At 70.5% G+C, this 56,857-nt stretch carries 50 protein-coding genes and 4 pseudogenes (1 of these 54 cut by a window edge); 34 read left to right on the forward strand and 20 right to left on the reverse strand.

The window, feature by feature from the left end; all coding sequences use genetic code 11:
* Window positions 1–85 precede the first annotated feature (85 nt).
* The 3 genes from sepH to AB0D44_RS15950 form a co-directional block, all read right to left on the reverse strand.
* A complete protein-coding gene (gene sepH, locus AB0D44_RS15940) occupies window positions 86–1,135 on the reverse strand; it encodes a septation protein SepH (protein WP_362590356.1) in 1,050 nt (349 codons plus the stop codon).
* A 542-nt stretch (window positions 1,136–1,677) separates the two neighbouring features.
* Entirely contained in the window at window positions 1,678–3,006 is a 1,329-nt protein-coding gene (locus AB0D44_RS15945; RefSeq protein ID WP_362590359.1) for a D-arabinono-1,4-lactone oxidase, read from the reverse strand.
* On the reverse strand, window positions 2,957–4,213 hold the full coding sequence (locus AB0D44_RS15950) for an MFS transporter (RefSeq protein ID WP_362590362.1): 1,257 nt from the start codon (window positions 4,211–4,213) through the stop codon (window positions 2,957–2,959). Before AB0D44_RS15950 ends, AB0D44_RS15945 begins: the two co-directional genes overlap by 50 nt.
* A 171-nt stretch (window positions 4,214–4,384) precedes the next feature.
* On the opposite strand from AB0D44_RS15950, the gene AB0D44_RS15955 reads away from it, so the two are divergent.
* The gene (locus AB0D44_RS15955) at window positions 4,385–5,551 is read left to right on the forward strand and encodes a ferrochelatase (RefSeq protein ID WP_362590365.1); all 1,167 of its coding nucleotides are present in this window, start codon (window positions 4,385–4,387) and stop codon (window positions 5,549–5,551) included.
* Between the two features lie 15 nt (window positions 5,552–5,566).
* Window positions 5,567–6,367 (forward strand): inositol monophosphatase family protein, encoded by an 801-nt coding sequence (locus AB0D44_RS15960; RefSeq protein ID WP_362590553.1) that lies wholly within the window; start codon window positions 5,567–5,569, stop codon window positions 6,365–6,367.
* An 80-nt stretch (window positions 6,368–6,447) separates the two neighbouring features.
* On the opposite strand, the gene AB0D44_RS15965 is transcribed toward AB0D44_RS15960, so the two are convergent.
* A complete protein-coding gene (locus tag AB0D44_RS15965; RefSeq protein ID WP_362590368.1) occupies window positions 6,448–6,627 on the reverse strand; it encodes a hypothetical protein in 180 nt (59 codons plus the stop codon).
* A 247-nt stretch (window positions 6,628–6,874) separates the two neighbouring features.
* On the opposite strand from AB0D44_RS15965, the gene AB0D44_RS15970 reads away from it, so the two are divergent.
* The 4 genes from AB0D44_RS15970 to AB0D44_RS15985 all read left to right on the forward strand — a co-directional run bounded on the left by AB0D44_RS15970 (window position 6,875) and on the right by AB0D44_RS15985 (window position 10,400).
* Window positions 6,875–7,528, forward strand: a complete 654-nt coding sequence (locus AB0D44_RS15970) for a response regulator transcription factor (protein WP_030008767.1) — start codon at window positions 6,875–6,877, stop codon at window positions 7,526–7,528.
* A 5-nt stretch (window positions 7,529–7,533) separates the two neighbouring features.
* Window positions 7,534–8,775 (forward strand): HAMP domain-containing sensor histidine kinase, encoded by a 1,242-nt coding sequence (locus tag AB0D44_RS15975; RefSeq protein WP_362590371.1) that lies wholly within the window; start codon window positions 7,534–7,536, stop codon window positions 8,773–8,775.
* Window positions 8,776–9,155: 380 nt separating this feature from the next.
* Complete coding sequence (locus AB0D44_RS15980) at window positions 9,156–9,452, forward strand: DUF4193 domain-containing protein (protein WP_030008769.1); 297 nt, start codon at window positions 9,156–9,158, stop codon at window positions 9,450–9,452.
* Between the two features lie 12 nt (window positions 9,453–9,464).
* Complete coding sequence (locus AB0D44_RS15985) at window positions 9,465–10,400, forward strand: hypothetical protein (RefSeq protein WP_362590374.1); 936 nt, start codon at window positions 9,465–9,467, stop codon at window positions 10,398–10,400.
* 155 nt (window positions 10,401–10,555) lie between these two features.
* On the opposite strand, the gene AB0D44_RS15990 is transcribed toward AB0D44_RS15985, so the two are convergent.
* The gene (locus AB0D44_RS15990; protein WP_362590377.1) at window positions 10,556–11,011 is read right to left on the reverse strand and encodes a DUF3093 domain-containing protein; all 456 of its coding nucleotides are present in this window, start codon (window positions 11,009–11,011) and stop codon (window positions 10,556–10,558) included.
* Window positions 11,012–11,069: 58 nt separating this feature from the next.
* Between AB0D44_RS15990 and AB0D44_RS15995 the strand changes: the two genes are divergently transcribed.
* The 6 genes from AB0D44_RS15995 (at window position 11,070) to AB0D44_RS16020 (ending at window position 15,255) form a co-directional block, all read left to right on the forward strand.
* Entirely contained in the window at window positions 11,070–11,654 is a 585-nt protein-coding gene (locus AB0D44_RS15995) for a PaaI family thioesterase (RefSeq protein ID WP_362590380.1), read from the forward strand.
* Complete coding sequence (gene dut / locus AB0D44_RS16000; RefSeq protein WP_362590383.1) at window positions 11,654–12,190, forward strand: dUTP diphosphatase; 537 nt, start codon at window positions 11,654–11,656, stop codon at window positions 12,188–12,190. The genes AB0D44_RS15995 and dut overlap by 1 nt, the downstream gene beginning before the upstream one ends.
* Window position 12,191: 1 nt before the next feature.
* Window positions 12,192–12,980 carry a DUF3710 domain-containing protein gene (locus AB0D44_RS16005; protein WP_362590386.1) on the forward strand — a complete coding sequence of 263 codons (789 nt, stop codon included), beginning with the start codon at window positions 12,192–12,194 and terminating at the stop codon, window positions 12,978–12,980.
* Window positions 12,981–13,319: 339 nt separating this feature from the next.
* A complete protein-coding gene (locus AB0D44_RS16010) occupies window positions 13,320–14,006 on the forward strand; it encodes a response regulator (protein ID WP_362590389.1) in 687 nt (228 codons plus the stop codon).
* 25 nt (window positions 14,007–14,031) lie between these two features.
* Window positions 14,032–14,451 carry an OB-fold nucleic acid binding domain-containing protein gene (locus AB0D44_RS16015; protein WP_362590392.1) on the forward strand — a complete coding sequence of 140 codons (420 nt, stop codon included), beginning with the start codon at window positions 14,032–14,034 and terminating at the stop codon, window positions 14,449–14,451.
* Between the two features lie 3 nt (window positions 14,452–14,454).
* Window positions 14,455–15,255, forward strand: a complete 801-nt coding sequence (locus AB0D44_RS16020; RefSeq protein WP_362590395.1) for a DUF3159 domain-containing protein — start codon at window positions 14,455–14,457, stop codon at window positions 15,253–15,255.
* 686 nt (window positions 15,256–15,941) lie between these two features.
* Here the strand turns inward: AB0D44_RS16020 and AB0D44_RS16025 are convergent.
* Both AB0D44_RS16025 and AB0D44_RS16030 read right to left on the reverse strand, forming a co-directional pair.
* Complete coding sequence (locus AB0D44_RS16025; RefSeq protein ID WP_326587540.1) at window positions 15,942–16,604, reverse strand: TrkA family potassium uptake protein; 663 nt, start codon at window positions 16,602–16,604, stop codon at window positions 15,942–15,944.
* On the reverse strand, window positions 16,601–17,269 hold the full coding sequence (locus tag AB0D44_RS16030) for a TrkA family potassium uptake protein (protein ID WP_362590398.1): 669 nt from the start codon (window positions 17,267–17,269) through the stop codon (window positions 16,601–16,603). The genes AB0D44_RS16025 and AB0D44_RS16030 overlap by 4 nt, the downstream gene beginning before the upstream one ends.
* A gap of 230 nt (window positions 17,270–17,499) precedes the next feature.
* Between AB0D44_RS16030 and AB0D44_RS16035 the strand changes: the two genes are divergently transcribed.
* A complete protein-coding gene (locus AB0D44_RS16035) occupies window positions 17,500–19,554 on the forward strand; it encodes an APC family permease (RefSeq protein WP_362590401.1) in 2,055 nt (684 codons plus the stop codon).
* A 95-nt stretch (window positions 19,555–19,649) separates the two neighbouring features.
* Window positions 19,650–20,981: a class I SAM-dependent RNA methyltransferase gene (locus AB0D44_RS16040; protein ID WP_362590404.1), complete on the forward strand. Its 1,332-nt coding sequence runs from the start codon at window positions 19,650–19,652 to the stop codon at window positions 20,979–20,981.
* Between the two features lie 566 nt (window positions 20,982–21,547).
* Here the strand turns inward: AB0D44_RS16040 and AB0D44_RS16045 are convergent.
* The 7 genes and pseudogenes from AB0D44_RS16045 to AB0D44_RS16075 form a co-directional block, all read right to left on the reverse strand.
* Window positions 21,548–22,156, reverse strand: a complete 609-nt coding sequence (locus tag AB0D44_RS16045; protein WP_362590407.1) for a hypothetical protein — start codon at window positions 22,154–22,156, stop codon at window positions 21,548–21,550.
* Between the two features lie 89 nt (window positions 22,157–22,245).
* A complete protein-coding gene (locus AB0D44_RS16050; RefSeq protein ID WP_362590410.1) occupies window positions 22,246–24,504 on the reverse strand; it encodes a hypothetical protein in 2,259 nt (752 codons plus the stop codon).
* Window positions 24,505–24,555: 51 nt separating this feature from the next.
* The gene (locus tag AB0D44_RS16055) at window positions 24,556–25,371 is read right to left on the reverse strand and encodes a hypothetical protein (RefSeq protein ID WP_362590413.1); all 816 of its coding nucleotides are present in this window, start codon (window positions 25,369–25,371) and stop codon (window positions 24,556–24,558) included.
* Between the two features lie 103 nt (window positions 25,372–25,474).
* Window positions 25,475–26,164 carry a Crp/Fnr family transcriptional regulator gene (locus tag AB0D44_RS16060; protein WP_362590416.1) on the reverse strand — a complete coding sequence of 230 codons (690 nt, stop codon included), beginning with the start codon at window positions 26,162–26,164 and terminating at the stop codon, window positions 25,475–25,477.
* Window positions 26,165–26,177: 13 nt separating this feature from the next.
* On the reverse strand, window positions 26,178–26,672 hold the full coding sequence (locus tag AB0D44_RS16065; protein WP_362590419.1) for a hypothetical protein: 495 nt from the start codon (window positions 26,670–26,672) through the stop codon (window positions 26,178–26,180).
* 553 nt (window positions 26,673–27,225) lie between these two features.
* Window positions 27,226–27,800, reverse strand: a pseudogene (locus AB0D44_RS16070) (nucleotidyl transferase AbiEii/AbiGii toxin family protein); the annotation flags it as partial.
* 5 nt (window positions 27,801–27,805) lie between these two features.
* Window positions 27,806–28,059: pseudogene (locus tag AB0D44_RS16075) on the reverse strand (hypothetical protein); the annotation flags it as partial.
* 827 nt (window positions 28,060–28,886) lie between these two features.
* Here AB0D44_RS16075 and AB0D44_RS16080 point away from each other — a divergent pair.
* From AB0D44_RS16080 to AB0D44_RS16130, 11 genes and pseudogenes are all read left to right on the forward strand, one after another.
* Window positions 28,887–29,378: a DUF2243 domain-containing protein gene (locus AB0D44_RS16080; RefSeq protein ID WP_362590422.1), complete on the forward strand. Its 492-nt coding sequence runs from the start codon at window positions 28,887–28,889 to the stop codon at window positions 29,376–29,378.
* Window positions 29,375–30,226: a cytochrome c oxidase assembly protein gene (locus tag AB0D44_RS16085; protein ID WP_362590425.1), complete on the forward strand. Its 852-nt coding sequence runs from the start codon at window positions 29,375–29,377 to the stop codon at window positions 30,224–30,226. The genes AB0D44_RS16080 and AB0D44_RS16085 overlap by 4 nt, the downstream gene beginning before the upstream one ends.
* Before the next feature lie 215 nt (window positions 30,227–30,441).
* Entirely contained in the window at window positions 30,442–30,915 is a 474-nt protein-coding gene (locus tag AB0D44_RS16090; RefSeq protein WP_362590428.1) for an SPW repeat protein, read from the forward strand.
* 329 nt (window positions 30,916–31,244) lie between these two features.
* Window positions 31,245–31,727 carry a DUF1360 domain-containing protein gene (locus AB0D44_RS16095; RefSeq protein WP_362590431.1) on the forward strand — a complete coding sequence of 161 codons (483 nt, stop codon included), beginning with the start codon at window positions 31,245–31,247 and terminating at the stop codon, window positions 31,725–31,727.
* 288 nt (window positions 31,728–32,015) lie between these two features.
* Window positions 32,016–33,217, forward strand: a pseudogene (locus AB0D44_RS16100) (hypothetical protein).
* A gap of 11 nt (window positions 33,218–33,228) precedes the next feature.
* Window positions 33,229–33,819, forward strand: coding sequence for a hemerythrin domain-containing protein (locus AB0D44_RS16105; protein ID WP_362590434.1), 591 nt, complete (start codon window positions 33,229–33,231; stop codon window positions 33,817–33,819).
* Window positions 33,820–33,988: 169 nt separating this feature from the next.
* Entirely contained in the window at window positions 33,989–34,510 is a 522-nt protein-coding gene (locus AB0D44_RS16110; protein ID WP_362590437.1) for a DUF4142 domain-containing protein, read from the forward strand.
* 19 nt (window positions 34,511–34,529) lie between these two features.
* A pseudogene (locus tag AB0D44_RS16115) lies at window positions 34,530–34,879 on the forward strand (glutathione-dependent formaldehyde dehydrogenase); the annotation flags it as partial.
* Between the two features lie 121 nt (window positions 34,880–35,000).
* Window positions 35,001–35,936 carry an SDR family oxidoreductase gene (locus tag AB0D44_RS16120; RefSeq protein ID WP_362590440.1) on the forward strand — a complete coding sequence of 312 codons (936 nt, stop codon included), beginning with the start codon at window positions 35,001–35,003 and terminating at the stop codon, window positions 35,934–35,936.
* Between the two features lie 2 nt (window positions 35,937–35,938).
* The gene (locus AB0D44_RS16125) at window positions 35,939–36,397 is read left to right on the forward strand and encodes an SRPBCC family protein (protein ID WP_362590443.1); all 459 of its coding nucleotides are present in this window, start codon (window positions 35,939–35,941) and stop codon (window positions 36,395–36,397) included.
* A 330-nt stretch (window positions 36,398–36,727) separates the two neighbouring features.
* The gene (locus tag AB0D44_RS16130; RefSeq protein ID WP_362590445.1) at window positions 36,728–38,131 is read left to right on the forward strand and encodes a M20/M25/M40 family metallo-hydrolase; all 1,404 of its coding nucleotides are present in this window, start codon (window positions 36,728–36,730) and stop codon (window positions 38,129–38,131) included.
* Window positions 38,132–38,296: 165 nt separating this feature from the next.
* Here AB0D44_RS16130 and AB0D44_RS16135 read toward each other — a convergent pair whose 3' ends face one another.
* From AB0D44_RS16135 to AB0D44_RS16145, 3 genes are all read right to left on the reverse strand, one after another.
* Window positions 38,297–39,001 carry a DUF6766 family protein gene (locus AB0D44_RS16135; RefSeq protein WP_362590448.1) on the reverse strand — a complete coding sequence of 235 codons (705 nt, stop codon included), beginning with the start codon at window positions 38,999–39,001 and terminating at the stop codon, window positions 38,297–38,299.
* 82 nt (window positions 39,002–39,083) lie between these two features.
* Window positions 39,084–39,470, reverse strand: a complete 387-nt coding sequence (locus AB0D44_RS16140) for a hypothetical protein (protein ID WP_362590451.1) — start codon at window positions 39,468–39,470, stop codon at window positions 39,084–39,086.
* A gap of 47 nt (window positions 39,471–39,517) precedes the next feature.
* Entirely contained in the window at window positions 39,518–39,994 is a 477-nt protein-coding gene (locus AB0D44_RS16145) for a hemerythrin domain-containing protein (RefSeq protein WP_362590454.1), read from the reverse strand.
* Window positions 39,995–40,282: 288 nt separating this feature from the next.
* On the opposite strand from AB0D44_RS16145, the gene AB0D44_RS16150 reads away from it, so the two are divergent.
* The gene (locus tag AB0D44_RS16150) at window positions 40,283–40,924 is read left to right on the forward strand and encodes a carbonic anhydrase (protein WP_362590456.1); all 642 of its coding nucleotides are present in this window, start codon (window positions 40,283–40,285) and stop codon (window positions 40,922–40,924) included.
* Window positions 40,925–41,064: 140 nt separating this feature from the next.
* On the opposite strand, the gene AB0D44_RS16155 is transcribed toward AB0D44_RS16150, so the two are convergent.
* Window positions 41,065–42,063, reverse strand: a complete 999-nt coding sequence (locus tag AB0D44_RS16155; RefSeq protein ID WP_362590458.1) for an L-threonylcarbamoyladenylate synthase — start codon at window positions 42,061–42,063, stop codon at window positions 41,065–41,067.
* Between the two features lie 431 nt (window positions 42,064–42,494).
* Here AB0D44_RS16155 and AB0D44_RS16160 point away from each other — a divergent pair, with 431 nt between their 5' ends.
* From AB0D44_RS16160 to AB0D44_RS16190, 7 genes are all read left to right on the forward strand, one after another.
* The gene (locus tag AB0D44_RS16160; RefSeq protein WP_362590461.1) at window positions 42,495–44,477 is read left to right on the forward strand and encodes an amino acid transporter; all 1,983 of its coding nucleotides are present in this window, start codon (window positions 42,495–42,497) and stop codon (window positions 44,475–44,477) included.
* 491 nt (window positions 44,478–44,968) lie between these two features.
* A complete protein-coding gene (gene kdpF / locus AB0D44_RS16165; protein ID WP_360623224.1) occupies window positions 44,969–45,058 on the forward strand; it encodes a K(+)-transporting ATPase subunit F in 90 nt (29 codons plus the stop codon).
* Window positions 45,059–45,062: 4 nt separating this feature from the next.
* The gene (kdpA, locus tag AB0D44_RS16170) at window positions 45,063–46,766 is read left to right on the forward strand and encodes a potassium-transporting ATPase subunit KdpA (RefSeq protein ID WP_362590466.1); all 1,704 of its coding nucleotides are present in this window, start codon (window positions 45,063–45,065) and stop codon (window positions 46,764–46,766) included.
* A complete protein-coding gene (gene kdpB / locus AB0D44_RS16175; RefSeq protein WP_362590469.1) occupies window positions 46,763–48,871 on the forward strand; it encodes a potassium-transporting ATPase subunit KdpB in 2,109 nt (702 codons plus the stop codon). Before kdpA ends, kdpB begins: the two co-directional genes overlap by 4 nt.
* Before the next feature lie 5 nt (window positions 48,872–48,876).
* Complete coding sequence (locus AB0D44_RS16180) at window positions 48,877–49,593, forward strand: potassium-transporting ATPase subunit C (RefSeq protein ID WP_362590472.1); 717 nt, start codon at window positions 48,877–48,879, stop codon at window positions 49,591–49,593.
* A 120-nt stretch (window positions 49,594–49,713) separates the two neighbouring features.
* Entirely contained in the window at window positions 49,714–52,257 is a 2,544-nt protein-coding gene (locus AB0D44_RS16185; protein WP_362590475.1) for a sensor histidine kinase KdpD, read from the forward strand.
* Window positions 52,258–52,763: 506 nt separating this feature from the next.
* Complete coding sequence (locus tag AB0D44_RS16190; protein ID WP_362590556.1) at window positions 52,764–54,254, forward strand: SulP family inorganic anion transporter; 1,491 nt, start codon at window positions 52,764–52,766, stop codon at window positions 54,252–54,254.
* A gap of 38 nt (window positions 54,255–54,292) precedes the next feature.
* Here AB0D44_RS16190 and AB0D44_RS16195 read toward each other — a convergent pair whose 3' ends face one another.
* A complete protein-coding gene (locus AB0D44_RS16195; RefSeq protein ID WP_362590478.1) occupies window positions 54,293–54,748 on the reverse strand; it encodes an Lrp/AsnC family transcriptional regulator in 456 nt (151 codons plus the stop codon).
* 118 nt (window positions 54,749–54,866) lie between these two features.
* Here AB0D44_RS16195 and AB0D44_RS16200 point away from each other — a divergent pair, with 118 nt between their 5' ends.
* Window positions 54,867–55,868, forward strand: a complete 1,002-nt coding sequence (locus AB0D44_RS16200) for an asparaginase (protein ID WP_362590559.1) — start codon at window positions 54,867–54,869, stop codon at window positions 55,866–55,868.
* A gap of 174 nt (window positions 55,869–56,042) precedes the next feature.
* Here AB0D44_RS16200 and meaB read toward each other — a convergent pair whose 3' ends face one another.
* Window positions 56,043–56,857, reverse strand: partial view of a methylmalonyl Co-A mutase-associated GTPase MeaB gene (gene meaB, locus AB0D44_RS16205; protein WP_362590481.1) — the 3' portion only. 166 nt of this gene lie beyond the right edge of the window; only the last 815 of its 981 coding nucleotides appear in the window; its start codon lies beyond the right edge, outside the window; it ends in the stop codon at window positions 56,043–56,045.

Genomic DNA, 56,857 nt, shown 5'->3' on the forward strand with positions numbered 1-56,857 from the left:
CCACCCCCGGGGGGCCCGCCCGGCCGGCCGGGCCGGGCGGCGGCTCCGCCTGCGGCCGGGACCGGCCGGTCCTGGCCGGGACCGGCTACTCCTGCTTCTTGCGGCGGGTGCCGAAGACGATCTCGTCCCAGCTGGGCACCGCCGCGCGGCGCCCGGGACGGACCCCGTCCGCCTCGGCCTGCCGGTCCGTGGTGCCCGTCAGCCGGTCGCGGTGGCCGGCCACCGTGCGGGGCATCAGGACGTCGGCGTACGCGGAGCCCGCGCCCGCCGATGCGGCCGGCGCCGGAGGTTCCTCCGCCTCGGCCTCCTCGGCCGGCGGTTCGGTCCGGTCGGGGACCACCATGTCGCCGCGGAAGCTCGGGACCGCCTCCAGCAGGCTGGTCAGCGTGTCCCGCTCCTCCTCCGGCTCCGGCTGGGGGGCGACGGGACGCTCCAACTGGCGGTCGAGGGCGCGGTCCAGCGGCCGGTCGCGCGGCAGCCGCGCAATCCTCGGCACGAAGGGGAAGCTGGGTTCCGGCGTGGCGGGCAGGTCGTCGGACTCGCCGATCAGCGAGCGCGCCTCGTCGTCCACGGCCACGACCAGCCGGCGCGGCGGGTCGTACGTCCAGCTCGCCGAGTGCGGCTCGCCCGCGACCCGGTAGACGAGGAGCACCTCCCAGGTGCCGTCGTCGCGGCGCCACGAGTCCCACTGCACGGAGTCCTTCTCGGCCCCGCGCAGGGTGAGCCGCTCCTGCACGGCCTCGCCGAGCTGGGGTCCGGTGTTCTCGCCGGGCCGGCGCACGGGGGTCTTGCGGGCGCGCTCGGCCATGAACGCGCGCTCGGCGAGCACCGGGCCCTCGAAGCGGCGTACGCGGTCGACGGGGATGCCGGCGAGTTGAGCGACCTCCTCCGCGGAGGCACCGGCCCGTATGCGGGCCTGGATGTCGCGGGGGCGGAGGTGGCTCTCCACCTCGATCTCGATCTGGTTCAGGCGCGCGCGGTCGTTGCGCACGGCAGCCCGCAGCCGTTCGTCGATCGGAAGCGTGTACTCCGTGCTGTCCCCAGCCTTGAGCACCAGTCGTGTGCCGTCATTTGAGACGGCCACGACACGCAGTTCGGGCATGGGGACCTCCCGGGTGGTGCCTGCCGACGTCACGTGCGTCGCTGCTTCCGCTAGTCGAGTGTGGCCTGCCCGGGTGCAGCCTGCCACAACCTTGCCGAGTTAAACCGGCGTGTCGGGCATGCGCCCTTGATCGCCGTTATGGCACGGTTACCTGTTGGGCACGCACAGTGACCGAGCGATTACTGTGCGCAGCAGGAACCCGTGCGATACCGCGGCATCACCGGTCTTTGAGTGCCGTTTTCCATCAATCGGCCCCCTCTCCCGAGTCCGGACATCCGTAAGGAAGGACGGCCCCAGGGCTCGTCACAGTACTCCATTCGGGCCACCTGGGTGGACCGCCGCGCCGCCGAACTTCTCCCGGACGGCGGGAGTTGGCCTGCCCTCCGACGGGCCCCACCTGCACCCGTGTCCGTTTCCTGGTGTCTTGCTTCACGCAATCCACAGAAACGGAACTAATCGTTTCGCCCGGGCGTCCGTACCTCGGGGCCCCGACGCCGACCCCGGGGGCCGACGCCCTCAGGGCCGTGGCAGAGCGGTCCGTGAGGCGCCGGCCGTCATCCCTGAGGCGCCGGCCGTCAGTCGCCCAGGACGCGGCGCAGGTAGTCGTTGCCGAACACCCGGTCCGGGTCCAGCCGGTCGCGGAGCGCGGTGAACTCGGCGAACCGCGGGTAGACCGCGGCGAAGTACTCCGCGTCCCGCGTGTGCACCTTGCCCCAGTGCGGGCGGCCGCCGTGCGCGGTGAAGATCCGCTCGGCCGCCGTGAAGTAGGCCTGGTACGGCGTGCCCCGGTACATGTGCACCGCGATGTACGCCGTCTCGCGGCCCGAGGCGGTGGACAGCGTGATGTCGTCCGCCGGGGCCGTGCGCACCTCCACCGGGAAGCTGACGCGCAGCCCGGAGCGGTCGACCATCGCCCGCAGTTCCCGCAACGCCCCGACCAGCTGCTCGCGCGGCAGCGCGTACTCCATCTCCACGAACCGGACCCGGCGCGGACTGGTGAACACCTTGTACGGGATGTCCGTGTACGTGCGCGCCGACAGGGCGCGGCTGGCCACGCGGGCGATGGCGGGGATGGTGGCCGGGACCGCGCGGCCCAGCGAGTTGACGGCCTGGAAGACGCCGTTGGACAGCAGTTCGTCCTCGATCCAGGCGCTCACCGCCCCGGGCGGGGCCGCGGGACCCTGGCTGCGGTTGTTCCGCTTGGTGTTGCAGTTGCCGGTGTGCGGGAACCAGTAGAACTCGAAGTGCTCGTTCTCCGCGACGTGCTGGTCGAACTCGGCCGTCACCCGGTCGAAGCCCATGGGTTCCTCACGGGCGGTCAGGAAGAACAGCGGCTCGACGGCGAAGGTGAGCGAGGTGACGACGCCGAGGGCCCCGATGCCGATCCGGGCGGCCGCGAAGACCTCCGGATTCTCCTTCTCGGAGCACGCGAGCAGCTGCCCGTCGGCCGTGACCAGCTCCAGGCCGCGGATCTGGGCGGCGATGGAGGCCGAGTCGCGGCCGGTGCCGTGGGTGCCCGTGCTGGTAGCGCCGGAGACCGTCTGCTCCATGATGTCGCCCATGTTCGTGAGCGACAGGCCTTCCCGGGCCAGGGCCGCGTTCAGGTCCTTGAGGACCGTGCCCGCCGCCACCGTGACGGTCCCGGCGGCGCGGTCGATCGACCGGATCCCGGCCAGCGCCTGGGGGCGTACGAGCACCCCGTCGGTCACCGCGGCCGCCGTGAAGGAGTGGCCGGTGCCGACCGCCTTCACTCGCAGGCCCTGTTCGGCGGCCCGGCGGACCGCCTCCTGGAGCTCCCCGACCGAGGCCGGGGTCACGGTCCGCACGGGCGTGGCGGAGACGTTGCCCGCCCAGTTACGCCACGCGGCGGTCCGGCTCTTGTGCCCTGCTGTCGCCGTCCCCATCGGTAGCTGGCTCCTCCCCTTGCGCCGGCCTCGTCAGCCGGCGGTATCCCGCGAACGCCACCGCCGCCGCGGCCGCCCCCGACGCGATGGAGACGACGAACCCGCGCTGCGCGCCCGCCGCGTCGATGACCAGACCGGTCGCCGACGAGCCGATCGCGACGCCGACCGCGAGGCCGGTGCTGATCCAGGTCATGCCCTCGGTCAGCTTCGCGCGTGGTACGTGCGCCTCGATCAGGGCCATCGTGGTGATCATCGTGGGAGCGATGGCGAGGCCCGAGACGAAGAGCGCCACGGCCAGAAACGGAAGGTTCCCGGCCAGTAGGAGGGGGATCATACTCACGCCCATCGCGCATACGCCCAGTATCCACCGCAGTTCCGTCCGGCCCTTGAGATGCAGCAGGCCGAAGACGATTCCGGCGATACAGGACCCCGCCGCCCAGATCGCCAGGATGAAGCTGGCCCAGGACTTGTGCCCCTGCTCCTCGGCGAAGGCCAGGGTGGACACGTCGATCGAACCGAAGATCGCGCCGGTCGCCACGAAGGTGAGCGTCAGCACCTGCAGGCCCGGAGAGCGCAGCGCCGAGGTGTTCTCCCCGTGCGCGCCGCGCGGGTGCGGCTCGGGCTCGGTGGTGCGCTGCGCGGTGAGCAGCCAGACGCCGACCAGCAGGCAGACGGCGGCGACCAGCGGACCGGCCTCGGGGAACCAGGTGGCGGACAGGCCGATGGCGAGGATCGGGCCGAAGATGAAGCACACCTCGTCGACCACGGACTCGAAGGAGTACGCCGTGTGCAGCTCGCGCGGGGAGTCGCGGTAGATCACGGTCCACCGGGCGCGGACCATCGAGCCGACGCTGGGCACGCAGCCGGCGATCGCGGCGAACAGGAAGAGGGTCCAGTCGGGCCACCCGTTCGCGGCGGCGACCAGCAGTCCGGCGACCGAGGCCACCGAGACCAGGGTGGCGGGGCGCAGTACCCGCCGCTGGCCGAACTGGTCCACCAGCCGCGAGACCTGCGGGCCGATCACGGCTGCGGCCAGGGCGAGGGTACCGGTGAGCGCGCTCGCCATCGCGTAGCGGCCGGTGATCTCGGAGATCATCGTCAGGATGCCGACCCCGACCATGGATATCGGCAGCCGGCCTATGAGGCCGGCTGCGCTGAACCCCTTGGTGCCGGGGGCCGCGAAGATGGCGCGGTAGGGACTGGGCAAGGGCCCTCCGTAACGGACGTCATCGGCCCGTACAGGTTATGACTGCCGAGGCGGCACCCGCACGGGGAACGTTCCCGACCTGGAAACTTAGGGTTACCTTACCTCCGTTGGGGGTGCGCCCCGGCCCGGGCCGATTCCCGCATGCCCAGGCCGGGTGGCAGGATTCGAGGCATGTCAGACCAGCTCCCCGCCGCCGCCCGGCCCAGGGCCGAAGGCCCCGCCGCCCCGTACGACGCCCTCCTGCTGCTCTCCTTCGGGGGGCCCGAGGGACCCGACGACGTCGTGCCGTTCCTGGAGAACGTCACGCGCGGGCGCGGGATCCCCCGCGAGCGGCTCGAGGAGGTCGGCGCGCACTACTTCGGCTTCGGCGGGGTCAGCCCGATCAACGCCCAGAACCGCGCGCTGCTGGACGCGCTGCGCAAGGACTTCGCCGAGCACGGGCTGGACCTGCCGGTCTACTGGGGCAACCGCAACTGGGCCCCCTACCTGACCGACGTGATGCGCGAGATGGTCGCCGACGGCCGCCGCCGGATCGCCGTGCTCGCGACCAGCGCGTACGCCTCGTACTCGGGCTGCCGGCAGTACCGCGAGAACCTCGCCGACGCGCTGGCCGCCCTGGCCGCCGAGGGCCTGGAACTGCCGCGCGTGGACAAGCTGCGGCACTACTTCAACCACCCCGGCTTCCTGGATCCCATGATCGAAGGGGTGGTGGCCTCGCTCGGCGAACTGCCCGAGGACGTCCGGGACGGCGCCCACCTCGCCTTCACCACCCACTCCATCCCGGTCGCCGCCGCGGACACCTCCGGCCCCGTCGAGGACCACACCGAGGGCGGCGAGGGCGGCGCCTACGTCAAGCAGCACCTCGACGTCGCCGAAGTGATCGCGGACGAGGTGGCCGTGCGCACGGGTGTCGGGCACCCGTGGAAGCTCGTCTACCAGTCCCGCAGCGGCGCCCCGCACGTCCCGTGGCTGGAGCCGGACATCTGCGACCACCTCGAGGCCCTGCACGCCGAGGGCGCGCCCGCCGTCGTCATGGTGCCCATCGGCTTCGTCTCGGACCACATGGAAGTCCTCTACGACCTCGACACCGAGGCTACCGCCAAGGCCGCCGAACTGGGCCTGCCCGTCGCACGCTCCGCAACGGTCGGCGCCGACCCCGCTTTCGCCGAGGCGGTACGGGAACTCGTGCTGGAGCGGGCCGCCAAGGAGCGCGGCGAGGCGGCCGAGGAGTGCTGGGTGGGCATGCTGGGGCAGAGCCACGACGTGTGCGCCGTGGGCTGCTGCCCGGGACGGGCACCCCGGCCCGCGGCCGCCGGCGCCGACAGCCCTTACGCGTAGGGATGAGGGACCTTGATCACCGATGACCTGAAGGCCGAGCTGCTGGACGTGGCCCTGGAGGCCGCCCGGCAGGCCGGGGCGCTGCTGCGCGACGGCCGGCCGGCCGATCTTGCGGTGGCCGCGACGAAGAGCAGCCCGATCGACGTGGTGACCGAGATGGACATCGCGGCCGAGAAGCTGATCACCGGCATCCTCGCCGAACGGCGGCCCGAGGACGGACTGCTGGGCGAGGAAGGCGCCGACACCCAGGGCACCAGCGGCGTGCGCTGGGTCGTCGACCCGCTGGACGGGACCGTGAACTACCTGTACGGCCTGCCGAGCTGGGGCGTGTCCATCGCGGCCGAGTACGGGGGCGAGACGGTGGTCGGCGTCGTCGCGGCGCCGATGCGCGGGGAGACCTACCACGCGGTGCTCGGCGGCGGGGCCTGGCAGGGAGCGGTGCGCCTCGCCTGCCGGCCGGCGGCGCCGCTGGACCAGGCGCTGCTCGGGACCGGCTTCGCGTACGTCCAGGCCCGGCGGGTCCGCCAGGCCGAGGTCGTGGCCCGGATCATTCCGGTGGTGCGGGACATCCGGCGGGGCGGATCGGCGGCGCTGGACCTGTGCGACGTGGCCGCGGGGCGGCTCGACGGGTACTACGAGCGCGGCCTGAACCCCTGGGACCTGGCGGCGGGCGACCTGATCGCCCGCGAGGCCGGGGCCCTGACCGGCGGCCGGCCGGGCGAGCCCGCCTCGGGAGAACTCGTCCTCGCCGCCACCCCCGCCGTGTTCGCCTCGCTGCAGCCGCTGCTGGACGAGGCGGGCGCCTGGCACGACTGACCGCGGGCGGGCCGACGGCGGCATGAGTGAACCCCGGCCGCCCGAGAGGGCCGCCGGGGTTCAGGTGTGCGCAGCAGAGGTCAGCAGGCGGGCACGGAGACCGAGACCGGAACTCCGTGCTCGGCGGCGAGGCGCTGGAGGTCCTCCAGCTCCGCCTGTTCCACTTCCGCGAGGAAGTCGTCGCCCGCCTCGCGGGCCTGCATGAGGTCCGACTGCGTGGCCCTGATGCGCTGCAGGAGACCCGCGGTGAATGCGTCCATGGTGGGTTCGCCCCCTCTTCGTGGGTCGGCGGCGGCACGTGACAGTCCGCCGTCAGGGAGTGGATGGGGTGTGCTGACGTCCTCCCCGGCACCCTGGGCCCAGAAACCTCGCAAGACGAGGGAATCCTCACCTCCGCCCCCGCTGCGCTCCGCGAGCGGCGTCTTACAGCCGGTTTACGGCCGAAACGGGCAGGATGGACGGCGCAACACACATGTGCCCTGCTGGGCTCGGAGGAAGGAAATCGACGTGCGCGTACTCGTCGTCGAGGACGAGCAGCTGCTCGCCGATGCGGTGGCCACCGGACTGCGGCGGGAGGCCATGGCCGTGGACGTCGTGTACGACGGCGCCGCCGCCCTGGAGCGCGTCGGCGTGAACGACTACGACGTGGTCGTGCTCGACCGGGACCTCCCGCTCGTGCACGGCGACGACGTCTGCCGGAAGATCGTCGAGCTCGGCATGCCGACGCGCGTCCTGATGCTGACCGCCTCCGGCGACGTCAGCGACCGCGTGGAGGGCCTGGAGCTCGGGGCGGACGACTACCTGCCCAAGCCCTTCGCCTTCACCGAGCTGACCGCCCGCGTGCGGGCCCTGGGCCGGCGCACCACGGTCGCGCTGCCGCCCGTACTGGAGCGGGCCGGCATCAAACTGGACCCGAACCGCCGCGAGGTGTTCCGCGAGGGCAAGGAGGTGCAGCTGGCGCCCAAGGAGTTCGCGGTGCTGGAGGTCCTCATGCGCAGCGAGGGGACCGTCGTCTCGGCCGAGCAGCTGCTCGAGAAGGCCTGGGACGAGAACACCGACCCCTTCACGAACGTCGTACGGGTGACCGTGATGACCCTGCGGCGCAAGCTGGGCGAGCCGCCGGTCATCGTGACCGTGCCGGGCTCCGGATACCGGATCTGACGCGCGTGCCAGCCACTCCGGCGCCGCCGGTCGCGCCACCGAAACCGACCTGGGACCCCGGCCAGCCCGAGGGTCCCTTCCCTTGGCTGCGGCCGACCATCCGCATACGCCTCACGCTGCTGTACGGCGGGATGTTCCTGATCGCGGGGATCCTGCTGCTGTCGATCATCTACCTGCTGGCGGCCCAGGCCCTGCGGGAGGGCAACGCCCTCCCGTTCCAGATCGTCGGCGGCCAGGTGAAGGTCACGAGCGGTACCTGTCCGGGCGTGGTGGGCGAGCAGACGCCCAGCCAGTTCAACGCCGCGATCGGCCAGTGCATCCTCGAACAGCGCCGGCACGCCCTGGACGACCTGCTGAGCCGGTCGCTGATGGCCCTCCTGGGTCTGAGCATCATCGCCTTCGCCTTCGGCTACGCGATGGCCGGACGGGTGCTCTCGCCGCTGGGCAAGATCACCCGCACCGCCCGCCGGGTCGTGGGCTCCGACCTGACCCGGCGGATCGAGCTGGACGGGCCGGACGACGAGCTCAAGGAGCTCGCCGACACCTTCGACGAGATGCTCGACCGCCTCGAGCGGGCCTTCACGGCCCAGCAGAGGTTCGTCGCGAACGCCTCGCACGAGCTGCGGACGCCGCTCGCGATCAACCGGACCCTGCTGGAGGTGCACCTCTCCGACCCGGGGGCGCCGATCGAGCTCCAGCAGCTCGGCAAGACCCTGCTGGCCACCAACGAGCGGAGCGAGCAGCTGGTCGAGGGCCTGCTGCTGCTGGCCCGGAGCGAGAACCAGATCGTCGAGCGCAAGCCCGTGGACCTGGCGGAGGTCGCCTCGCGCGCCCTCGACCAGGTGCGCGGGGAGGCCGAGGCGAAGGGCGTGGAGATCCGCGGCGAGCGCGCGCCGGCCGTGATCCAGGGCAACGGCGTGCTGCTGGAGCGGATCGCCCTGAACCTGGTGCAGAACGCCGTCCGGTACAACGTGCCGGAGGACGGCTGGGTGGAGGTCACCACCGAGGCCCAGCACGGCCAGGCCGTCCTCGTGGTGTCGAACACGGGCCCCGTGGTTCCCGCGTACGAGGTGGACAACCTCTTCGAGCCCTTCAGACGGCTGCGTACGGAGCGAACGGGCAGCGACAAGGGTGTCGGGCTGGGCCTGTCGATCGCGCGCTCCGTGGCCCGCGCACACGGCGGACGGATCCAGGCGATCCCCCGGGAAGGCGGTGGCCTCGTGATGCGTGTCACTCTTCCCCTGTGAGTCCACGCCCCGTGTTCGCTTTTGGCTGAATACTTGGCATGTGAATACAGTCGCTTCTGTGTGATCGATCACATGACCGAGTGTCGGACCATGTGCGTTCTGTGACCCCATCCCGGCCGGAACGCCCGGGAAGTCCGGGTTTCCGGCCCCTCGGATGGCGGGAAATACACGGGGTGGCGTTTGTGCAAGACGGCCCCCGGACCGTGTACGGTCCCGGTCGTCATCCCAGCTGATTGCTCTCCGGGCAGCCGGCTGGGTGTCGATTGAGTAACAGACCTTGATGTGAGGCAAAATCTCCGCCTCAGGTCGGGCACAAGTCCGGCCTCTCGCGCGTTACGTGCGCTGAGACACCGCTAACACCCAGAGGGGGAGAGCGAACAATGGCAACGGACTACGACACCCCACGCAAGACCGACGACGACGTCGACAACGACAGCATTGAAGAGCTGAAGGCCCGGCGTAACGAGAAGTCGACCTCGTCCGCGGACATGGACGAATTCGACTCGGTCGAGAGCATGGAGCTTCCCGGCGCGGACCTCTCCAACGAGGAGCTGGCCGTCCGGGTCCTGCCGAAGCAGGCCGACGAGTTCACCTGCATGAGCTGCTTCCTGGTCCACCACCGCAGCCAGCTGGCACGTGAGAAGAACGGTCAGCCGATCTGTCGCGACTGCGACTGAGAGGCGTCGGCCGTGGCTGGCTCGACACCCTTCCGGAAGCGCCGCTTCCGAAAGTCTGGTGATCCGGCGGAGACGCAGGCGGGAACCACGGACCCGGCAACGAGTCCTGGGACCTCCGGCGGCTCCGCCATGGGGACCGCCATCGTGCCCTCCGACACCGCCCCGGCGGTGCCGTCGGCCACAGGAGACGACGAGGGGGCCCGGCACCGGTCCGGGGCTCGTCGGCTGCAAGCCGTCAAGAACGGTGTACGCAAGGGCGGCGAAAGTGTCAGGGACGCCGCCCTGTACATCACCGACAGAATCATCGAGAACGCACCGCGCGTTCCGGTTCGGGACCTCGCGACCCTGCGCGCGCAGTTCCCGGGCCTCGGCCCCGATCAGCTTGCCGACAAGCTGATCTCCGGCGCCGCCAACGCCACCTCCACCGTCGGCGCGGGCATCGGAGCGGCGGCCATGCTGCCCGTCCCGCCCGCCATGCCGGCGGAGCTGGCCGCGGAGATCACCGGGGTCGCCGCGATCGAGCTCAAGCTCATCGCCGAGCTCCACGAGGTCTACGGCCTTCGCCCGCCCGGCACCCTCAAGGACCGCAGCCTCGCCTACCTCACCGCGTGGACCGAGGAACGCGGCGTGGACCTGACCAAGCCGACGACGCTGAACGCGGCGCTCGGCGGCCAGATGAAGCGCGAGCTGCGCCAGCAGATCACGAAGCGGATGGTCCGCAACCTGCCCAGCCTCATGCCGTTCATGGTCGGTGCGGCCGTGGGCGCGGTCATGAACCGACGCGACACGCGGAAACTCGCCGAGAAGGTCCGTGGCGACCTGCGCGGCCGCGCCGTGTCCTGGGAGGCCCTGCCGCAGCTCCCGCCCCTGGAGCAGCCCTCCCAGCCCCTTCCCGAGGCCACCAGGAACGCACTCGAAGGCCCCGGCCGACAGGCCGACGGGACCTGACACCCGCGGGCGTCGGGGCCCGAGGCTCGCAGCGTCGGCGTCCGGGGCTCGCGGACGTCGGGGCCTGAGGCTCGCCGAGGTCGGGGCCTGAGGCTCGCAGCGTCGGGGTCCGAGGCTCGCCGACGTCGGATCCCAGGACTCGAAAGGGCCCCGGGTCAGCCCTTCGCCGCGAGGATGGCCGCCCGCAGGGCCTCCGGCTCGCGGGTGGAGACGTACACGTACGGGGTCGGGTCCGCCGGGTCGGTCACCTCGGCGCGGACCGCGGTCGGCACGTAGCTGCGCATCAGCATGAAGGCGCGGGTGTCGGCCTTGTACGTGCGCCAGGCCCGCGCCTCCTCGGCGTCCAGGATCTCGGGATCGCCCAGGGCCGTCACCGGGATCCGCGCGTCCCCCGCCGCCAGCGCGCCGTTGACCACGCGCACGCGCGCGGAACCGTACGAACTCACGAGCAGCCCGGCCAGCCCGGCGCCCCCGACCAGCCCGGCCAGCAGCGGCAGCGTGCCCAGCGGCAGCAGGGTCAGCGCGCACGCGAGGCCGATGAGTACGGCGATGCCCCACCAGGAGCGGGGGGCGGTCAGACGTTCGTCGTGGTGCGCGGGGGAGAGCTGCATGCCGTCAAGCCTGCCACGAGGCGACCAGCGGGTAGCCGCGCGGGTAAGGTCTGCGGCTGTGAGTGGACGAAACACAGCGTTGACGCCCCCGGCCGATGCCGCCGCGCCGGTCCGGCACCCCGATGCGCCGGCGCCCGGTGAGCTGCTGGGCGCGCACTACGAGCACTGCTTCGGCTGCGGCGGGGGCCAGCCGCACGGACTCCACCTGGAGGCCCGTGCGGGTGAGGGCGTGCGCATCACCGCCGAGTTCACCGTCAAGCCCGCGCACCAGGGCGCCCCCGGTCTCGCCCACGGCGGCGTGCTGGCCACCGCGCTCGACGAGACGCTCGGCTCGCTGAACTGGCTGCTGCGCGTCATCGCCGTGACGGGGCGGCTGGAGACCGACTTCGTACGGCCCGTTCCGGTGGACACCGTGCTGTACCTCGAGGCCGAGGTCACCGCCGTGGCCGGGCGGAAGATCTACTGCAGCGCCGTCGGCCGCATAGGCGGGCCGGAGGGCCCGGTCGCCGTGCGCGCGGACGCGCTGTTCATCGAGGTGAAGGTCGACCACTTCATCGACAACGGTCGGCCCGAGGAGATCCAGGCGGCGATGGCCGACCCGGACCAGGTCAGGCGCGCCCGCGCCTTCGAGGTGAACCCCTGATGTCTCTGAACGATCATGGCCCCGTCGACGTGCTGATCCGCCGCGTCGACCCGGAGGTGCCCCTCCCCGCCTACAGCCACCCCGGCGACGCCGGATGCGACCTGGTGACCACCCGGGCCGCCGAGCTGGCGCCGGGAGAGCGCACCGTGCTCCCCACCGGGGTGTCCATCGCCCTGCCCGACGGGTACGCGGCGTTCGTGCACCCGCGGTCCGGCCTGGCCGCCCGCTGCGGGCTCGCGCTCGTGAATGCCCCGGGGACGGTGGATGCCGGGTACCGTGGGGAGATCAAGGTGATCGTGGTCAATCTCGACCCTCGCGAGAGCGTCCGGTTCGAGCGTTTCGACCGCATTGCCCAGCTGGTTGTCCAGCGGGTCGAGAAGGTGCGCTTCCACGAGGTGGCGGAACTTCCCGGCTCGGCCCGGGCCGAGGGGGGTTTCGGCTCCACCGGCGGTCATCCGGCCGTGGCCGGATCCGGCACTGGTCAGCAGGGTGGGAATGGCTACGCTTCGGTCGTAACCGACCGGGAAGGACAGTGACGTGTTCGGACGTCGCAAGAAGAACGACTCCGCCAAGGACGGCGGCGCGGCCGAGCAGGTCGATGGCCGTGTGTCCGGCCTGGACGCCGGCGAGCAGGACGGCGCCGAGCTCGACGCGGCCCCGCCGCGCCGCGTGAACCTGCCCCCCGCCCCGCGGCCCGACGGCCCCTGGGACGTCTCCGAGGTGCTCGGCAACCCGGCCGACGGACGGGTGGACCTGGGCGGCATCTTCGTCCCCGGGGTCGAGGGCATGGAGCTGCGGGTCGAGGTCGCCGGTGACGCGATCGTCGCCGCGACCGTCGTCCTGGGCGACAGCGCCGTGCAGCTGCAGGCCTTCGCCGCACCGCGCAAGGAAGGCATCTGGGGCGAGGTCCGCGAGGAGATCGCCGCGGGCATCACCCAGCAGGGCGGCATCATCGACGAGGTCGAGGGTCCGCTGGGCTGGGAGCTGCGCGCACAGGTCCCCGTACCGCTGCCGGACGGGCAGACCGGCGCGCAGCTGGTCCGCTTCGTCGGCGTCGACGGTCCGCGCTGGTTCCTGCGCGGTGTCATCTCCGGCCAGGGCGCGGTGCGTCCCCAGTCGGCGGGTGTCCTCGAGCAGATCTTCCGCGACACCGTCGTGGTCCGCGGTGACGGGCCGATGGCTCCCCGCGACCCGATCGTCCTGAAGCTGCCGAACGACGCCCAGATGGTGCCGGACGGCGTGCAGACGGAGGACCAGGAAGGCTCCCGCTTCGGCGGCGGCATGGGCCAGCTGGAGCGCGGCCCGGAGATCACCGAGGTCCGCTGACCCCGGTGACGTCCCCTGAGGGGGAACACGCACGTTTTCGGGCCGGTGGGCCCCACCTCTTCGGGTGGGGCCCACCGGCTTTCGCGCGACCCCGGGCGGCTCCGGGGCCGTGGCGCGACCCCGTGCCACCCCTGGGCGGCCCCAGCCGGCCCCAGCCATTCCCGGGCGGCCGCGTCAGGGATCCGTCAGAGATCCGCGTCCGGCCGCCCCACGGTGCATGGGGGGCGCCGGCGTCCCCGAGAATGGGCGCAGGGGACGCGGCAGGCCAATGATCACGGCGGACAGAGTGGAACACGATCACCACCGTGATCGGATGATGCGACAGAAGGCAGGACCTCAATGACCCGGGTGCTCGTGGTGGAAGACGAGCCGCAGATCGTCCGAGCCCTCGTGATCAACCTGAAGGCGCGCAAGTACGAGGTCGACGCGGCCTCCGACGGAGCGAGCGCCCTGGAGCTCGCGGCCGCCCGCCACCCCGACGTGGTCCTCCTCGACCTCGGTCTGCCCGACATGGAGGGCATCGAGGTGATCAAGGGGCTGCGCGGCTGGAGCCGGGTGCCGATCCTGGTCCTCTCCGCCCGCCACACCTCCGACGAGAAGGTCGAGGCACTGGACGCGGGCGCCGACGACTACGTCACCAAGCCCTTCGGCATGGACGAGCTGCTGGCCCGGCTGCGCGCCGCCGTCCGCCGGGCCGAGCCGCCCGCCGGCTCCGGCGAGGACGAGGTGGTCGTCCGGACCGACGCCTTCACGGTGGACCTGGCCGCGAAGAAGGCCGTGCGGGAGGGGCGCGACATACGGCTCACGCCCACCGAGTGGCACCTGCTGGAGGTCCTGGTCCGCAACGGCGGCAAGCTGGTCAGCCAGAGGCAGCTGCTCCAGGAGGTCTGGGGTCCCTCGTACGGCACGGAGACGAACTACCTGCGGGTCTACATGGCGCAACTGCGGCGCAAACTGGAGACCGACCCCTCGCACCCGCGGCACTTCATCACCGAACCGGGCATGGGATACCGCTTCGAGAGGTAGTGGGCACGCCGGTACGCTTCCTGTTATGAGTGCTGAACCGCGTCCCGACAAGCCCGCGAAGCCGGCCAGGCCGGTGGGCCGGTTCCGCCGGATGATTGAGCGGCTGTCCACCTCCCAGGAGGAGCTGCATTCGGCGGAGCTGCAGGAGGACGCAGAAGCCGCGGGGTGCACGCGGATCTGCGACTGCCACGACCGCCAGATAGTCAAGGTGACCGGCACCCTGCGTACCGTCACCCTGAGGCCGCGTGCGGGCGTCCCCGCCCTGGAGGCGGAGCTGTTCGACGGCTCGGCCGCGCTGGACGTGGTGTGGCTCGGGCGTCGCTCGATCGTGGGAATCGAGCCCGGCCGGCGCATGATCGCCTCCGGACGCATCTCCATGACCCACGGCCGTCGGGTGCTCTTCAACCCGAAGTACGAACTCCGCCCGCTCGGACAGGAGCAGTAACCGGTGACGCCACTCGACCAACCGACCCCCGCGGAATCGGCCGCCGCATCAGCCTCCGCCTCTGGGGCCTCCGCCTCGGGCGCATCCGCCTCCGGTGCGTCCGCCCCCGGCGCGTCCGCCGCTCCCGCGGACGACCGGCACGCGGTCACGCAGGCGGCACTCTTCGATGCCTTCGGCGGCATCCGCGGCACCGTGGAGACGATGCTCCCCGGGCTGCTGTTCGTCATGATCTACACGATCAACCGGGACGTGAAGCTCTCCGCGATCGCGGCGGGCGCGGTAGCGGTCCTGCTGGTGATCGTGCGGCTGCTGCGCAGGGACACGGTGAAGCACGCCTTCAGCGGGGTCTTCGGCGTGGGCATGGGCGTCGCCTTCGCCCTCTTCACGGGCAGCGCGAAGGGCTTCTACCTGCCGGGCATGATCTACGGCGCCGGGCTGGGCGTGGCCTTCACGGTCTCGGCCCTGGTGGGCTTCCCGCTGCTGGGCGTGATCCTCGGGCCGGTGTTCAAGGAGAACCTGTCCTGGCGCACCCGAAACCCCGGCCGCAAGAAGGCGTACACCAAGGCGAGCCTGGCCTGGGGGATCATCTTCCTGGCCAAGTACGCGATCCTCTTCCCGCTGTACTGGTGGGGCGACGCCACGCAGCTGGGCTGGGTGCTGATCGCGCTGAAGCTCCCGCCGATGGTGCTGGCGGTGTACTTCACCTGGGTCTTCCTGGCGAAGGCGCCGCCGCCGATCGACGTGATCGCGGAATGGGAGGCCAAGGAGGCCGCCGAGGCCGCCGCGAAGGAACACCGGGCCTGACCCCGGCCCCTGCCACGGGCGGCCGGGCAGCACGAAGGGGCCGGGGCGACCACGGGTCCCCCCGGCCCCTTCCGGCTGCCGCCCTACTCCCGCTGCTGCGCTACCGCGGGCCTGCTCCCACTGCTGCGCTGCCGCTGGCCTGCTCGGGTCGGCTGCCGCTGCTGCGCTGCCGCCGGTCTGCTCGGGCCTGCTGCCGCCGCCCTGCTCCCGCTGGCTCGCTGGCGCCGGACCTGCTCGGGCCCGCTGCCGCTGCTGCGCTGCCCGCGCTGCCGCGGGCCCGCTGCCGCTGGTGTGCTGCCCGCGCTGCCGCGGGCCCGCTGCCGCTGGTGTGCTGCCGCTGACGTGGCTCCCGCCGGTGCCCTCCCGATGACGCGGCTGCCGCCGGCGGGCCGCCGGGACCCGCGCCGCCGGGCCGAGCGGGTGCTGCGCACGTCGCCGCTGACCACCGGCGGGCCGTCGAGCATGCCCGCAGGGCTACCGGCGGGCCGCCGGGACCCGCGCCGCGGGGCGGAGCGGGTGCTCCGCACGCCGCCGCAGACCACCGGCGGGCGTCGAGCATGCCCGCAGGGCTACCGGCGGGCCGCCGGGACCCGCGCCGCCGGGCCGAGCGGGTGCTGCGCACGTCACCGCAGACCACCGGCGGGCCGCCGAGCATGCCCGCAGGGCCACCGGGCATGCCCGCAGGGCTACCGGCGGGCCTGGAGGAGGTCCTCCAGTTGTTCCTCGCGGGCCTGCGCCGCCACGAAGAGGAGTTCGTCGCCCGGCTCGAGGGTCTCCTCCCCGTGCGGGGTGAGGACCCGGTTGCCGCGGATGATCGTGACCAGCGAGGTGTCCTCGGGCCAGGTGATCTCGCTGATTTGGGTGCCCGCGACCGAGGAGTCGGCCGGCAGGGTCAGTTCGACGAGGTTGGCGTCGCCGTGGCTGAAGCGCAGCAGCCGCACCAGGTCGCCGACGCTGACGGCCTCCTCGACCAGGGCCGACATCAGACGCGGCGTGGACACCGCGACGTCGACGCCCCAGGACTCGTTGAAGAGCCACTCGTTCTTCGGGTTGTTGACGCGGGCCACCACGCGCGGGACCCCGTACTCGGTCTTGGCGAGCAGCGAGACGACGAGGTTGACCTTGTCGTCGCCGGTCGCCGCGATGACGACGTTGCAGCGCTGCAGCGCCGCCTCGTCCAGCGAGGTGATCTCGCAGGCGTCGGCCAGCAGCCACTCCGCCTGCGGCACCCGTTCCACCGAGATGGCGGTCGGCGCCTTGTCGACCAGAAGCACCTCGTGGCCGTTCTCCAGCAGCTCGCCCGCGATGGAGCGGCCCACCGCGCCTGCCCCGGCGATCGCGACCCTCATGCGTGTGCCTCCTCAGGCCCCTCGGCGAAGGCCGCCTCGACCTTGTCGATCTCGTCGGTGCGCATCATCACGTGGACGAGGTCGCCCTCCTGGAGGACGGTCGCCGACGTCGGCAGCATCGCTTCACCCAGGCGGGTGAGGAAGGCGACGCGCACCCCGGTCTCCTCCTGGAGCTTGCTGATCTTGTGCCCGATCCAGGCGTGGGAGGTGTGCACCTCGGCGAGCTGCACGCCGCCGCTCGGGTCGCGCCACAGCGGCTCGGCGCCCGAAGGCAGCAGCCGGCGCAGCATCTGGTCGGCGGTCCACCGCACGGTGGCCACGGTGGGGATGCCGAGGCGCTGGTAGACCTCGGCGCGCTTGGGGTCGTAGATACGGGCGGCGACGTTCTCGACGCCGAACATCTCCCGGGCCACGCGGGCCGCGATGATGTTGGAATTGTCACCACTGCTGACGGCGGCGAAAGCGCCCGCCTCCTCGATTCCGGCCTCCCTCAGGGTGTCCTGATCGAAGCCGACCCCGGTGACGCGGCGGCCGCCGAATCCGGCCCCCAGTCGACGGAATGCGGTGGGGTCCTGGTCGACGACTGCGACCGTATGCCCCTGCTGTTCCAGGGTCTGCGCGAGGGCGGAACCCACTCTTCCGCAACCCATGATGACGATGTGCACGGCCGTCCTTCCGGCTGTCAGCGCTCGCTGGTTTCCAGCCTCATTGCATGCTCTGGTTTAACAGGGTCTCAGACCATGGCCCAAGCTACACACGGGCGGTCACGAGTGTGACCTCTTGCGCTGCACCGGGTGCGCACCGCGGGTGTACACGGGGAGGAATTGCAACGGGATTGCGGTGGGAAGGGGTGGGGAGTTCGTCAGTCCGATTTCGAACGCTTACGATCCTCTGCGTGTCCAAACTGACCGACGTGCCCAAACGGATCCTGATCGGCCGGGCGCTACGCAGCGACCGCCTCGGGGAAACACTCCTTCCCAAGCGGATCGCCCTCCCCGTCTTCGCGTCCGACCCGCTCTCCTCCGTGGCATATGCCCCGGGCGAGGTCCTCCTGGTCCTCTCGATCGCGGGCGTGTCGGCGTACCAGTTCAGCCCGTGGATCGCGCTCGCGGTAGTCGTGCTGATGTTCACGGTGGTGGCGTCCTACCGGCAGAACGTCCACGCCTACCCGAGCGGCGGCGGTGACTACGAGGTCGCCAACACCAATCTCGGTCCCAAGGCCGGCCTGACGGTGGCGAGCGCCCTGCTCGTCGACTACGTCCTGACCGTCGCCGTTTCCATCTCCTCCGGAGTCGAGAATCTCGGCTCCGCCGTCGATTTCGTCATCGAGCACAAGGTGCTCTCGGCGATGATCATGATTCTTCTGCTCACGCTGATGAATCTGCGCGGCGTGAAGGAGTCCGGAAGTCTCTTCGCCATCCCGACGTACGTCTTCGTCGGTGCCGTCTTCGTCATGATCGCCTGGGGTGCCTGGCGGGGCATCGTCGTCGGCGACACCATGAAGGCCCCCACCGCGGACCTGGAGATCAAGGCCGAGCACCAGGGCCTGGCCGGTTTCGCGCTGGTCTTCCTGCTGCTGCGGGCCTTCTCCTCCGGCTGCGCCGCCCTCACGGGCGTCGAGGCCATCAGCAACGGCGTCCCCGCCTTCCGCAAGCCCAAGAGCAAGAACGCGGCCACCACCCTGCTGCTCATGGGCGGCCTGGCCGTCACCATGTTCTGCGGGATCATCGGCCTGGCCATGGCCACGAACGTGCGGATGGCCGAGAAGCCGGCCCAGGACCTGCTGCTGGGCGGTGTCCCCGTCGGCGAGGGATACATCCAGAACCCGGTGATTTCCCAGGTGGCCGAGGCCGTCTTCGGCAAGGGCAGCCTCCTGTTCATCGTGCTCGCCGCCGCCACCGCGCTGGTCCTGTTCCTGGCCGCCAACACCGCCTACAACGGCTTCCCGCTCCTCGGCTCGATCCTCGCCCAGGACCGCTACCTGCCGCGCCAGCTGCACACCCGCGGGGACCGGCTCGCGTTCTCCAACGGCATCGTGCTCCTGGCGGGCGCCGCGATGCTGCTCGTGTGGCTCTACGACGCCGACTCGACCAAGCTGATCCAGCTCTACATCGTCGGCGTCTTCGTCTCCTTCACGCTGAGCCAGATCGGCATGGTCCGGCACTGGAACCGCCACCTGAAGTCCGAGCGCGACGCGGCTGCCCGCCGCCGGATGCACCGCTCGCGGGCCATCAACACCTTCGGCGCCTTCTTCACCGGCATGGTGCTGGTCGTCGTCCTCGCCACCAAGTTCACCCACGGCGCCTGGGTCGCCCTGCTCGGCATGGTGATCTTCTACGCCACGATGAGCGCGATCCGCAAGCACTACGACCGGGTCTCCGCCGAGATCGCCGCCGCCGAGGGGCCGAGCGACGACAGCGTGCGGCCCTCCCGGGTCCACTCGATCGTCCTGGTCTCCAAGGTCCACAAGCCCACGCTGCGCGCCCTGGCCTTCGCCAAGCTGACCCGCTCGGACACCCTGGAGGCGCTCAGCATCAGCGTCGACCCGGTCGAGACCAAGGCGCTGCGCCAGGAGTGGGAGCGGCGCGGGATCAACGTCCCGCTCAAGATCCTCGACTCGCCGTACCGGGAGATCACCCGCCCGGTGGTGGAGTACGTCAAGGGCCTGCGCAGCGAGAACCCGCGCGACGCCGTCAGCGTGTACATCCCGGAGTACGTCGTCGGGCGCTGGTACGAGCACCTGCTGCACAACCAGAGCGCGCTGCGGCTCAAGGGCCGCCTCCTCTTCACGCCCGGTGTGATGGTCACCTCGGTGCCCTACCAGCTCGAGTCCTCCGAACTCGCCAAGAAGCGGGCCAAGAAGCGCCAGGAGTGGAACGCTCCCGGCGCGGTGCGCCGCGGCCCGGTGGACACCCCGCGGCCGCCCCGGGAGCCGTCCTCGAAGGACTGAGCCGGGTGGTGAACGGCCGGACGAGATCCACGTAAACTGGTGGGTCGGTCGTCCGGCCGTTCCTTTTTGATCCCCTTCCTTGGAGTCTCCCCACCATGACCGAGCAGAACGAGAAGCAGTCACTGGTCGGGGAGGAGTACGAGGTCGAGGTCGGACCCGTCGCGCACGGAGGGCACTGCATCGCCCGCACCGAGGACGGCCGCGTCCTGTTCGTCCGCCACACGCTGCCCGGCGAGAAGGTCATCGCGAAGGTGACGGAGGGCGAGGAGGACTCCCGCTTCCTGCGCGCCGACGCGATCACGGTCCTGGAAGCCTCCAAGGACCGCGTGCCCGCCCCCTGTCCGTACGCCGGCCCCGGCAAGTGCGGCGGCTGCGACTGGCAGCACGCCAAGCCGGGCGCCCAGCGCCGGCTCAAGGGCGAGGTCGTCGCCGAGCAGCTGAAGCGGCTCGCCGGCCTCACCCCGGAGGAGGCCGGCTGGGACGGCACGGTCATGCCCGCCGAGGGCGACAAGCTGCCGGCGGGCCAGGTCCCCCAGTGGCGCACCCGGGTCCAGTTCGCCATCGACGAGGACGGCAACGCGGGCCTGCGCAAGCACCGCTCGCACGACATCGAACTGATCGACCACTGCATGATCGCGGCTCCGGGCGTCTCCGAGCTGGGCATCGAGAAGCAGGACTGGCCCCAGATGGCCACGGTCGAGGCCATCGCGGCGACCGGCTCCCAGGACCGTCAGGTCGTCCTCACCCCGCGCCCCGGCGGCCGCCTCCCCCTGGTGGAACTCGACAAGCCGGTCTCCGTCCTGCGCGTCGAGGAGAAGGACGGCGGCGTCCACCGCGTCCACGGCCGCCCCTTCGTCCGCGAGCGCGCCGACGGCCGCACCTACCGCGTCGGCATGGGCGGCTTCTGGCAGGTCCACCCCCAGGCCGCCGACACCCTGATCAAGGCCGTCATGCAGGGCCTGATGCCGCGCAAGGGCGAGATGGCCCTCGACCTCTACTGCGGCGTCGGCATCTTCGCGGGCGCCCTCGCGGAACGCCTCGGAGACACGGGCGCGGTCCTCGGCATCGAGTCCACGAAGCGCGCGGTCGAGGACGCCCGGCACAACCTGGCCGACTTCCCCCGGGTCCGCGTCGAACAGGGCAAGGTCGAGCAGATCCTCCCGAAGACCGGCATCACGGAGTGCGACCTGGTCGTCCTGGACCCCCCGCGCGCCGGCGCCGGCAAGCAGACGGTCCGCCACGTCGCGGGCCTCTCCGCCCGCCGCATCGCCTACGTGGCCTGCGACCCGGCAGCCCTGGCCCGCGACCTCGCCTACTTCGCCGAAGCCGGCTACAAGCCCCGCACCCTCCGCGTCTTCGACCTCTTCCCGATGACGCACCACGTGGAGTGCGTGGCGATCCTTGAGCCTACCGAAAAGGGCCGCTGACCTGCGCTTTAACAGTAGCGCCAGTGTGTGTCGACGTGTTTCGCGATATCCAACAGGTCGAGCTCGTCTAGCCCGCCTCACCTGAAGATTTGCTGGAGTGACCGATGGGAGCGGCTGCGCGATGCCCGGTCGTCGGGACTTTGACGCTCGACTCCCTTCGGCGAGGCTGGCTGGATCAGTGCATTGTGATGCCGGAAACGGCCTTGTCGGGGAGTCGTTGACGGCGCCTTCTTTGCGAGCGCTCCGCTGTGGTGGAGCGCCTTCCCTCTACTGCTTCTCGACAGGGCGAAGGCGCCTGCGCGGTTGTGAAGGTTCGGGCCAAGATCGTCCGGCCTTGCCGCGTCGTTGCTATGTGGGGTCGGAGGGTGATCGGGCACTGGAGGTCCGATCTGGGGTGGCGGCAGCATCGTGGCCGTGGAGTCGATAGATCATTTCATCCGGACAACGGTGCAGGCGGGCCTGACGCCACGCGACGTCGTAGGACAGAGGCGTGGTGCTGCGCCGTTGGATGAGCAGGGCTCGGAGGCTGGTCAGGGGAGCGAGAAGTACCCGCCACAGGACGAGTCTCATGGATGCGCCCGTCGTGGTGCGCCGTCGCCCCCAGGTGCTTCCGGCGGGGCGTTACCACTGGATAGGGTGCCGTCATTCAGGACTTTGAGAGAGTCGGACAGCACAAGCATGGCCTGTTGCCGTTTCTCAACGTCCTTGAACCCCTGACCGACCTGCTCCCACTGCTGCAAGAGCGGGAACCACCACCGGTCGCAGGAGTAGATCAGGCGGGCGAGGCGCTGGAGTTCGGCAACGTGCTCGTCGCCCAGCGCACCGGGGGTGTGCTGCTCAAGTTGGTCAAGGACGACGAGGTCGGGGCGATCGTAGAGGTTCTGCTTCAAGAAGCGCAGGCGGCGGATGCGTTGTTCGTCCACCGCCCGCTGTGCCAGTAACTCCTGTCCTGCGGTGGACAGACCGAGAGCCGCTCGGGCGGTCAGCAGGTAGTAGTTCGGGGCACGGTGAGGCAGGCGGCCGAGGGCAGCGTTGACGGCGTCTTGTGCGGCTGGCACATCCGACGCTCCCAGAGATGCCGATATCTCGGCAGCCGCGGCATGCACGCTGGCGCGTACTGTCTCCTCCACATTGGGAGGCAGACGCCGCTGTGGTCGCCAGGTGATCGTGTACACGACTTCGAAGGTGATGCCATCGGTTGCGCTGGGCAGGCGGCGCGGCTGGACGGACGTGCTCGTGCAGACTGCGCGGTGCCATGGCCACCTCATGCGACGCTTCCTTCGAGCGGGAAGACAGTGTGCAGACGGCTATCGACGAGGTGGTTGTAGAAGTCGTCAGCCACGCTGACGCCCTCAGCGGTGGAGATGTCACGCAGTTCGTTCATGAGCTGCATCCCGGCCTCGAACATGTTGTGGCCGCGCAGCGCCGGCAGGAGTTGGTCGCGCAACTGTTTGTAGGAGTTGGGGTGTCCGGCACAAAACCGGATCCAGTCCGTTAGACGCGAGATGACCAGGGCAGCGGTGGCCGAGGAGGACAGCAGGTCGTGGATTGCTCGCGGTACGTCGATGTCCGTGGGAGGGGAGCACACGAGCCACGGCGTGTCGTCGCGGCGGGCGGTCATCAGTGCGAGGAACGCCAGTGCGCCGCTGCGTGCGGAGACCTTGCCCTGTTGCCAGCTGTGGACCTCACCGGCCAGTCGCTGGGCCACGGTGGGGTTATGGACCAGGGCATCGAAGGCACCCAAGACTTGGCTGACTATGGTGTCGTCGGTGTGCTTGTGCGCGACGCGGCGCAGGCGCACCATTGCCCGCTTAGCAAGCGAGGTGGCGGCGGAGGAGTCCTCCAGGATGCGCCGGCACAGTGCAATTACCGCGGGCGCGTAACTCTTCTGCTCCGCCCACCCGTAGAGTGCCTCCCACGCCAGACGTCCGACGTGTTCGTTGCGCACGGCGCGTTCCATGACCGCACCGAGCACCTTTGGTTGACTGCTGCCGACGAGTTCGCCCAGTGTCGTGAGGTAGTCCACCGTTCCGTGCCGCACGGTGAGTTCGGCCAACGCGGCCACTGCGTGGTCTTCCGGATCGGCATTCTGGACTGTCGCGACGAGCCAGTTCAGCAAGGGCCTGCGCATTACGTCATAGTTGTCCCAGACGTACTCCAGCACCGCGCGTCCGTAGGCGGGCCGGTCGAAAACCACCGCGTCCTGAGTGTCGACTCGACCCCCGACATCCTGGATACGCCGGCGCATTCCCCGTCCGGCCAGCACACTGAGGGTCGGTGAGAATACTGGTGCTGTGCCGGGAGCGTCGGGGATGCCGCCGACGGCTTCCAGCAGAGCGGCTGCACTGCGCGCGACAACGGGCATGGGGGCGGACTGCTGCACGGCCAGGGCCAGCAGCAGACAGCGGTCCTCCACAGTGAGTGAGGGGTTGTCGTGGTGATGCAGGCTGTTCATCTCGCCGAACCGGCTGTCGAGTTCACTGCGCCAGTCGGTCAGCGCCGCGATGATGCGTTCTTCAAGGGTGCTCTGAGTTTCGCCCTCACTGTCGGTCTGCACGAGTGACTGCTGCGAGCTGGCGTGAGTGTGTTCCTTCCAGGCCATCGCGACGGTGTGCGCGGCTCGCACGGCGGCCACCGCCGTCAGTCCGCGCAAGGAAGCGGTGGCCTTGGGGAGGGAGCGCAGCGATGTGACAAGCTGGCCGTAGCCGTGGGCGTCCAGATGCGCCTCGACCACGTCCTGGGCATCGGGTGCTTCGCGCAGACGAACCACTTGGATGCCGTCACGATCGCTGAGGCGGTGATCCTTCCACAGGTCCTGTGCCACGGTCAGCGCCATGTAGGAGCGGCAGCCGCGGAGGTGGGTGGCGTGTTCCGACAGCGCGTTGAGGAAGTCGGCCGATACCTGATCGTTCTCCGGGTGCTTGAGGTCAAGCTGGTAGGCGTGGTCCTTCTCCAGCGGCAGGCGGCCCTTGCTGGGGGTCTTCCAGTCTGCGTCCAGCTTTACCACCGTCGTGTTGTGAGCGGTGTGCTCGGCCAGCAGCCGCAGAGCGAGGGTTGTGGAGCCACACGAGCGGGGCGCCACAATGATGATCACGGGTTGGTGAGGGCGACTGGTAGCGGGATTGATGATCTGCTCCCAGACCGTTTCCCAGTGCGTGCTGCGAATGAACGGCTGATCGAGCACCCGCTCCCGGCTTTGTACGACGCCCTCCAGCAAGTCACGCTTTCGGGTCTCTAGGATCAGCTGTTCGATGACGTTGGCGACGACGTCGGCTCCCCCGTACACGTTTGTCGCTGCACCGTCGGTTTCGTACACGCGCGGCGTGGGCGGGACAGCATCCGGCGTTTGGGCAGTAGAGGAAGGGGATGGGTCGTCGGGGTTCACGTCCGGCCCATCGGAAGCGTCCGTGGCGGGACGCCATCGCTGCAGCCAGCTGCCGGAGCCGCTGGATTGGTTCTCGTCGGCCCCGCTGGCCGAGGGAATGGTGTCGGAGCGCGTGGGGTCGAACGGTACGTCAGACATGCGGAAACTCCAGGGTGACTGTGGGAAGAAGGGCAGGAGTGGGTGGACACCTCACCGCTGGCGACGGTCGATCCGCAGGTTTTCGATGCGGTTGGCGATCGTGGGGTCGCTGACCTGACCGTGGAACTGGATCGTGCCGCCGCTGCTGGCAACCGGTTTCGCTGACGCATCGCTCGGCTGCGCGATAGAGGAGGGAGCAGAAGTCGGCGATGCGGCATCGCTGAGGTAGGGGCGTACGGCCGGGCCGGTCAGGCCCGGCACGTGAATCCGGCAGGGTTGCTCGAAGCCGGGCTTGTCGCTGACACGGGCAACCACATCGAGGAAGTGGTGCGGACCCAGATTCGGCGTGCGTCCCTCGGCGACGGTGCGCTGGTAGACGACCTCGGAGACCGCGGCTGCGAGGAAGGCCCCGCTGTCCTTCGCGGCGGACAATGCTTGGCGCGTTGCCTGGCTGTCGAGCAGCCGGACGGTATCGTTGGTCGCTTTACCGCGGTGTTCGGGAAGGGGCAGGGGGCCGACATGCACGCTGGCTCGCAGCCGCAGTAGGGGGCTGCTGGCCAGCCTCTGCCGCTCGTAACGCACCAGAGCCGCATTGAGCCGGCCCAGCAGTGGGTCCACGAGCCGTGCCAGCACCGAGGGCGGGAACAGTAGGATCGCCCCGTCGCCGCTGTCCTTATAGCCGCCGGGAAGTTCGTGCGGGTCGGGCAGCTGACATTCGGCGAGTACAGTGGCCACGATGTCGTCCACGTCGCACCGGGCGGCGGCCATCTTCGCCTCGGGGATCTGGCTGTACTTCTCCATGTCGATTGCCACGAGGGCGAGTTCGGCGGGCACGTCCAAGGGTTCTACGTGCAGCGGCGCGTCCATTTGTGCACCGTCCTTTCAGCACAGGCGGTCAGGGGAGTGCCCATGCTGATCGGTGGGGACGGCTGCCGCTGCCCAGTAGTGGGCACACCTGAAGTGCGGCCTGTCACGCCTGCGTACGCGCGTGCGACTGAATCGAATGGATGTCGCGAACGAGGAGCCCGCCACCGGAGGTGGTGCGGACCCAGTCCTGCTCGCGCCAGGGCTTGAGGGCGTTGACCACCGCGTTGCGGGAGGCCCCAATCATCTGAGACAGCTCTGTCTGGGTCAGTCGCACGGCGAGATCCGAGGCGGAAGTGGATGCGGCGTCGACCAGCCGGGACAGGGCTGATGCCAGACGCACCGGCACAGACGCGGTGGCTAGTTCGAGCCGGACGGCCTCCGACTCCCTGACCCGGGCGATGGCATGGCGCAGCAGAGGGGCGAGCAGATCATGCTCCTCAACGAAGGTGAGGAAGGCGGCAGCTGGGATGATGTGGATGTGGCAGGTCTCGGCGGCGATGACCGTGGCGGTGCGGGGCTGGGAGTCCAAGACAGCCAGCTCTCCGAGTAACTCGCCGGCGCCTCGTATGGCAAGAAGCGTCCTTTCTCCGCAGTCTCCGGCGAGGGTGATCAACGTTGACCCGGATTCCAGCACGATCACGTGCGTTGCTGGATCTCCCTGGCGGAGTAGCACACTCCGAGCGGGCCTGACGCGCTGCGGTGCGAGCACCTTCAGGCGTGCCCATAACTTGTTGCCGATCACCGTGGCATGCGACTGATACACACGTCTCCCTGCTGTGCGGCTCCAACACACTTAGGTGATCGTCTCAACTAACCAGAATGTTGCTCAATAGACACATTCCAGCCATCAAGAGAGCTGCTAGGGCAAAATCGACGGCTACACGGGCAGCTCGCAGCTTCCTGTCCGCCAGCCAGGCGAGCACCTGTAGCCGACGGGTCTCGACATGCCGTTCAAGTTCCCCACGTGCGGCCGTACTCATACCGACCACCTGGGGGTGTACGGCCGACTCGCCCATCAATTCGGCATGAAGTCCCGCCATCGGGATCACGGGTCGCAGCGCGAGCAGCGCAGCCCCTATCGCAGCCATCAGCAACAGGCACATCAGGACTAGGGAGCACACTCCGATCACGGGCATGCCGTGTGCACTCGACAGTACGGCGACTCCTCCAGCCAGCAGACCACAGGCTATTCCGCACAAGGCTGTTGCTTTCGTGTCCGCCCGCTGCACCTCGACGAAGGCGCGTTCAGCGTGCCCTTGCAGCCGCTCCATCACCATCGGAATTTCGCCTGGCTCGTTCATACCGCCCCCACCCTCCGTGGCCGTCGTGTCCTTGTCATGGCAGTTGCCAGCCTGCTCGCAGCCGCCTAGCTGCGATGCCTACCGCAGGGCACGAGGAGCGGTATGTCCCTCACTCCGGATCCTTCTGTAGGGGTGTCACGGAGCGGGGATCGGTGCCTACGAGGCAGAGAGCTGGGCCTTGCCACGTTCCGTCCGTGTCGTGTGGCAGCGGCTCGTCGACCGCTCGCCGAGCCGCGCATGGTGTGCTCCTCCACCACGCGGCCTGATGGCGTGTACGAGGGCGAGGGAGGGCCTACATGCCTGGTGACTCTCCAGGTAGCTGCCGGCTCTGGCGGTGGGGCCGCAGGGCCGGTGACTGCTGGCCCCGTTGGAGTCCGGCCCCCAGGACCCGCTTCTGGACGGCAGGCCAGGCGAGGCACTGAGAAATGACGGGGAGCTGGCCTACCTGGACGGAGGGTTCCTCATAAGCCCGCCCGCCTGAATGGCGAGAAGAGGCCCATCTGTCAGAGGGACAGGCAAGAATGCGGCCATGGTGGCGATCACCAGCCGTTACTAGGGCGGTGATGGTGCTCTCGTCCAGGCCGTAGGCGGCGAAGGCTTCGTCGTCGGTCCACTCGGCTCCGGTGCGAGTTTGCCTGAAGGTCTTCATGCTCGAAGCGGACGCGGGCGTGGCGGCGGCCGAATCCTTGTTCCAGCGGTGGGAGGCTGCTAACACGTCGTCAGGTCACGAGGCGCTCCTCGGTCAGCGAGGGCGCGGACCTTGGTCCCGATCACGTCCTCCTCGGCGAGGACGGGCCGTAAGGGCTCTGGGCGACCCGTCGCCAGAAGATCTCCTTGAGGATGTCGACCTCGCAGTCGTGCCTGGTGGCCGGGTCGGTCACGGTAAAGGGGCGGACAGCGGGGCGGTCTCCAGCGTGTGCACCTTCCAGCCGCGGGCTTCCAGGCCGACGCGCAGCGTAGCCGCGGTGTCGGCCATGGGCGCCGGGTTTTTGGTGGCGACGTCGAGGCCCTGGCTGGGGCGGTTCACGAGGCGGTGCGCCTGGATGGCAAGCCGCCGATGAGGACGAGGGGGCATGGGGAGGCCGAGGGCGATCACACCCGCAGGAGCCGTGTGTGCAGCTCCGGCATGTCCGTCACGCGGCTGCCTGCGCGCGGGAGGCGAGCTGGGGGAAGACGTCTTCCCATACCGTGCGCACAGTGCGGCCGACGAGGGTGCGGAGCACCGGCCACAGATGGAGGAGCAGGTCCCGGTCAGGTAGCGGGGCAGGTCCTCGCGTAACCCCTGGTGCAGGACGGTGCGGTACAGGCCCATCCGCTGGTGCGGCTTGCCCAGGTCGTACGAGGTCATCCCGGACCAGGCCATGTGCAGCGGCAGCTCGACGACCCCCGGGTCGGGCCGTGCAACCGTGCCGGCGAGCGGGCCGTGAGGGGACTCAATCGGCGTGCCCAGGTGCGTGAAGAGGTCCGAGGCGGGTGTGGGTGGACGCCTCGTCCGTGGGGCGAGGGTGGTCAGGGAGGGGAAGAGGCCGTCCAGTGCGCGGGCGCGGTGGTGGGCGCAGTCAAAGGCGTTGGCGAGGTCCAGCGTGCCGACACTAGGTTCCAACCGGAGAGCGGGCCGTGCAGGATGCCCCGGCAACGTGCCTCCCGCCGCAGCCGGCCGTAGTGCGAAGGCACCAGCTGGCACCTGCTGACCCGTGACGCTCGTTCGACGCTCCGGCCTGGAAGCAGCGCACTCGCAGAGCCGGTAAACAGCCTCTGGCCAGTTTTCCTGGATAAGCCCCCGTTGAAGTGAAAACGATGACCCGCCACGTGGAGTGCGTCGCGATGCTTGAGCCTTGGAAAGGGTTTCTGACCTGCAGGTCAGGGCAGCGTGCGTGATGTGCGCTGTGTGCGTTACGGGCGATGTACTGACGCTCGTGACGCACGTTTGACGCACCGTGCGGAAAGGGCGCAGTGGTGGAGTGGTGAGACGACGCCGTGGTTCCCAGACTGATCACGCCGGGCACCCGGTCAGCGCCACCTTGCGGACGGACCAGGCAGCGTAGGCCCGTGGCGAAGCGCGGCGGGTACCCGGTGCCGGGACCTGACCCAGTAGGCCGCGGTGGGTATCGGGTGCCTCGCCCGAATGCGGCCCTCTGTGCGGGGCGGAGGGGGCTCGGGGTATGGGTAGCGGGCGGAAGACCGAACCCCCCTCGCGGCGGAAGGCAGCAACCGATGAGCGCACCGTTTCACCCGCACGCGGCCTCCCCCACGCGCTCTGAGCGGCGCAGGTCGATGGTGGCGTGTGGCCTGATCGGGGTCGGAGTCATGGCTGCGGTCGATGAGATCGTCTTCCACCAGATTCTGGGCTGGCACCACTTCTACGACCGTTCGACCGCAGGCGTGGGGCTGCTCTCCGATGGCCTGCTGCACACCGCCGAGCTGCTTGCTCTGGTCGCCGGCTTCTTTCTCCACGCCGATCTGCGCCGCCGCCGCGCCTTGGCCGCGGCCCACGGCTGGGCCGGGTTCTTCCTGGGGCTGGGGGTCTTCCAGCTGTTCCCCGGGATCGTCGACCACAAGTTGCTGCGTCTGCATCAGATCCGTTATGGGGTGGACGTCACTCCGTACGACTGGGCATGGAACACCGCGGCGCTGGTCTTGCTTCTGATCGGCACGGTGACGGCCCTCCGCGCAGGGCGTGGGAGCAGGCCGGGATCGGCGTCGTGAACCTCGGGCACGTCCATCCCGGCCACATCGGGGGCGCCGGCCCTATCGGGCTGGTCGCGGCCCTGGCGGCCGTGCTGGGGGCCACCGTCTATCTGTTGGCGGCACACCATTTGCGGCGCCGCGGTGACCTCTGGCCCGGGTGGCGAGACGCATCGTTCTGCACCGGCAGCTCCGGTGTGGTCGCGGCGGCGGTGGCGCCGCTGCCGGGCGGCCCGCTCACCACCCACATGATGCAGCACCTGATCGTCGGGATGGCGGCGCCCCTCCTGTTCGTCCTGGCCCGCCCCCTCACGCTCGCGCTGCGGGTCACGGCCCCGGGGACGGCCCGCCGGGGCCTGCTGGCCCTGGCCCGCTCCCGACCGGTGGGCTGGCTGGCCTTCCCCCCGGTGGCAGCCCTCCTCGACCTCGGCGGCCTCTGGCTGCTGTACCGCACGCAGCTGTTCGCCACCGTGCAGCACGATCCGTGGCTGCACGCCCTCGTGTACGCGCACGTCCTGGCGGCCGGTCTGCTGTGCACCTTCGCGCTCTGTCAGCTCGACCCCGTGCGCCACCACTGGGGCCTCGGGGTCCGCGAGGCGACCTTGCTGACTGCCGGAGCGGCGCACGCCGTGCTGGCCAAGGCCGTGTACGCGGCGCCACCCCCCGGCACCGTCTTCGCCCCCGCCGACCTGCACACCGGAGCCCAGGTCATGTACTACGGCGGCGATCTGGTCGAAGGGGCCGTAGCCACCGTCGTGGCTGCTTCCTGGTACCGGGCCGCCGGCCGGGCCCGGCAACGCCGACGCCGCCAGCCGGCCCCGGCCCCGGCCCCGACGCCGCGCACCGTCGAAGCCCCGACCGGGCCGTAGGGACCCCCCCCGAGCGCCGCAGATGCGCCCCTGGAGGGGGGATCCGCCCGCACCGTGGCACCCCAGCCAAGGACGTTTCGGTCAGCAGGCCGGCCCGGCGGAGGCATGGCCGGAGTGATCCGCGCCAAGACTCGCGCTAAGCGCCGCACCATTTGCCCGTGTAAGACCCGATTGCTGGGTAGATGCGGGTCATCACACCCTCTCTGGAGGTCATCATGGCGTCAACCCACCGCGCATCCATCGAAGAGCACCCCGACCTGATGGAACTGCGCGCCCGGCACGACCGTGCGGCAGCCACCCCGCGCGCCCAGATGATCGAGGCTCTGGCCCTGCTCACGGGTCTCTACCTCGCCGCTTCTCCCTGGATCGTCGGCTTCAACGGCTTCACCACCCTGGCGGTCACCAACCTCATCGCCGGTATCGCCTACATGCTCCTCCTCGGTGGCCTGGGCAACTCCTACGAACGCACCCACTCCATGGCCTGGGCCGCGGCCGCCATCGGTATCTGGACCTGCGTCGCCCCCTGGGTCGTCGCCGGCGACGTCGCCCACACCCGCTCGATCACGAGCAACCTCATCACCGGTGTCATCGCCACCCTTCTCGCCCTCGCCGCGGCTTCCGCCGCCCGCGACAACGACACCCGCCGCCACGGTCCCGGGACAGGCCGTTCCATGCCGGGAACGCGCTGACGGCGCGAACCCGGGGGCCGGGCGGCCGGTCTCCTGCTCCGAAGCGCGGCTCCGTCCGCCTCGGCACCGCAACGTCGCAGCGGCCCCGCGCCGGCCTTCGCTGCAGCTGCCTCATCGGTGGTTCGTCTCGCGACGCGCGGTTCAGAGGGGTCCCGCTGGGCACCCGGTCAAAGAGTGCCCTCGAGCTGGAGCCAGTTCCTTCGGAAAGGCACGTAGTGAACAGTGAAAGCAGGCCCCCTACCCACCCCCTCGGCGCGTCTGCCCACCTGTCCGGCGCTCCGGGGGGCACCCCTGAGCGGTCCCGAATCCACACGTGCCTGACCGGGCTGATGCAGGGTTATGGCGGTGAGGAAGAGGCCAAACTGCCCGGGTACGCGGGGTCGATGGCGGTCTTCGGGCTGTACGCCACCGCATGGACGGCCGTGCTGCGCCGACACGGTCGCAGCGTGCCGGACGCACTCCGGGCCGGGGATCTGGCCCTCACGGCGGTGGCGGCCTTTCGCCTCAGCCGGCTCCTGAGCAAGGGCGTGGTGACGAGCCCGCTGCGTGCGCCGTTCACCCGGTTCAAGGAGGCGGCCGGGCCGTCCGAGGTCACGGAGGAGCCCCGGACCGAGTCCGGGGTGGGTGGCACCGTGGGTGCCCTGGCCACCTGTCCGTTCTGCGTCGCAGTCTGGGTGGTGACCACCCTGACCGGCGCTCAGATGCTGTGGCCGCGCCAGGCGAGGATCGTCACCGGCGCGCTCACGGCGCTCGCCGGGGCGGACGCCCTCCAGCTGGCCTACAGTGCCTTGCAGCAGAAGGCTCAGGAGTAGGAGCGCTCCGACCGAGACGTGGTGCAGCCACCGCTGCGCGGGGCTGCACCCGGCCCTGCCCTCTTTGTGCCCGACCGACACCTGCGTCCCGGCTCGGTGCCTTCAGCAGCCCTCCGTGCCCGTGGCCCGCCTCCCGGCTGGGCCGTCCGGGCGAACCACGCACTCCCGGCCGTACACCAGTAGGCGCATGCCATAGGCCCGGCGCCAAACTCGTCGCGGCACCCTGCGTTCACCGAGTGTGTCGGGGTAACCGCACCGCGTGCCCTTCCTCTACCTCGGGAGTACCGGATGACGTTCAATCCGTTGGAGCAGCGGGGCATTCCGCTGGACCGTCAGCTGCGCAACTGGCGGGAGCTGAACGTCAAGCCGATCGACCCCGATCGCTGCGACCCGTACACCCGGTGCCGGATCATCACGATGAACGGGATCGAGGTGGAGGCGATCTTGTTCAGCCACCAGCTGGCCCGCAATACCGTGGATCCCGAGGTCAAGCGGCAGCTGGCGCAGACCCGCTACATCGAGGCGCAGCAGCAGAAGGTGGTGAACTGGCTGCTGCCAGGGGTGTCGTCGGTGCTGGAGACGACGATCGCCTACGAGCAGGTGGCGGTGGACCTGACCTCGTGGGTGGCCCGGATGGAGCCGGATCCGTATCTGCGCCAGGCGTACGAGTTCGGCGTGCTGGAGGACTTCGACCACCTCTACCGGTACGCGAACCTCTACGAGATGATCGAACACCGCAAGGCCGAGGCGATCGTCGACGGACTGACCGAGGTCATGCCGGGCCGGCCCACCAAGTTCCACCACCGCGACCCGGTCGACAACGTCCGCGACGCCTACGACAAGGCCGCGACGGACCCGCTGTCCAAGCTGCACGCGCTGACCATCCTGTCCGCGGAGCAGCAGACGATGAACTTCTACATGAACACCGGCCCCACCTACATGGAGCCGATCGCCCGTCAGCTCTAGAGGAGATCGGGCTGATCGAGGAGGAACACGTCACGCACTACGAGTCCCTCGTGGACCCCGGCGAGACGTGGTGGGAGCAGCTGGTCACCCACGAGTACAACGAGTGCTACCTCTACCACTCCTTCATGGAGCAGGAGAGCGACCCCAAGGTGAAGGCGGTGTGGGAGCTCCACCTGAACATGGAGCTGGAGCACCTCCACACCGCCTGCGACCTGATGCGCCGTATCGACGGCAAGGATCCGGCGGAAATCCTGGCGCCGGAGCTGCCGAACGTGCTCACCTTCGAGCCGAACAAGGACTACCTGCGCGAACTGCTGGACACGCAGATGGACCTGACCACGCTCGGAGCGGGCTACGTGCGCGAGGCGCACGAGCGGTTCGAGAAGATGCAGGAGCAGATCCACGGCGGTGAGGAACCGCCCAGCGAGCGCGTCATGGCCGAGCACGACGCGATGTTCGGCCGCGAGTACCGCGTCGAGACCGAGGGCCGGCACCCGGACCCCGCCCTGCGCGAGAAGAAGTGAGGCGGGGGGACGTGTCAGACCTCGAAACCCCCCAGGCCGGGGACGACCACGCGCCCGACACCGACGTCGTCGCACTCCTGATGCGCCAGCACGGAGACATCCGCAACCTCTTCGACGACGTCGAGGCGGCGACCGGGGACGAGCGCCGGGACGCCTTCCACCGCCTCGTGCGCCTGCTCGCCGTCCACGAGACGGCGGAAGAAGAGGTCGTGCACCCCTTCGCGCGCCGTGCACTGCCCGGTGGTGCGGAGGTCGTCGAGGACCGCCTCGCCGAGGAGAAGGCCGCCAAGGAGACCCTGATGGCGCTCGAGGACCTCGACACCGGCGACCCGACGTTCATGCCACGGTTCATGAAGCTGCGGACGGACGTCCAGGAGCACGCCCGCGCCGAGGAGCGCTACGAGTTCGCCCACATCCGCCGAAGCACCGACGTCGCCACCCTGGCCGCCATGGCCAAGGCGGTCAAAGCCGCTGAGGCCATGGCTCCCACCCGGCCGCATCCCGGCATCGAGTCCGGAGCGGCCAACGTGGCGCTGGGACCGGTCGTGGCGCTGATGGACCGCACCAAGGACGCCGTACGCAAAGCCATGGGAAAGTCCTGACAAAGGGCCGGATCCCCGGCTGTGCGGAATCGCTTCCGCGATGGCGCCGGCCGACGGCTGCGCTGGGGACCGGTCCGTTTGGCGGTCTTGAACCGGGTAGGGGCCGAGGAGGAACGCGGCCAAGACCGTGGCTGTTGTGGCCCGGGCCGCGTGGAAGGAGATGAGAGCGATGCGTAATCGTCTGCTGATTTCGGCGGCCGTCATGACCGCGGTGAGCGGGGTCTGCTCCCCAGCGGCGTTCGCCGCCACGCCTGCCGGAAACCAGGACACCGCCTTCGTCCAGGCCGCGCACCAAAGCAACCTGGCCGAGATAGCGGCAGGCCAGGATGCGCAAAAGCACGCCCTGACCTCCTGCGTCAAGGAAGTCGGGACGAAGCTGGTCACCGATCACCAGAAGCTGGATGCGGACCTGAAGGCGCTCGCCGACAAGAGCAACCTGACGCTGCCGACCGCGCCGACGGCTGAGCAGCAGCAGAAGCTGAAGGCGGTCCAGGAGAAGGCAGGGACGGCCGGGTACGACGCCGCCTGGCTCTCCGACCAGGAAGCCGGCCACACCAAGACCCTCGAGCTGATCGACCAGCAGATCAGAGCGGGCACCGATGACGCCGTTACCAGTGCGGCCGAGAAGGCCCGCCCGGTCGTCGCCATGCACCTGGAGATGGTCCGCGGCGGCACCTGCCACGTCATGTAGCGCCCACCGCGTCGTCTTCGACCTCAACGAGTACGGCGGCGACATCACCAAGGCCGTCCAGGAGGTCACCGGCGGGCGGGGCCGCGACTCCGTCATCGACGCCGTCGGCATGGAAGCCCACGGCGCTGCCCAGCCCTGGCGAAGGGCATGCAACAGGCGACCACCCTGCTGCCGGACGCACTGGCCGCGAAGCTGATGCAGCGCGCCGGAGTGGACCGCCTCTCCGCCCTCTACCTGGCCATCGACCTCGTCCGGCGGGGCGGCACCGTCTCCGTGTCGGGCGTCTACGGCGGCATGGCCGATCCCCTCCCGCTGCTGACCATGTTCGACAAGCAGGTGCAGCTCCGCGGCCACAGCGCGATGCGCAGGCCGCTGCCGGACCGCCGAGCTGACCGGCAGGAGCCGACCGCGGCCGCCGTCGGGTGACGCGTGGGCCTCACCGCGCCGGCCCGGCCCGTGTAGGAGCCGGCCGGGCGGGCAGACGCCCGGCATGACCAGCCGCGGTCGGCGTGACCATCCGGGTGGCCCGGGGCCCTTGGAGGGCCGCGTCGCCGTCGTCACCGGCGCTGCACGCGGACTCGGCGAGGGGCTCGCCTACGCGCTGTGTCATCACGGCGCCCGGGTGGCGCTGGTGGGCCTGGAAGGCGAGCGCCTCGCCCGCCTCGCGGCGGACCTGCCCGGCGCGGCTGCCCACTGGACCGTGGACGTGACCGATGCCGACGGTCTCGCCATCGCCGCCGAAGCGGTACGCCGGACCCTCGGCAGGCCGTCCGTGGTCGTCGCCAACGCCGGCGTGGCCCTCGGCGGTCCCCTGTTGGACTGCGCCACCGACGCCTGGCGCCGGGTGATCGAGGTCAACGTCGTCGGCAGCGCCCTGACGGCCCGCTGCTTCCTGCCGGACCTGCTGCACACCCGCGGCTACTACCTGCAGGTCGCCTCCATGGCGGCGCTCGCGCCCGCCCCCCTGCTCACGGCGTACTGCGCGTCGAAGGCCGGCGGCGAGGCGTTCGCGCACGCCCTGCGCGCGGAGGTGTCGCACCGCGGCGTCGGTGTCGGCATCGCCTACCTGAACTGGGCCGACACCGCCCTGATCCGTGAAGCCGACGAGACGGCCGTCTTCCGCGAACTGCGGACGCACCTGCCGTGGCCGGCCTCCGTCATCCACGACCCCGCCCCCTACGTCCGGGCCATGGTCCGCGGCATCGAACGCCGGTCCGCGCACATCTACGCCCCGCCGTGGCTGCGCGGGGTGTATGCAGCGCGGACGCTCCTGCCACCCGTCGTCGCACACCGCTCCCGGCAGGCCCTCGCGGCCCGCGGGGACGCACCCCTGCCGCCCACCGGCCTCCTCGGCCCCGGCGGCACTGCCGCAGGCCCCACCCGAACCGGGGGGCCGAACGATCCCTGCCTTCGCCCTGGGGAGTGACCATGGCCGTACGACACCGACTGATCCACGCCGCACCGCACCACGTGTGGGCCGTACTCGCCGACGGCTCGCGCTACGCCGACTGGGTGGTCGGCACCAGCGATTCCCGCGTTGCCCGCGGCCGGTGGCCCGAACTGGGTTCGGCCATCGAGTACACCGTCCGGATCGGACCGTGGACGGGTTCGGGTACCACGGTCGTGCGGCGGGTCGACGTTCCCGCCGAGCTGGAGCTGGAAGTCGACAGCGGCCCCGTCGGCACGGCACGCGTGGCGATCGAGGTCCGCCCGTGGGGCGAGGAGTCCCTGGTCATCGTGGACGAGCACCCGCTGCGCGGGATCGGCGGCACCCTGCACAACGCCGCGCTCGACGCCCTGATCCAGCTGCGCCACCGCGACATGCTCAGACGGCTCGCCAACGTCGTCGAGGAACACGTCGGAGCCCGCACGCAGGAGCATGCCTGAGGACGGGGGCGGCATGAACGGTCGGTACCCGGGAAGGCGCCGTCTGACCGCTGCGGCCGGGTAGACGGACGGCCGATACACGGTGGGAGCAGGACGAGGAACGGTGGCACACATGGAGCCGAGACAGCCGAGGACTCGGCGCGGCGTGGCGGTCGACGGCGAGGACCGGAACCCGTGGCAGGACCTCAAGGGGGTCCTCGATCGGATGTTCGATCTCTTGGAAGGCGGCCGTACCGCTGCCGCCGGGGGGCCGACTGCTGAAGTCCGGCGCACAGGCGATGAACGTGCCGGAGGCGGCCGCAACCAGCACATCCGCGACGGCCACCGCACATGAGCCTCCCAAGGATCACCACCGCACCCGACGCGGCGCTCGGACAGGACGCCCTGGACGAGCTGGCGGACTGGGTGCGCATCGCGTCCGTCTCCTCTGACCCGGACCGGGCCGACGACGTACGGCGGTCCGCAGGTTGGCTCGTGGAGGCACTGCGCCGCACCGGCTTCCCGCGTGCGGAGGTCTGGGAGACGGAAGGCCTCCCTGCCGTCTACGCCTGTTGGCCGGCGGCTGATCCCGGCGCACCGGCCCTGCTGGTCTACAGCCACCACGACGTGCATGCCGTCGATCCTTCCGAATGGCAGGTCACGGAGCCCTTCTCGCCGCTCCTGCGGGAGGGCCGGCTGCACGGCCGCGGGACGTCGGACGCCAAGGGGCAGATCATGAGCCACCTGTGGGCCTTGCGCACGCATGTCGCGCAGCGCACCGCACCGGCCGTGACGCTGAAGTACCTGATCGAAGGCGAAGAGGAAGTCGGCTCGGTCCACCTGGCGGACCTGCTGTCGGAGCACGCGGGTGATCTGGACGCCGATGTCGTGATGGTGTCCGATTCGATGCTCTGGTCCCTGGACGAGCCCACCGTCTGCGCCACGGTGCGCGGGTCGGTCACCGCCTCCCTCACCGTCCGCGGAGCCGAACGCGACCTCCACAGCGGCGCCGTCTCAGGCGCCGCCGCCAACGCGGCGGTCGAACTGTGCCGCCTGGTGGACCGGCTGAGCGACGAGTCGGGCCGCGTCACCCTGCCCGGCTTCTACGACGCAGTGGCCGCACCCGGCCCGCGCCTTCGCGTGGACGTGGAGACGCTGCCCTTCGATCTGACGGACTGGCAGGTCGAAACCGGTACCTTCGACGCCCCCGGCGAGGCGGGGTTCACGGTTCCCGAACGCCTGTGGACCCGCCCCTCCGCCGAGGTCGCACGTTTGACGGCCGGCCGTACCGACGCACCCGCACTCGGCCTCATTCCGGCGGAAGCCAGTGCCGATCTGCTGTTCCGACTCGTGCCCGAGCAGCGGGCCGACCAGGTCGCCGACCAATTGCGCGCCTGGCTGGCCGGGCACCAGCGGCCGGGTTTCGCCTACGACCTGGAGGTCTCGTCCACCATCTCGGACCCCTACCGGACGCCCCCCGACCACCCCGCGCTCGCGGCCCTGACCCGAGCCGTCAGCCACGCCTACGGAGCCCCGGCCCGGCACATCGGCAACGGCGGAGCCGCTCCCGGCGCTCAACTCGCCCGCGCCTGCGACGCGCCCGTGCTCTTCTTCGGCACGGGACTCCCGGGGGACCGCTGGCACGGCCCCGACGAACGGGTCGAGATCCAGGCGCTCTGCCTCGGGGCCCGCGCGCTGGCCCACTTCCTCGACGAACTGCCGACCGGCGGGCCCCCGGCTGGTCAGAAGCCGTAGCGGATCTGCCGCAGGCGCACGCGCAGCGTCCGTACCGCACACCACGGTGGAAGTGGCGACGGCCTCGCCCTGGTCCCCGGGCGGCCTGGCGGGCTGGTGCCGCCGGGCAAACAGCGTTCTCGGCGCGGGAACCGGGATGGTCGACCACGACGGTCGGTCATGGCCTCAGCCTTCGACGCCGGTGGCGGTGTGGGCGGCGCCGACCGGCTTGGACTCCGGTGATCCCCGCTGGCGCAGGTACACGGACAGGATGACCATGGCGGCCACGGCCAGGAGTTCCGACTGCCAGTTCTGCAGTGTCCTGTTCCAGAAGTCCGGCGAGGCCAGGTAGGCGCCCCAGCCGAGGGGGTCCTGGAGCTGCCGTAGCTGCTGCTCGTCGTAGGCGGCCACGCCCGTGATGGACTGGGCCAGCCAAGACAGGACGAACACACCGCCCATGACCAGGCCCAGCGAGCGTGAGTAGACCAGTTGCCGCCAGTCCTTCGTGCTGGCCCAGCGCGGCGAGTCCTCCGTGGCGTGGTCGCCCACGCGCTGCTCCCGGTCGGACTCGGAACCGATCTTGTGGAGCTCCTTGGATTCCGGTGAGCCCCGCTGGACGAGCCAGACGGTGCCGAAGATGAACAGGAAGAACTGCAGGAACTCCGACTGCCAGTTCTCGGTGACGTCCACGGCGAAGTCCGAGGACGTCATGTACTCGCCCAGGCTGATCCGCTGGAGGCCGTCGTCGGCGAGCTGACCGTTGAAGTCGGCGTACCCGGCCAACGCCTGCCCGAGCAGGACCAGCAGGAACCCGGTGCCGAAGGCGAGGGTGAGGCTGTTGTCCCGCCAGAAGTTCCCGTGCTCCCGGCTCCCTTGTCGGCTTCCGCTCATCGCTGCATCGCTCCGATCGCGATGAAGTAGCCGAGCCCGCCCACGATCACGATCAGGCAGGCAACGAAGAGTCCGCGCATGCTCATCCGCCCTTCACGACGCATTGGTAGGGCTTGTCCTCCTGCGGTGTGCAGCCTGCCGCGACCACCCGCCATCCGCCGGTGAACAGCGACAGGAACAGCGTCTCGCCGTCGGCGCGGACCAGGGCCTGACGCCCGTAGACCTCGGCCCCGTTCACCGCTCCCGACACCGGCAGCTCCTGCCCCTCCAGCGCCTTGGCGCACTCCTGCTTCTCGTCCTCCTCCAGCTGGGCGCGGGTCTCAGGAGCCAGCAGGTCGCACGCTGCCCCGTAGTGCCGGGAGGCGAGTGCCTGCTCGAAGGCGCGGCCGGCATCCCGGGCACCGTCCACGCGCGCCCCGGACGCCCCGCAACCCGTGAGGAACACCGCGAGCATTCCCGCCAGGGCCACGGCACCGGCCGCCCTTGGCGCCGCGCGACGGGAGCCGGCTCCCGGTGTCATCGGCTGCCGGCGCTGGGAGTGGCCAGCGGGTCCCGAGGCGCTCTGGGCTTCTCGGCTTCCAGCCGCTCACCGAGTTCGGTGAGCCGGTTGCGTCCCATGGCCTTGCGGACGTCGGGGAACCATTCCTTCTCTTCTTCCTCGACGTGGTGGCGGACGTTCTCCATCAGGACGCTCATCTTCGCCTTGAACCGTTCGTCGGCCGCGTCCATGCCCTTCAGCTCGGACAGCATCCACACGACCGCGTGGTGCTCCTCGATGCTCTCCAGAATGTGGTCGGTGGTGTCCGGCGCGGCCTCGCGGGCGGCGGGGTAGAAGATCTGCTCCTCGATCCAGGCGTGGACGGTCAGCTCCTCGACGACCTGGTCGGCGATCCTCCGGCGTTCGTCCGTGTCCTCGTCCCCGGTCTTCTCGAATTGCTTGAAGAGCTTCTCGACGGTCTTGTGGTCGTCACGCAGAAGCACGATCGCGTCCATGGATACCCTCCGGGTAGACGGGTTACGGAACAAACGCCCAGGTTTCCCTACCCTGGGGCAGCGCTTTTTGCGGCACGGGCGGGGCGATGTCGCCCGAATGGACCCGGCAACCCCAGCCGTCTCCACCACCGAGCCGACCGCTGCTGCCCTTGAGCCGGGCCGCTCTCCGCCGCGCGGGGAGGGTCCGGGCCGAGGCCGCCCTCAGCCGTCGTCCGGGACTGTCGGCGGGCTGCGGCGGGGCTCACCCCTCCTGGCGCGGTGACCTGGGCCTCGTCGTAGTCTGCGACCATGACTGACACCTCGATGCCGACTCCCGCGCAAGCCTTCGAGATGCTGCTGGCCGGCAACCAGCGATTCGTCTCAGGAGCACCGGAACACCCCAACCAGGACGCCGCACGCCGCTCCGAAATCGCACCGGCCCAGAACCCCTTCGCAGTGCTCTTCGGCTGCTCGGACTCGCGTCTGGCCGCCGAGATCATCTTCGACCAGGGGCTCGGCGACCTGTTCGTCGTCCGTACCGCAGGCCACGTGACCGGGCCGGAGGTGCTGGGCAGCATCGAGTACGGGGCAAGCGTGCTGAACTGCCCCCTGGTGGTCGTCCTCGGCCACGACTCATGCGGCGCGGTCGCGGCCACCCGCGCCGCCGTAGAGGACGGGGTAGCCGCGCCCGGGTACGTACGGGACGTCATCGAGCGGGTCACCCCCAGCGTGCTGGCCGCCCGTGCCGTCGGGCTGACCGAGGACAGCGACGTCATAGCCGAGCACGTACGGCACACCGTCGACCTGCTGCTGGACCGCTCCCGGGTGCTGGCCGACCAGGTGAAGGCCGGACAGACCGCCGTGGTGGGCCTCTCCTACCGGCTGGCCGACGGCAGCGCCCACCTCGTGACCACCCGCGGCCTCGAGGTCACCGTCGACTCCGCGTCGTGACGGGAGCTCCGCCGGCCGTTGCACAGCCGCGTCACGCCGTGCACGGCACACGGAGCCGGTCACGGTCCCTGTCCCGTACTCCGTGCCGACCGGGCCGCCCCTACAGCGGATGCGCGGGGACCACGGGTGGGGAATCGTGATCACTGACGAGGGGCGTTACCGGTGGAGGAAGGCCGGGGCCCGGCGGCGCGACGCAGCCGGTTGGCGATCGCGAGTCCCAGCCCCTCCTCCACCGGCAGGGACGCGACGATGAGGTCGCACCCCCGCTCGTCGAGTTCGCGCAGGAACCCGTACAGCCCGCGGGCGTAGGCTGCCAGCGAACCGGGGACCGCCACCACGGCGTGCGCCTTCACCGGAGCGTCGGCGAAGGAGGCAGGGAGGAAGACGCCGACCCGGTGCCCCAGCTCCTGCGCGAGCTCCGCTTCGGCGACGACCTTCTCGGGCTCGACGAGGACGACCCGCGCCCGCGGCGCGTAGTGCGACGGGTGCTGGCCCGGCACCCGGACCCGGCTCGTCGAAGGGACCGCAAGCGGATACCCCAGCACCGCTTCGAGGTCCTCGCGCGTCACCCCGCCGGGCCGCAGGACGCTCGGGATCTCACCCGTGACGTCGACGATGGTCGACTCGACGCCGACCTCGCAGGGGCCGCCGTCCAGGACGAAGTCGACGGCGTCACCGAGCTCGGCACGGACGTGGTCCGCCGTGGTGGGGCTGACCGAGCCGAAGCGGTTGGCGGACGGGGCCGTGACGCCACCGCCGAAGGCCGACAGCAGTGCGCGTGCGACAGGATGGTCGGGCACGCGTACGGCCACCGTCTCCAGACCGCCCGTCGCTTCGAGGGGCACCCGGCGCCCGCGCCGCAGGACCAGCGTCAGCGGCCCGGGCCAGAAGCGTTCGGCCAACAGGCGCGCGGTCGCGGGCACGTCCTCGACCCAATCGCCCAGCTGCTCCGCGCCGCCGATGTGAACGATCAGGGGGTGGGAGGGCGGACGTCCCTTGACCTGGAAGATGCGTGCGACCGCCGCGGGATCCTCGGCGTTGGCGCCCAGGCCGTAGACGGTTTCGGTCGGGAAGGCCACCAGGCCTCCGGCGCGCAGCACACCGGCTGCCTTTTCGATGTCACTGGTTCTTGCCGTCACCCTCGCAATCCTTCCACTGATCCGCACCGCACATGGCGTGGTTCCGTCGACGCATGACAAATGAACCAAGGCCGACGGCACCGCGTGAGCCCGGACGCACGATAGCCGTCACGGCAGCGCCGGGGAGCCCTGCCCGCGGACTGCGGGCGTAGTCGGCCGGCGGAGTCCGAGCGCGGCGGCGGGTGGGGCGACGGTACCGAGGCACCGTCGCCCGTCGCCCGTCGCCCGTCAGTCGGTGTGGGTCCGCTTGGGTAGCAGGAGCATCAGCGCCCACATCACCGCGAGGGCGGCTACGACGTACCAGACGCTGCCCGCGAACGGGTGCCGTCGTGCGCCGACCGGCTCGGCTCAGGACGCATACTCAGTGATCGTGTCGTATCGCCGGATCCGGTCGGTGAGCTGCGTTGATGACGGGAAGGCAGGTGGGGGACATGGAGGAAGCCGACGAACCGCTCGTCCCGGAGGTCGTGGAGAGCCCCGCCCTACGGGCCGAGCCCAGTGGCCCTTTCGCGCGGTGGCTGCTGCACCACCAGGTGCAGCCGGTCGGACCCGCGGCGGGTGAGGGACACGTCGAGCCGCATGCCTGGTGGAAGGTGATGTGCCTGACCGGCGTCGACTACTTCTCCAGCCTGGCCTACGTTCCGGCGATCGCAGCGTTGGCCGCCGGTGCCGTCTCACCCTTGGCGACCCTGCTGATCGTGGCGCTGACCCTGCTGGGCATGCTGCCGATGTACCGGCGTGTCGCGAAGGAGAGCCCGCACGGGGCCGGGTCCGTGGCGATGCTGGAGGACCTGCTGCCGTTCTGGCGGGGCAAGCTGTTCGTGCTGGTCCTGCTCGGTTTCGTCGCCACCTCGTGGATCATCACCATTACGCTGTCCACCGCGGACGCCTCCGTCCACGTGGTGGAGAACCCCTTCTTTCCCGCGGCCCTGCACGGCCACGAGGTCGCCCTGACCGTAGCGCTGCTGCTGGTCCTCGGCGGGGTGTTCCTCCTCGGGTTCAGCGAAGCCGTCAAGGTGGCCATCCCCCTGGTGGCCGTGTTCCTCGCGCTCAACGCCGTCGTCATCGTCGTCGCCCTGACCGACGTGTTCAGCACCCCGGAGGCCGTTTCGGCCTGGACCGACGCCCTCGCCGAAGGCGGAGGCGGCTTCGGCGACCTCGTAGGGCCGGCCCTGCTCGCCTTCCCGCTGCTGGTCCTGGGCCTGTCCGGGTTCGAGACCGGGGTGAGCATGATGCCGCTGGTGGCCGCGGAGGGCACGGACGCCGAACAGCGGCTGCGCTCCCGTATCCGCAACACCCGCCGACTGCTCACCGCCGCGGCGCTCATCATGAGCGTGTACCTGCTGGCCGCGAGCTTCGTGACCACCGTCCTCATCCCCCACGAGCAGTTCGAGCCGGGAGGCGCGGCCAACGGCAGGGCGCTGGCCTGGCTGGCCCACGAGCACGTCGGGGAGGCGTTCGGCACCGTCTACGACATCAGCACCATCCTCATCCTGTGGTTCGCCGGTGCCTCAGCGATGGCCGGGCTGGTCAACATCGTGCCCCGCTATCTGCCCGGCTACGGCATGGCACCGGAATGGGGCCGCGCGGTCCGCCCGGTCGTGATCGTCTACACCGCCGTGTGCATCGTCATCACCATCGCCTTCGACGCCGACGTCGACAAGCAGGCCGGCGCCTACGCGACCGGCATCCTGGCCATGATGGTCTCCGGCGCGTTCGCCGTCACCGTCTCCGTCGCCCGCCGCCGCCGGCGCGCCGCCGCCGTGGGCTTCGCCGTCCTCACTGCCATCCTCTTCTACGCCCTGATCGCCAACATCGTCGACAAGCCCGACGGCATCACCATCTCCGGCATGTTCATCCTGGGCATCATCATCGTCTCGCTGGTCTCACGCGTCTCCCGCACCACCGAACTGCGCGCCGACCGCATCGTCTTCGACGCCGACGCCCGCCGCTTCCTCGCCGACACCCTGGCCCACGACAACGCCATCAACATCATCGCCAACCGGCGCCAAGCCGGCGACGAAGCCGAGTACGCGGCCAAGGAGCACGAGCAGCGCGGCACCAACCCCGTCCCCGGCCGCGCCGACGTGCTCTTCCTGGAAATCGACGTGGTCGACCCCTCCGACTTCAGCGACACCCTCACCGTCCAGGGCGTCCAAGTCGGTACCCACCGCGTCCTGCGCGCCGAGGCCCCGGCCGCCCCGAACGCCATCGCGGCCATCCTTCTCGCCCTGCGCGACACCACCGGGGTCAAGCCGCACTGCTACTTCGCCTGGGCCGAAGGCAGCCCGCTGCTCCACATGTTCCGCTACTTCCTCCTCGGCCGCGGCGACACCGCCCCCGTCACCCGCGAGATCATCCGCAGCCACGAACCCGACCCCGACCGCCGCCCCGGCATCCACGTCGGCGGCTGAGTCATCCTGCCGGGTACGGCCGAGACCACCCCCGGCGGCGGGAACGGGCAGGAACCCACCTGCAGCGTCGCCGAGTCCCCGGTGCCAGACGCGTGACATGGCCCCCGGACGGCGGACGGCGGACGGCGGACGGCAGACGCGTGCGGCTGCCGTGCCGGGTGCGGCCGCTGCACGTGACCGGCAGCCCCGATGCTGGCGTACGCCGTGAGCAGGCCCGCAGGGTGGCTGCCGTCCTGGCCGCGGGCCGGCGCGGCCCCGCACGGCGGGCTCCGGCGTCAGAGTTCCGTCAAGGGTTTCCCGGTGCCCGTATGGACCTCGTCAAGGTCGCTCAACGCGGGGCAGCGGAGGGGATGAGATGTTCCTCGGCCAGACGGCCGAATCCATTTCATCACTTCATCCCAGGAGCTCACGATGGCCGATCTGGCCTTCGTCGTCACCACGGTCGCGGTCTTCGCGCTGGTGGCATTCATCGCCCGAAGGGTGGCGAAGCTGTGACCGTCGAGAACATCGTCGGCCTCGTGGTCGCCGTCGCCCTGCTGGGGTACCTCGTCCTCGCCCTCGTCAAGCCGGAGAGGTTCTGAGCAGATGAGTCCCCAAACCGCCGGCGTGCTCCAACTGCTCGCCCTGATCGGCGCCCTGGCCCTCGTGTACCGCCCGCTGGGTGACTACACGGCGCGGGTCTACTCCTCCGAGAAGCACTACGCGCCGGAGAAGTGGATCTACAAGGCCATCGGCGCGAACCCGACTGCCGAGATGCGCTGGTCCGCCTACCTGCGTGGGGTGTTGGCCTTCTCCGCAGTGAGCGTCCTCTTCCTCTACGGCCTGCAGCGCCTGCAGGGCAGCCTGCCGGGCTCGCTCGGCTTCGCCTCGATCGACCCGGACCAGGCGTTCAACACCGCCGCCTCCTTCGTGGCGAACACGAACTGGCAGTCGTACTACGGCGAGCAGGCCATGGGCCACGTCCTGCAGACCGGCGGCCTGGCCGTGCAGAACTTCGTCTCCGCGGCCGTCGGCATGGCCGTCGCGGTGGCCCTCGTACGGGGCTTCGCCCGCCCCCGAGCTCTCGGCTCCGCTCGAGCAGGGGGGACCCCCGTGCGTAGCGGCGAGCTGGGCAACTTCTGGGCCGACCTGGTCCGGGGTGTGGTCCGGATCCTGCTGCCCGTCTCGGTGGTCGGCGCGATCATCCTGGTCGCCTCCGGCGCGATCCAGAACTTCGCCGGAATCCACGGGGTCGGGCAGTTCATGGGCGGCTCGCAGCAGTGGAACGGCGGCGCGGTGGCCTCGCAGGAGGTCATCAAGGAGCTGGGCACCAACGGCGGCGGCTACTTCAACGCCAATTCCGCCCACCCCTTCGAAAACCCCAACCCGTTCTCCAACCTCTTCGAGGTCTTCCTGATCCTGGTGATCCCGTTTTCCCTGACCCGGGCCTTCGGCACGATGGTCGGCAGCGTCAAGCAGGGCTACGCGATCCTCGCCGCCATGGCGGTCATCTGGATCGGCTTCACCGCTCTGATGATGTGGACCGAGTTCGCCGGCAAGGGCCCGGCCTTCGAGGTCGCCGGTGGTGCGATGGAGGGCAAGGAGACCCGGTTCGGGATCGGCGCCTCGGCGATCTTCTCGGTCGCCACCACGCTGACCTCGACCGGTGCGGTCAACTCCTTCCACTCCTCGTACACCGGCTTCGGCGGCGGGATCCAGCTGCTGGGCATGCAGCTGGGGGAGATCGCGCCAGGCGGTGTCGGCTCCGGCCTGTACGGCATGCTGATCATGGCGATCATTGCGGTGTTCATCGCCGGCCTGATGGTCGGCCGCACCCCGGAGTACCTGGGCAAGAAGATCGGCACCCGGGAGATCAAGTTCGCGGCCTGCTACATCCTCGTCACGCCCGCTCTGGTACTCGGCTTCACCGCCGCGGCGATGGCGCTGGACACCCCTGCCCACTCGATGACGAACTCCGGCGCGCACGGGTTTTCCGAGATCCTCTACGCCTACACCTCGGGCGCCAACAACAACGGCTCGGCCTTCGCCGGCCTGAACGCCGACACCCAGTGGTTCAACTCGACCATCGGCATCGCGATGCTGCTGGGCCGGTTCCTGCCCATGGTGTTCGTCCTGGCCCTGGCCGGCTCGCTCGCCGAGCAGAAGCCCGTTCCCGAGACGGCGGGAACCCTGCGCACCGACAAGCCGCTCTACGCCGGCCTGCTCGTCGGCACGATCCTCATCGTCACCGGTCTGACCTACTTCCCCGCGCTCGCGCTGGGTCCGCTTGCTGAAGGGCTCGCCTCATGAGCACCATCACTCCCACCCGGGCGCCGCACCATGACACGCCCACGGGTCACAAGCCCACCGGACGAGTCGGTGGTGGACTCTTCGATCCCAGACAGCTGCTGAAGTCCTTCCCGGACGCGATCCGCAAGCTCGACCCGCGCGTGATGGTCAAGTCGCCGGTCATGTTCGTGGTCCTGATCGGCTCGGTCGTCACCACAGCGCTGGCGATCAAGGATCCGACGGACTGGTTCGGCTGGGCGATCACGGTCTGGCTGTGGCTGACCACGGTCTTCGCCAACCTCGCGGAGGCCGTCGCCGAGGGCCGCGGCAAGGCACAGGCCGACACCCTGCGCAAGGCCAAGACCGACTCCGTCGCCCGCCGCCTGACGAAGGACGGCCCCGGCGAGGAGCAGGTCCCCGGTACCGAGCTGCGGATCGGCGACCTGGTGGTCTGCGAGGCCGGCGACATCATCCCCGGCGACGGTGACGTCGTCGAGGGCGTCGCCTCGGTCGACGAGTCGGCGATCACCGGCGAATCCGCACCCGTCATCCGCGAGTCCGGCGGCGACCGCTCGGCCGTCACCGGCGGTACGAAGGTGCTCTCCGACCGCATCGTCATAAAGATCACGACCAAGCCCGGTGAGACCTTCATCGACCGGATGATCAACCTGGTGGAGGGCGCGGCCCGCCAGAAGACGCCCAACGAGATCGCCCTCAACATCCTGCTCGCGTCCCTGACCATCGTCTTCCTGCTCGCGGTCGTGACGCTGAAGCCGTTCGCCATCTATGCAGGGGCCGACGAACAGACCTCGATGATCGTGCTGACCGCGCTGCTGGTCTGCCTGATCCCCACCACGATCGGTGCCCTGCTCTCCGCCATCGGCATCGCGGGCATGGACCGGCTCGTGCAGCGCAATGTGCTCGCCATGTCGGGCCGGGCCGTCGAGGCGGCCGGTGACGTCTCCACCCTGCTGCTCGACAAGACCGGCACCATCACCCTGGGCAACCGGCAGGCCGCCGAGTTCGTGCCGGTCGAGGGCACCACGCAGGCGGAGGTCGCCGACGCCGCGCAGTTGTCCTCGCTGGCCGACGAGACCCCCGAGGGCCGCTCCATCGTGGTCCTCGCCAAGGAGAAGTACGGCCTGCGCGAGCGCCACCAGGGCGAGCTCGCCCACGCCGCGTGGGTGGCCTTCACCGCCCAGACCCGCATGTCGGGTGTCGACGTGGACGGGAAGAAGATCCGCAAGGGCGCGGCCGGCTCGGTCACAGCCTGGGTGAAGGAGCAAGGCGGGCTGGTCTCGGATGAGGCGGGCTCCCTTGCCGACACCATCTCCGAGGCCGGCGGCACCCCGCTGCTCGTGGCCGTCGAGGACGCGGAGGGCGCCCGGATCCTGGGGGTCATCCACCTGAAGGACGTGGTCAAGGAGGGCATGCGGGAGCGGTTCGAGGAGCTGCGCCGCATGGGCATCAAGACGGTCATGATCACCGGCGACAACCCGCTGACCGCCAAGGCCATCGCGGAAGAAGCGGGCGTCGACGACTTCCTCGCCGAGGCCACCCCCGAGGACAAGATGGCCCTCATCAAGCGGGAGCAGGCCGGCGGCAAGCTCGTGGCGATGACCGGCGACGGCACCAACGACGCCCCGGCGCTCGCGCAGGCGGACGTCGGCGTGGCGATGAACACCGGCACCTCGGCCGCCAAGGAGGCCGGGAACATGGTGGACCTGGACTCCAACCCCACCAAGCTCATCGAGATCGTCGAGATCGGCAAGCAGCTCCTGATCACCCGGGGCGCGCTGACCACCTTCTCCATCGCCAACGACGTCGCGAAGTACTTCGCGATCATCCCGGCCATGTTCGCGGTCGCCTACCCGGGCCTGGACAAGCTCAACATCATGGGCCTGGCGTCCCCGGAGTCCGCGATCCTGTCCGCCGTCGTCTTCAACGCGCTGATCATCATCGCCCTCGTACCGCTCGCCCTGAAGGGCGTCCGGTACCGGCCGACCAGCGCCGACAAGATGCTCCGCCGCAATCTCGGCCTCTACGGCCTGGGCGGACTGATCGCCCCGTTCATCGGCATCAAGATCATCGACCTGCTCATCTCCCTCATCCCTGGCATCGGGTGACCGCAATGAACACTTCCGTATCCAGCGCAGCACGGCTGCTCGTCGCCGGCCTGCGGGCCCTGCTCGTCCTCACGGTCGTCTGCGGCGTGCTCTACCCGCTCGCCGTCACCGGCGTCGCCCAGGCCCTCTTCCACGACAAGGCCAACGGCTCCGAGATCAAGGACGCGAGCGGCAAGGTCGTCGGCTCGTCCCTCGTCGGACAGACCTACAACCTGCCCAAGAAGGACCCGGGCGATGCCGAGGAGGCCGCCGAGCCGGACCTGAAATGGTTCCAGCCGCGGCCGTCGAACGGTCTGGGCAGCAACAGCGTGAACACCCAGTACTCGCTGATCCTGTCCGGCGCCACCAACCGGTCCGCCGACAACGGCGCGGTGGGCGGCACGTGCACCAAGGACGCCGAAGAGGGCACCCTCTGCGCACAGGTCGTCGCCGCCAAGGACGCAGTCGTTGCGGACAACTCCACGGGCACCTACAAGGTCAGGCCGGAGGACGTGCCGGCAGATGCCGTCACCTCCTCCGGCTCCGGCCTGGACCCGCACATCTCCCCGGCCTACGCCCAGCTCCAGGTGCACCGCGTCGCCGACCGGAACGAGCTCGACGTCCAGCAGGTCGAGAAGCTCGTCAAGGACCACACCGAGGGCCGCACCCTCGGCTTCCTGGGCGAACCTCGCGTCAACGTCCTCGAGCTCAACATCGCGCTCAAGGCTCTGACCGGTCTTTAATGGTCCATACCTCACGGACCGCCGGACAAGGGGACCTGATCGTCTGGTCCGCAGTGCCTCAGGCGCCTCACGCACCTCATGCACCTCAGGCACCGCACGCACATGAAACGAGTCGGACTCATGGGACGCGGCAAGCTCCGCATCTACCTCGGCGCGGCGCCGGGCGTCGGCAAGACGTACGCGATGCTTTCCGAAGCGCACCGCCGGATCGAACGCGGCACCGACTGCGTCGTCGGCTTCGTCGAGCACCACAACCGGCCGCGTACCGAGGTGATGCTGCACGGGCTGGAGACGATCGAGCGCCGCGAGCTGGAGCACCGGGGGGCAATGTTCACGGAGATGGACGTGGACGCGGTCCTCGCCCGCCGGCCCGCCGTGGCCCTGGTGGACGAGCTGGCGCACACCAACGTGCCGGGCTCCCGGAACGCCAAGCGCTGGCAGGACGTGGAGGAGCTGCTCCAGGCGGGCATCGACGTGGTCTCCACCGTCAACATCCAACACCTGGAGTCCCTGGGTGACGTCGTGGAGACGATCACCGGGGTTCGGCAGCGCGAGACCGTGCCCGACGAGATCGTCCGGCGGGCCGACCAGATCGAGCTGGTCGACATGTCCCCGCAGGCCCTGCGCCGGCGCATGGCCCACGGCAACATATACAAGCCCGACAAGGTCGACGCGGCCCTCTCCAACTACTTCCGCCCCGGCAACCTCACCGCGCTGCGCGAGCTGGCCCTGCTGTGGGTCGCCGACCGCGTCGACGAGTACCTCCAGGAATACCGGGGCGAGCACAACATCCGCACCACCTGGCAGGCCCGCGAACGCATCGTCGTCGGTCTCACCGGCGGCCCTGAGGGCCGGACGCTCATCCGGCGGGCCGCCCGGCTGGCCGAGAAGGGCGCCGGCGGAGAGGTCCTGGCGGTCTACATCGCCGCCAGCGACGGACTGACCTCCGCCTCGCCCAACGAACTCGCCGTCCAGCGCACCCTCGTCGAAGACCTCGGCGGCACCTTCCACCACGTCATCGGCGACGACGTCTCCGACGCCCTCCTGGAGTTCGCACGGGGGGTCAACGCCACCCAGATCGTGCTCGGCGTCAGCCGCCGCAAACCCTGGCAGTACCTCTTCGGGCCGGGCGTGAGCGCCAGCGTGGCCCGCGAGTCCGGTCCCGACCTCGACGTCCACCTGGTCACCCACGACGCCGCCGCCAAGGGCCGCGGCCTGCCCATGGCCCGCGGGGCGCGGCTCGGACGCGGGCGCATCATCCGGGGCTGGATCACCGGAGTCGTGGGCCCGGCGCTCCTGACGCTCCTGCTCAGCCAGGTCGTTCCCGAGATCGGCCTCGCCAACGACATGCTGCTGTTCCTGACCCTCACGGTCGCGGCCGCGCTGCTCGGCGGCCTGCTCCCGGCCCTCGCGTCCGTGGCCGTCGGCTCCCTGCTGCTGAACTACTTCTTCACGCCACCCCTGCACCAGCTGACGATCTCCGACCCGCGCAACATCGTCGCCATCGTCATCTTCGTCGGCGTGGCCGTCTCCGTCGCCTCCGTGGTCGACCTCGCCGCCCGGCGCACCCACCAGGCCGCGCGCCTGCGCGCCGAATCCGAAACCCTCTCCTTCCTCGCCGGCAGCGTCCTGCGCGGCGAGGACTCCCTCGAAGCCCTCCTGGAACGGCTGCGCGAGACCTTCGGCATGGAATCGGTGGCCCTGCTGGAGCGCACGAGCGAGGTCGACCCCTGGGTCTGTGCGGGCGCTGCCGGAGCCGACCCCCTCGGCCGCCCCGAGGACGCCGACGTGGACATGCCGATCGGGGAGAACATGGCCCTGGCCCTCTCCGGCCGGGTCCTGCCCGCCGAAGACCGGCGGGTCCTCGGCGCCTTCGCCGCCCAGGCCGCGGTCGTCCTCGACCGCCAGCGTCTCCTCAGCCAGGCCGAGGAGGCCCGCCGGCTGGCCGAGGGCAACCGCATCCGCACCGCCCTGCTCGCCGCCGTCAGCCACGACCTGCGCACCCCGCTCGCCGGCATCAAGGCATCCGTCTCCTCACTGCGCTCCGACGACGTCGAATGGACCGAGGAGGACCGGGCCGAACTCCTCGAAGGGATCGAGGAAGGAGCCGACCGGCTCGCCCACCTCATCGGGAACCTCTTGGACATGTCCCGGCTCAACACCGGCACCGTCGTCCCCCTGATCCGGGAGACCGACCTCGACGAAGTCGTTCCGATGGCCCTGAGGGGCGTACCCGAGGACAGCGTGGAACTCGACATCCCCGAGACACTGCCCATGGTCGCCGTCGACCGCGGACTCCTGGAACGCGCGGTCGCCAACATCGTCGAGAACGCCGTCAAGTACAGCCCGGACGGGCAGCCCGTCGTGGTCACCGCCAGCGTCCTGCACCACCGGGTCGAGCTGAGGATCGTCGACCGGGGCTCGGGCGTCCCCGACGGGGCCAAGGACCGCATCTTCGAGCCCTTCCAGCGCCACGGCGACGCCCCGCGCGGCGCCGGCGTCGGGCTGGGCCTCGCCGTCGCCCGCGGCTTCACCGAGGCCATCGGCGGCACCCTGACAGCCGAGGACACCCCCGGCGGCGGCCTCACCATGGTCCTCACCCTGCCGACGGCGGGCGGCGCGACACCCGTGACCCCCGAACTCCCCACCTCGGCCGTCAGCTGAACCATCGGGCCCGCTGTGCGACGTGCAGCTCCCGGACTACACCCCCCAGCGTCTCCGGCCGGTGCGACCGCTTCGACGTCTCCTTCGGCGCGGCGCAGCTCGCCCCCTCCGAGCCGGCAGGCTCAGCGCAGCTGGTCTGCGCAGCTGAGGGTAGAGTTTCCGGTGGCGAGGGTGGCGTTCCGCGCGCTCGCCTTCGTCGTGTCGGGGCCGATGGCGCCCCCGGCCCCGGCGAAGATCCGATGCTTGCAGGAGATGCGCGTGCGCGAGCCCATGACGCCCGGCGTCGCCGCCTGCCCGCCGTGACGCTTCGCCGCCGGAGATGAGCCCGGCCGCGCTGCCGCGCCGGCTCCTCTCCGCTCCCCTCCCGATGTCCGGCTCCGCACCTGTCGGAGCCGCCCCGCGCGGTGCCGGCCCGGCTGCCGCGTCCTCCCGTACGCCCCGGTCTGCCGCAGGGGTGTGCCCGAGCACGACAGGCTCCCCCTCCCTTGTCTTCCGCTGCCACAGCTCTGTCCCCGGTCGCGCGCCTGCACGGCCTGAAGCCCGACTGGATCGGCGACCCGAAGGTCTGGCGCACCGAGGTCCTCGCGGGCCTGGTCGTGGGCCTCGCGTTGATCCCCGAGGCGATCTCGTTCTCGATCATCGCCGGCGTCGACCCCGCCATCGGCCTGTTCGCCTCGTTCACCATGGCCGTGACCATCGCGGTCGTCGGCGGCCGGCGGGCGATGATCTCCGCCGCCACCGGCGCGGTGGCCCTGGTCATCGCCCCGCTGAACCGGGAGCACGGCTTCGGCTACCTCGTTGCCGCCGTCATCCTCGCCGGCGTCTTCCAGATCGTCCTGGGCGCGCTCGGGGTGGCCAGGCTGCTGCGGTTCATCCCGCGATCGGTAATGATCGGCTTCGTCAACTCCCTGGCCCTCCTGGTCTTCCTGGCCCAGGTCCCGGAGCTGCGGGACGTGCCCTGGCCGGTGTATCCGATGGTCGTCGCCGGGCTGGCGCTGATGGTGTTCTTCCCGAAGATCACCACCGTGGTTCCCGCGCCGCTCGTCTCCATCGCGATCCTGACCGTCGTCACCGTGGCCGCCGGCATCGCGGTGCCGACCGTCGGAGACAAGGGCCCACTGCCCTCTTCCCTGCCCGTGCCGGGCCTGCCCGACGTGCCGTTCACGCTGGACACGCTGACGACCATCGCCCCGTACGCGTTCGCCATGGCGCTCGTGGGCCTGATGGAGTCGCTGATGACCGCGAAGCTCGTCGACGACATCACCGACACCCGGTCGAACAAGACCCGCGAGTCCATCGGCCAGGGCATCGCCAACCTCGTGACCGGCTTCTTCGGCGGTATGGGCGGCTGCGCCATGATCGGCCAGACGATGATCAACGTGAAGGTCTCCGGCGCGCGCACCCGCCTGTCCACCTTCCTCGCGGGAGCGTTCCTGATGGTGCTGTGCATCGTCTTCGGTCCGGTCGTCTCCGACATCCCCATGGCGGCCCTGGTCGCGGTGATGGTCATGGTGTCGTTCGCGACCTTCGACTGGCACTCCATCGCCCCCAGGACCCTCGCGCGGATGCCCGCCGGCGAGATCGCCGTCATGGTGATCACCGTCGCCTGCGTCGTCGCCACGCACAACCTCGCCATCGGCGTCGTCGTCGGCTCGGTCACGGCCATGGTCGTCTTCGCCAAGCGCGTCGCCCACCTCACCGACGTCACCGCAGTGGTCGACCCCGACGGAACCACCGTCGTCTACCGGGTCACCGGAGAGCTGTTCTTCGCCTCCGCCAACGACCTCGTCGGCCGGTTCCAGTACGCGAGCGACCCCCAGAGGGTCGTCATCGACCTGTCCGGGGCCCACGTCTGGGACGCTTCCTCCGTCGCCGCCCTGGACGCCATCGCGTACAAGTACGCCCAGCGCGGCAGGACCGTCGAGATCACCGGCCTCAACGCCCCCAGCGCGCATCTCCACGGCAGGCTGAGCGGCGAGCTCGCCGCCGGCCGCTGACGGCCACCGGCGCCACCCCGGCCCCGGGCGCAGTGGTTTCAGCGGGCGACCGGGAGGCCCGTCGGTTCCTTGATGCGTTTCATGATGATCTGGGAGTTGACCTCGGTGACGCCGGAGAGGGCCGTGAGCTTTTCGATCCACAGGCGTTCGTAGGCGCGGAGGTCTGCCACGGCGATGCGCAGGAGGCAGCCGGGGCTGCCGAAGAGGCGGTAGGCCTCGATGACGTCGGGGATGTCCTGGAGGGCCGCCTCGAAGGCCTCGACGGCCTCGCGGTCGCGGCGGACCTCCACCGAGACGAGCACCTCGAAGCCGCGGTCCACCGCTTCGGGGGAGATCACGGCGCGGTAGCCCTGGATCACGCCGTCCTGCTCCAGCTGGCGGACCCGGCGCATGCAAGGGGAGGGGGTCAGTCCGACCCGCTGGGCGAGTTCCTGGTTGCTCAGGCGGCCGTCTGCCTGGAGCTCGCGCAAGATATCGCGATCGATGGAGTCCATTGCGCAATTATCGCGTAGTGATTGTTGCAGCCGCGGCGGAAGAAGCAATCGCGTTGCGCGTAGATCTCTCTATCATTGCCGTTTCAGTACATACGTGCGAGGAGAGGTGGCCGCGGCCATGGGGCGGATCGTCGTCATCAGCACCGGCGGGACGATAGCCAGCCGTTGGCAGGGCTCGGGGTTCGCGGCGGACGCCGACGGCCGTGAGGTCATGGCCACCGCGCCGCTGCCCGAGGGCATCACCGTCGAGGTCGTGGACCTGTTCAGCGTGAACAGCCCGCGGCTCACCACCGCCCACCAGCTCACCCTGCTGCGCACCGTGCACGAGGTCTTCGACGACCCCGGCGTCGACGGCATCGTCGTCACCCACGGCACGGACACCCTGGAGGAGTCGGCGTTCCTCGTCGACCTGCACCACCACGACGCGCGCTCCGTGGTGTTCACCGGCTCGCAGCGGCCCATGGGCACCGCGGACGGGGACGGACCGGAGAACCTGTACGACGCGCTGCTCACCGCCGCCACCACGCGGGGGCTGGGCGTGCTGATCGCCTTTGCGGGGCGGGTGCATGCCGCGCGGGGCACGGTGAAGACGCAGGCCGTGGCGCTGGACGCGTTCGCCGACCCCTCGCAGGAACTGCTCGGGAAGATCGGCTTCGGCAAGGTCGCGATGCTGCGCACGCCCCAGCGGTCCGCGCCGCTCGCGCTGCCGGCCATGCCGGAGCTGCCGCCGCGCGTGGACGTGGTGGTGCACCACGCGGACGGGGACGCGGTGCTGCTGAACGCCGCGGTCGCGGCCGGGGCGCGGGGTGTCGTCCTCGTCGGGACGGGCGCGGGCAATGCGACGCCGGAGATCGTGGACGCGGTGAAGGACGCGGTCGGGCGCGGGGTGCTGGTTGCGCTGACCACGCGGGTGATGGCCGGGCCCGTCACCGAGATCTACACGCACGGTGGGGCGGTGGACCTGGTGGCGGCGGGAGCGGTGCCGACGGGGACGCTGCGGGCGGGGCAGGCGCGGATCGCCGTGCTGTCGGCGTTGCTCGCGTCCGAGGACGTGGCTGAGCAGACCCGGGTTCTGCGGGAGGTTCTGGGGGCGCCGGGGGCGGTGCTGGTCGGGGCGTAGCCCCCTGCGGCCGGGCCGGCCTTCGGGGCTCCGCCCCGGGCCCCGGGCCTCGAGCGCCGGCGGGCTGGATGTGGCTGGGCTGGGTGTGTGCGTGCTGCCCGGGGGGTTTCGGGGCTCCGCCCCGGGCCCCGGGCCTTCGAGCGCCGGCGGGGCTCGAGGCCCCGCCGGCGCATGTCAGGCGCCGAACGCCGCCAGGATCTGGTCCGCCGCCGAGGTCGGGGTCACCGTGCCCGCGCGGACCGAGGCCTCCAGGGTGGGGGCCAGGGCGCGGACGGACGGGGCTGCGCGGAGGCGGTCCAGCAGTTCGTCGCGGACCATCGACCAGGTCCACTCCACCTGCTGGGCCGCCCGCTTCGCCGTCAGGCGGCCGTTCGCGTCCAGCAGGACGCGGTGCTGCTCGAGGCGGTTCCAGATCTCGTCGAGGCCCGCCGACTCCCGTGCGCTGCACGTCAGCACCGGCGGGGTCCAGGCTGCGTCCGCCGGGTGCATCAGGCGCAGTGCGCCCGACAGTTCGCGGGCGGCGGCCTTCGCGTCGCGTTCGTGCGGGCCGTCGGCCTTGTTCACCGCCAGGACGTCGGCCAGTTCCAGGACGCCCTTCTTGATGCCCTGGAGCTGGTCGCCCGTGCGGGCCAGGGACAGCAGGAGGAAGGAGTCGACCATGCCCGCGACCGTGGTCTCGGACTGGCCGACGCCGACCGTCTCGACGAGGACCACGTCGTAGCCCGCCGCCTCCATGACGATCATCGACTCGCGGGTGGCCTTGGCGACCCCGCCCAGCGTTCCCGCCGAGGGCGAGGGCCGCACGAACGCCGCCGGGTCCACCGACAGGCGCTCCATCCGCGTCTTGTCGCCGAGGATGGAGCCGCCCGTGCGCTTGGAGGACGGGTCCACCGCCAGGACGGCGACCCGGTGGCCCAGCCCGGTGAGCATCGTGCCGAACGCGTCGATGAAGGTGGACTTGCCGACCCCGGGCACCCCGCTGATCCCGA

The organism is Streptomyces sp. NPDC048349 (assembly GCF_040651925.1).
Lineage (GTDB): Bacteria > Actinomycetota > Actinomycetes > Streptomycetales > Streptomycetaceae > Streptomyces.

What these genes read in the sequence shown, in the direction of transcription:
- AB0D44_RS16150 (WP_362590456.1), top strand. Translation starts at nt 40,283, where the DNA reads ATGACTGACACCTCGATGCCGACTCCCGCGCAAGCCTTCGAGATGCTG.
- AB0D44_RS16040 (WP_362590404.1), top strand. Translation starts at nt 19,650, where the DNA reads ATGACCGAGCAGAACGAGAAGCAGTCACTGGTCGGGGAGGAGTACGAG.
- AB0D44_RS16125 (WP_362590443.1), top strand. Translation starts at nt 35,939, where the DNA reads ATGGCCGTACGACACCGACTGATCCACGCCGCACCGCACCACGTGTGG.
- AB0D44_RS16200 (WP_362590559.1), top strand. Translation starts at nt 54,867, where the DNA reads ATGGGGCGGATCGTCGTCATCAGCACCGGCGGGACGATAGCCAGCCGT.
- AB0D44_RS16010 (WP_362590389.1), top strand. Translation starts at nt 13,320, where the DNA reads ATGACCCGGGTGCTCGTGGTGGAAGACGAGCCGCAGATCGTCCGAGCC.
- kdpA (WP_362590466.1), top strand. Translation starts at nt 45,063, where the DNA reads ATGAGTCCCCAAACCGCCGGCGTGCTCCAACTGCTCGCCCTGATCGGC.
- AB0D44_RS16135 (WP_362590448.1), bottom strand. Translation starts at nt 39,001, where the DNA reads ATGAGCGGAAGCCGACAAGGGAGCCGGGAGCACGGGAACTTCTGGCGG.
- AB0D44_RS16195 (WP_362590478.1), bottom strand. Translation starts at nt 54,748, where the DNA reads ATGGACTCCATCGATCGCGATATCTTGCGCGAGCTCCAGGCAGACGGC.
- AB0D44_RS16055 (WP_362590413.1), bottom strand. Translation starts at nt 25,371, where the DNA reads ATGGACGCGCCGCTGCACGTAGAACCCTTGGACGTGCCCGCCGAACTC.
- AB0D44_RS16065 (WP_362590419.1), bottom strand. Translation starts at nt 26,672, where the DNA reads ATGAACGAGCCAGGCGAAATTCCGATGGTGATGGAGCGGCTGCAAGGG.
- AB0D44_RS16180 (WP_362590472.1), top strand. Translation starts at nt 48,877, where the DNA reads ATGAACACTTCCGTATCCAGCGCAGCACGGCTGCTCGTCGCCGGCCTG.
- AB0D44_RS15990 (WP_362590377.1), bottom strand. Translation starts at nt 11,011, where the DNA reads ATGCAGCTCTCCCCCGCGCACCACGACGAACGTCTGACCGCCCCCCGC.
- AB0D44_RS16120 (WP_362590440.1), top strand. Translation starts at nt 35,001, where the DNA reads ATGACCAGCCGCGGTCGGCGTGACCATCCGGGTGGCCCGGGGCCCTTG.
- AB0D44_RS16185 (WP_362590475.1), top strand. Translation starts at nt 49,714, where the DNA reads ATGGGACGCGGCAAGCTCCGCATCTACCTCGGCGCGGCGCCGGGCGTC.
- dut (WP_362590383.1), top strand. Translation starts at nt 11,654, where the DNA reads ATGTCTCTGAACGATCATGGCCCCGTCGACGTGCTGATCCGCCGCGTC.
- AB0D44_RS16050 (WP_362590410.1), bottom strand. Translation starts at nt 24,504, where the DNA reads ATGTCTGACGTACCGTTCGACCCCACGCGCTCCGACACCATTCCCTCG.
- AB0D44_RS16015 (WP_362590392.1), top strand. Translation starts at nt 14,032, where the DNA reads ATGAGTGCTGAACCGCGTCCCGACAAGCCCGCGAAGCCGGCCAGGCCG.
- AB0D44_RS16095 (WP_362590431.1), top strand. Translation starts at nt 31,245, where the DNA reads ATGCAGGGTTATGGCGGTGAGGAAGAGGCCAAACTGCCCGGGTACGCG.
- kdpB (WP_362590469.1), top strand. Translation starts at nt 46,763, where the DNA reads ATGAGCACCATCACTCCCACCCGGGCGCCGCACCATGACACGCCCACG.
- AB0D44_RS16090 (WP_362590428.1), top strand. Translation starts at nt 30,442, where the DNA reads ATGGCGTCAACCCACCGCGCATCCATCGAAGAGCACCCCGACCTGATG.
- AB0D44_RS16130 (WP_362590445.1), top strand. Translation starts at nt 36,728, where the DNA reads ATGAGCCTCCCAAGGATCACCACCGCACCCGACGCGGCGCTCGGACAG.
- AB0D44_RS15945 (WP_362590359.1), bottom strand. Translation starts at nt 3,006, where the DNA reads ATGGGGACGGCGACAGCAGGGCACAAGAGCCGGACCGCCGCGTGGCGT.
- AB0D44_RS16145 (WP_362590454.1), bottom strand. Translation starts at nt 39,994, where the DNA reads ATGGACGCGATCGTGCTTCTGCGTGACGACCACAAGACCGTCGAGAAG.
- AB0D44_RS16110 (WP_362590437.1), top strand. Translation starts at nt 33,989, where the DNA reads ATGCGTAATCGTCTGCTGATTTCGGCGGCCGTCATGACCGCGGTGAGC.
- AB0D44_RS16025 (WP_326587540.1), bottom strand. Translation starts at nt 16,604, where the DNA reads ATGAGGGTCGCGATCGCCGGGGCAGGCGCGGTGGGCCGCTCCATCGCG.
- AB0D44_RS16160 (WP_362590461.1), top strand. Translation starts at nt 42,495, where the DNA reads ATGGAGGAAGCCGACGAACCGCTCGTCCCGGAGGTCGTGGAGAGCCCC.
- AB0D44_RS15965 (WP_362590368.1), bottom strand. Translation starts at nt 6,627, where the DNA reads ATGGACGCATTCACCGCGGGTCTCCTGCAGCGCATCAGGGCCACGCAG.
- AB0D44_RS16080 (WP_362590422.1), top strand. Translation starts at nt 28,887, where the DNA reads ATGAGCGCACCGTTTCACCCGCACGCGGCCTCCCCCACGCGCTCTGAG.
- AB0D44_RS15980 (WP_030008769.1), top strand. Translation starts at nt 9,156, where the DNA reads ATGGCAACGGACTACGACACCCCACGCAAGACCGACGACGACGTCGAC.
- AB0D44_RS15955 (WP_362590365.1), top strand. Translation starts at nt 4,385, where the DNA reads ATGTCAGACCAGCTCCCCGCCGCCGCCCGGCCCAGGGCCGAAGGCCCC.